The sequence below is a fragment of the Halanaerobium salsuginis genome, assembly GCF_900114545.1.
Taxonomy (GTDB): Bacteria; Bacillota; Halanaerobiia; order Halanaerobiales; family Halanaerobiaceae; genus Halanaerobium; species Halanaerobium salsuginis.
The window spans coordinates 1-57671 of the sequence record NZ_FOTI01000006.1; the positions used below are offsets into that span (position 1 = coordinate 1).

Annotated in this window: 53 protein-coding genes, 2 rRNA genes and 1 other annotated feature (1 of these 56 running past the window's edge); of the genes, 53 read left to right on the forward strand and 2 right to left on the reverse strand. The window is 33.1% G+C overall.

Annotation, left to right across the window (positions count from 1 at the left end; translation table 11 throughout):
* From BMZ74_RS03390 to rnhA, 15 genes are all read left to right on the forward strand, one after another.
* Positions 1–180 (forward strand): 23S ribosomal RNA (locus BMZ74_RS03390); the annotation flags it as partial.
* Positions 181–214: 34 nt separating this feature from the next.
* Positions 215–331: ribosomal RNA gene (rrf, locus tag BMZ74_RS03395) — 5S ribosomal RNA — on the forward strand.
* A 241-nt stretch (positions 332–572) separates the two neighbouring features.
* Entirely contained in the window at positions 573–1388 is an 816-nt protein-coding gene (locus BMZ74_RS03400) for an MIP/aquaporin family protein (RefSeq protein WP_089859716.1), read from the forward strand.
* Between the two features lie 23 nt (positions 1389–1411).
* Positions 1412–2908 carry a glycerol kinase GlpK gene (gene glpK / locus BMZ74_RS03405; RefSeq protein WP_089859719.1) on the forward strand — a complete coding sequence of 499 codons (1497 nt, stop codon included), beginning with the start codon at positions 1412–1414 and terminating at the stop codon, positions 2906–2908.
* 23 nt (positions 2909–2931) lie between these two features.
* Entirely contained in the window at positions 2932–4407 is a 1476-nt protein-coding gene (locus BMZ74_RS03410; protein WP_089859721.1) for an NAD(P)/FAD-dependent oxidoreductase, read from the forward strand.
* The gene (locus tag BMZ74_RS03415) at positions 4400–5680 is read left to right on the forward strand and encodes an NAD(P)/FAD-dependent oxidoreductase (protein WP_089859723.1); all 1281 of its coding nucleotides are present in this window, start codon (positions 4400–4402) and stop codon (positions 5678–5680) included. The genes BMZ74_RS03410 and BMZ74_RS03415 overlap by 8 nt, the downstream gene beginning before the upstream one ends.
* Positions 5681–6055: a DUF1667 domain-containing protein gene (locus BMZ74_RS03420; protein WP_089859726.1), complete on the forward strand. Its 375-nt coding sequence runs from the start codon at positions 5681–5683 to the stop codon at positions 6053–6055.
* A 252-nt stretch (positions 6056–6307) separates the two neighbouring features.
* On the forward strand, positions 6308–8353 hold the full coding sequence (locus tag BMZ74_RS03425; protein WP_177181352.1) for a methyl-accepting chemotaxis protein: 2046 nt from the start codon (positions 6308–6310) through the stop codon (positions 8351–8353).
* 67 nt (positions 8354–8420) lie between these two features.
* A complete protein-coding gene (locus tag BMZ74_RS03430) occupies positions 8421–8993 on the forward strand; it encodes a glycerol-3-phosphate responsive antiterminator (RefSeq protein WP_089859732.1) in 573 nt (190 codons plus the stop codon).
* Between the two features lie 17 nt (positions 8994–9010).
* A complete protein-coding gene (dhaK, locus tag BMZ74_RS03435; RefSeq protein WP_089859735.1) occupies positions 9011–10003 on the forward strand; it encodes a dihydroxyacetone kinase subunit DhaK in 993 nt (330 codons plus the stop codon).
* Between the two features lie 23 nt (positions 10004–10026).
* On the forward strand, positions 10027–10644 hold the full coding sequence (gene dhaL / locus BMZ74_RS03440) for a dihydroxyacetone kinase subunit DhaL (RefSeq protein WP_089859738.1): 618 nt from the start codon (positions 10027–10029) through the stop codon (positions 10642–10644).
* 100 nt (positions 10645–10744) lie between these two features.
* Positions 10745–11143, forward strand: a complete 399-nt coding sequence (gene dhaM, locus BMZ74_RS03445) for a dihydroxyacetone kinase phosphoryl donor subunit DhaM (RefSeq protein ID WP_089859741.1) — start codon at positions 10745–10747, stop codon at positions 11141–11143.
* Positions 11144–11225: 82 nt separating this feature from the next.
* Positions 11226–11504, forward strand: coding sequence for an HPr family phosphocarrier protein (locus BMZ74_RS03450; protein ID WP_177181353.1), 279 nt, complete (start codon positions 11226–11228; stop codon positions 11502–11504).
* Positions 11504–13222 carry a phosphoenolpyruvate--protein phosphotransferase gene (ptsP, locus tag BMZ74_RS03455; RefSeq protein ID WP_089859746.1) on the forward strand — a complete coding sequence of 573 codons (1719 nt, stop codon included), beginning with the start codon at positions 11504–11506 and terminating at the stop codon, positions 13220–13222. Before BMZ74_RS03450 ends, ptsP begins: the two co-directional genes overlap by 1 nt.
* 130 nt (positions 13223–13352) lie before the next feature.
* Positions 13353–14159, forward strand: coding sequence for a ribonuclease HI (gene rnhA, locus BMZ74_RS14830; RefSeq protein WP_089859749.1), 807 nt, complete (start codon positions 13353–13355; stop codon positions 14157–14159).
* Here the strand turns inward: rnhA and BMZ74_RS03465 are convergent.
* On the reverse strand, positions 14156–14548 hold the full coding sequence (locus BMZ74_RS03465) for a Fur family transcriptional regulator (RefSeq protein ID WP_089859752.1): 393 nt from the start codon (positions 14546–14548) through the stop codon (positions 14156–14158). The two genes, rnhA and BMZ74_RS03465, sit on opposite strands and share 4 nt — an antisense overlap.
* A 158-nt stretch (positions 14549–14706) precedes the next feature.
* Here BMZ74_RS03465 and trpS point away from each other — a divergent pair, with 158 nt between their 5' ends.
* The 34 genes from trpS to BMZ74_RS03635 all read left to right on the forward strand — a co-directional run bounded on the left by trpS (position 14707) and on the right by BMZ74_RS03635 (position 51654).
* The gene (gene trpS, locus BMZ74_RS03470) at positions 14707–15720 is read left to right on the forward strand and encodes a tryptophan--tRNA ligase (RefSeq protein WP_089859754.1); all 1014 of its coding nucleotides are present in this window, start codon (positions 14707–14709) and stop codon (positions 15718–15720) included.
* A gap of 63 nt (positions 15721–15783) precedes the next feature.
* Positions 15784–16833: a D-alanine--D-alanine ligase family protein gene (locus tag BMZ74_RS03475; RefSeq protein WP_089859757.1), complete on the forward strand. Its 1050-nt coding sequence runs from the start codon at positions 15784–15786 to the stop codon at positions 16831–16833.
* On the forward strand, positions 16834–17994 hold the full coding sequence (locus BMZ74_RS03480; RefSeq protein WP_089859760.1) for a DNA polymerase IV: 1161 nt from the start codon (positions 16834–16836) through the stop codon (positions 17992–17994).
* A gap of 213 nt (positions 17995–18207) precedes the next feature.
* Positions 18208–18639, forward strand: coding sequence for a division/cell wall cluster transcriptional repressor MraZ (mraZ, locus tag BMZ74_RS03485; RefSeq protein WP_089859764.1), 432 nt, complete (start codon positions 18208–18210; stop codon positions 18637–18639).
* Positions 18640–18650: 11 nt separating this feature from the next.
* A complete protein-coding gene (gene rsmH / locus BMZ74_RS03490; RefSeq protein ID WP_089859767.1) occupies positions 18651–19592 on the forward strand; it encodes a 16S rRNA (cytosine(1402)-N(4))-methyltransferase RsmH in 942 nt (313 codons plus the stop codon).
* Between the two features lie 23 nt (positions 19593–19615).
* Entirely contained in the window at positions 19616–20086 is a 471-nt protein-coding gene (locus tag BMZ74_RS03495) for a septum formation initiator family protein (RefSeq protein WP_089859770.1), read from the forward strand.
* 11 nt (positions 20087–20097) lie between these two features.
* Positions 20098–22167 carry a penicillin-binding transpeptidase domain-containing protein gene (locus BMZ74_RS03500; RefSeq protein WP_089859774.1) on the forward strand — a complete coding sequence of 690 codons (2070 nt, stop codon included), beginning with the start codon at positions 20098–20100 and terminating at the stop codon, positions 22165–22167.
* A gap of 46 nt (positions 22168–22213) precedes the next feature.
* Complete coding sequence (locus BMZ74_RS03505; RefSeq protein WP_089859777.1) at positions 22214–23677, forward strand: UDP-N-acetylmuramoyl-L-alanyl-D-glutamate--2,6-diaminopimelate ligase; 1464 nt, start codon at positions 22214–22216, stop codon at positions 23675–23677.
* A gap of 3 nt (positions 23678–23680) precedes the next feature.
* On the forward strand, positions 23681–25084 hold the full coding sequence (locus BMZ74_RS03510) for a UDP-N-acetylmuramoyl-tripeptide--D-alanyl-D-alanine ligase (protein WP_089859779.1): 1404 nt from the start codon (positions 23681–23683) through the stop codon (positions 25082–25084).
* Positions 25081–26028: a phospho-N-acetylmuramoyl-pentapeptide-transferase gene (gene mraY, locus BMZ74_RS03515; protein WP_089859782.1), complete on the forward strand. Its 948-nt coding sequence runs from the start codon at positions 25081–25083 to the stop codon at positions 26026–26028. The genes BMZ74_RS03510 and mraY overlap by 4 nt, the downstream gene beginning before the upstream one ends.
* Positions 26029–26064: 36 nt before the next feature.
* Positions 26065–27417 (forward strand): UDP-N-acetylmuramoyl-L-alanine--D-glutamate ligase, encoded by a 1353-nt coding sequence (gene murD, locus BMZ74_RS03520; RefSeq protein WP_089859785.1) that lies wholly within the window; start codon positions 26065–26067, stop codon positions 27415–27417.
* 10 nt (positions 27418–27427) lie between these two features.
* Positions 27428–28522, forward strand: coding sequence for a putative lipid II flippase FtsW (gene ftsW, locus BMZ74_RS03525; RefSeq protein ID WP_089859788.1), 1095 nt, complete (start codon positions 27428–27430; stop codon positions 28520–28522).
* Between the two features lie 5 nt (positions 28523–28527).
* Positions 28528–29637, forward strand: a complete 1110-nt coding sequence (gene murG / locus BMZ74_RS03530) for an undecaprenyldiphospho-muramoylpentapeptide beta-N-acetylglucosaminyltransferase (protein WP_089859792.1) — start codon at positions 28528–28530, stop codon at positions 29635–29637.
* Complete coding sequence (murC, locus tag BMZ74_RS03535; RefSeq protein ID WP_089859795.1) at positions 29638–30996, forward strand: UDP-N-acetylmuramate--L-alanine ligase; 1359 nt, start codon at positions 29638–29640, stop codon at positions 30994–30996.
* A gap of 88 nt (positions 30997–31084) precedes the next feature.
* Positions 31085–31789 carry a cell division protein FtsQ/DivIB gene (locus BMZ74_RS03540; protein WP_089859798.1) on the forward strand — a complete coding sequence of 235 codons (705 nt, stop codon included), beginning with the start codon at positions 31085–31087 and terminating at the stop codon, positions 31787–31789.
* 132 nt (positions 31790–31921) lie between these two features.
* Entirely contained in the window at positions 31922–33202 is a 1281-nt protein-coding gene (gene ftsA, locus BMZ74_RS03545) for a cell division protein FtsA (RefSeq protein ID WP_089859801.1), read from the forward strand.
* Positions 33203–33259: 57 nt separating this feature from the next.
* The gene (gene ftsZ, locus BMZ74_RS03550) at positions 33260–34345 is read left to right on the forward strand and encodes a cell division protein FtsZ (protein ID WP_089859803.1); all 1086 of its coding nucleotides are present in this window, start codon (positions 33260–33262) and stop codon (positions 34343–34345) included.
* 69 nt (positions 34346–34414) lie between these two features.
* Positions 34415–35320, forward strand: a complete 906-nt coding sequence (locus tag BMZ74_RS03555; RefSeq protein ID WP_089859806.1) for a biotin/lipoyl attachment domain-containing protein — start codon at positions 34415–34417, stop codon at positions 35318–35320.
* Between the two features lie 2 nt (positions 35321–35322).
* Positions 35323–36027 (forward strand): YggS family pyridoxal phosphate-dependent enzyme, encoded by a 705-nt coding sequence (locus BMZ74_RS03560; RefSeq protein ID WP_089859808.1) that lies wholly within the window; start codon positions 35323–35325, stop codon positions 36025–36027.
* Positions 36028–36044: 17 nt separating this feature from the next.
* Positions 36045–36326 (forward strand): YggT family protein, encoded by a 282-nt coding sequence (locus BMZ74_RS03565; RefSeq protein WP_089859811.1) that lies wholly within the window; start codon positions 36045–36047, stop codon positions 36324–36326.
* A gap of 14 nt (positions 36327–36340) precedes the next feature.
* Positions 36341–37129, forward strand: a complete 789-nt coding sequence (locus BMZ74_RS03570; protein ID WP_089859814.1) for a photosystem II electron transport protein, Sll1252 family — start codon at positions 36341–36343, stop codon at positions 37127–37129.
* A gap of 76 nt (positions 37130–37205) precedes the next feature.
* Positions 37206–37694, forward strand: coding sequence for a DivIVA domain-containing protein (locus BMZ74_RS03575; protein ID WP_089859817.1), 489 nt, complete (start codon positions 37206–37208; stop codon positions 37692–37694).
* Between the two features lie 102 nt (positions 37695–37796).
* Positions 37797–38011 (forward strand) — a binding site (T-box leader).
* A 79-nt stretch (positions 38012–38090) separates the two neighbouring features.
* Positions 38091–40883, forward strand: a complete 2793-nt coding sequence (ileS, locus tag BMZ74_RS03580) for an isoleucine--tRNA ligase (RefSeq protein WP_089859820.1) — start codon at positions 38091–38093, stop codon at positions 40881–40883.
* A 104-nt stretch (positions 40884–40987) separates the two neighbouring features.
* Positions 40988–41668 carry a response regulator transcription factor gene (locus tag BMZ74_RS03585; RefSeq protein ID WP_089859823.1) on the forward strand — a complete coding sequence of 227 codons (681 nt, stop codon included), beginning with the start codon at positions 40988–40990 and terminating at the stop codon, positions 41666–41668.
* Positions 41658–43088, forward strand: coding sequence for a sensor histidine kinase (locus tag BMZ74_RS03590; protein ID WP_089859827.1), 1431 nt, complete (start codon positions 41658–41660; stop codon positions 43086–43088). Before BMZ74_RS03585 ends, BMZ74_RS03590 begins: the two co-directional genes overlap by 11 nt.
* A gap of 26 nt (positions 43089–43114) precedes the next feature.
* Positions 43115–43435: a hypothetical protein gene (locus tag BMZ74_RS03595; protein WP_089859830.1), complete on the forward strand. Its 321-nt coding sequence runs from the start codon at positions 43115–43117 to the stop codon at positions 43433–43435.
* Between the two features lie 5 nt (positions 43436–43440).
* Positions 43441–44496 (forward strand): V-type ATPase subunit, encoded by a 1056-nt coding sequence (locus tag BMZ74_RS03600; RefSeq protein WP_089859833.1) that lies wholly within the window; start codon positions 43441–43443, stop codon positions 44494–44496.
* 3 nt (positions 44497–44499) lie between these two features.
* Complete coding sequence (locus BMZ74_RS03605) at positions 44500–46419, forward strand: V-type ATP synthase subunit I (RefSeq protein WP_089859836.1); 1920 nt, start codon at positions 44500–44502, stop codon at positions 46417–46419.
* Positions 46420–46444: 25 nt separating this feature from the next.
* Complete coding sequence (locus BMZ74_RS03610) at positions 46445–46864, forward strand: ATP synthase subunit C (RefSeq protein ID WP_089859839.1); 420 nt, start codon at positions 46445–46447, stop codon at positions 46862–46864.
* A 25-nt stretch (positions 46865–46889) separates the two neighbouring features.
* Positions 46890–47201 (forward strand): V-type ATP synthase subunit F, encoded by a 312-nt coding sequence (locus BMZ74_RS03615; RefSeq protein ID WP_089859842.1) that lies wholly within the window; start codon positions 46890–46892, stop codon positions 47199–47201.
* Between the two features lie 40 nt (positions 47202–47241).
* A complete protein-coding gene (locus BMZ74_RS03620) occupies positions 47242–47832 on the forward strand; it encodes a V-type ATP synthase subunit E (protein WP_177181354.1) in 591 nt (196 codons plus the stop codon).
* A 30-nt stretch (positions 47833–47862) separates the two neighbouring features.
* The gene (locus BMZ74_RS03625) at positions 47863–49632 is read left to right on the forward strand and encodes a V-type ATP synthase subunit A (RefSeq protein WP_089859848.1); all 1770 of its coding nucleotides are present in this window, start codon (positions 47863–47865) and stop codon (positions 49630–49632) included.
* A gap of 14 nt (positions 49633–49646) precedes the next feature.
* A complete protein-coding gene (locus BMZ74_RS03630; protein ID WP_089859851.1) occupies positions 49647–51041 on the forward strand; it encodes a V-type ATP synthase subunit B in 1395 nt (464 codons plus the stop codon).
* Positions 51028–51654 carry a V-type ATP synthase subunit D gene (locus BMZ74_RS03635; RefSeq protein WP_177181355.1) on the forward strand — a complete coding sequence of 209 codons (627 nt, stop codon included), beginning with the start codon at positions 51028–51030 and terminating at the stop codon, positions 51652–51654. Before BMZ74_RS03630 ends, BMZ74_RS03635 begins: the two co-directional genes overlap by 14 nt.
* 55 nt (positions 51655–51709) lie before the next feature.
* Here BMZ74_RS03635 and BMZ74_RS03640 read toward each other — a convergent pair whose 3' ends face one another.
* Positions 51710–53077: an MATE family efflux transporter gene (locus BMZ74_RS03640; protein WP_089859854.1), complete on the reverse strand. Its 1368-nt coding sequence runs from the start codon at positions 53075–53077 to the stop codon at positions 51710–51712.
* A gap of 104 nt (positions 53078–53181) precedes the next feature.
* On the opposite strand from BMZ74_RS03640, the gene lspA reads away from it, so the two are divergent.
* From lspA to fusA, 4 genes are all read left to right on the forward strand, one after another.
* Positions 53182–53679 (forward strand): signal peptidase II, encoded by a 498-nt coding sequence (gene lspA / locus BMZ74_RS03645; protein ID WP_245750803.1) that lies wholly within the window; start codon positions 53182–53184, stop codon positions 53677–53679.
* Between the two features lie 9 nt (positions 53680–53688).
* Positions 53689–54603, forward strand: a complete 915-nt coding sequence (locus tag BMZ74_RS03650) for an RluA family pseudouridine synthase (protein ID WP_089859857.1) — start codon at positions 53689–53691, stop codon at positions 54601–54603.
* A 61-nt stretch (positions 54604–54664) separates the two neighbouring features.
* Positions 54665–55867: an FprA family A-type flavoprotein gene (locus BMZ74_RS03655; RefSeq protein ID WP_089859860.1), complete on the forward strand. Its 1203-nt coding sequence runs from the start codon at positions 54665–54667 to the stop codon at positions 55865–55867.
* 278 nt (positions 55868–56145) lie between these two features.
* Positions 56146–57671: the 5' portion of an elongation factor G gene (gene fusA, locus BMZ74_RS03660; RefSeq protein WP_089859863.1), read on the forward strand. Its footprint extends 529 nt past the window's final position; 1526 of the gene's 2055 nt are visible here — the first part of the coding sequence; it begins with the start codon at positions 56146–56148; the stop codon falls past the right edge of the window.

Below are 57671 nucleotides of genomic sequence, written 5' to 3' on the forward strand. Positions count from 1 at the left end.
AGCTAAGTGTGGAAAAGATAAGCGCTGAAAGCATCTAAGCGCGAAACAGACTTCAAGATAAGGTATCCCACTCTGTTAAGGAGTTAAGATCCCTTAAAGATGATAAGGTAGATAGGCCGGAGGTGTAAGTATAGTAATATATTGAGCTGACCGGTACTAATAGATCGAGGGCTTAATCATTTATTTCCTATATGTATCTTTGATTGTATAGCTTTCCGGTGGTAATAGCGGAGGGGCAACACTTGTTCCCATTTCGAACACAAAAGTTAAGTCCTCCAGCGCCTATGGTACTGCACTGGTAACGGTGTGGGAGAGTAGGTCACTGCCGGACCTTTTTTTGATTTAATATATCAAAATTTTTAAAAATATTTGACAATTGTTTTTGACTGTGTTAAAGTTTTATTATAGCAAAATAATTAATTAAGGTTGAGCCGAAGAGAAAACCTTATTGTGATTTAATGGGATAACTATGCCCAAATTACAATAAGGTTTTTTCTTTTGCCTAATTTATTTAGAAAGGAGGAATAAATAGTTTAACTATTATTATTAAAAAATTAAATGGGGGTAGTGAAATGAAAAATAATTTGTTTGGTGAGTGTATTTCAGAATTTATTGGGACTGCTATTTTATTATTTTTAGGTACAGGAGTTGTAGCTAATGTACAGCTACTAGATGCTAATATTACTTGGTGGGGTTTATCTTTACTCTGGGGGCTTGCAGTAGCAATGGCTGTTTATGTAACTGGTGGAGTTAGTGGAGCTCATATTAATCCAGCTGTAACTGTAGGACTAGCAGCAGTGGGAGATTTTCCCTGGTTTAAGGTTGTACCATATATAATTGCTCAGGTTTGTGGAGCTTTTTTAGGAGCTGCAATAACTTATTTTCTTTATGCAGAACAAATTGCTGAAAAAACAGCAGCTAATATGACTATTTTTCATACTATCGCGGTTTCAAATGTTTCAAATCCGAAAGCAATGTTGATTGAGTTAACTTTAACTGCTATGTTATTAATGGGCATTGTTGCTATGTCAGAACCATTAAATAGTTCAGCGCCTAAAGGGCTTGGTTCAGCTATTTCTGTGGGTTTACTTGTTGCAACTATTGGTGGAATTGGGGGTAAATTAACCGGTTTTGCAATTAATCCAGCGCGTGACTTTGGACCTAAACTTTTTACTGCTTTAGCTGGCTGGGGATCTACTCCGTTTACAGCACATAATTATTATTTCTGGGTACCAATTGTTGGTCCAATTTTAGGTGGGATTTTAGGTGCTTTTATTTACAAAAAATTTATTAGAGTTTATTTACCAGAATCTGTAAAAAAAGATAAAGTAAAAGAAGATTTGCTCACTGGTGATCTTAAAGCTAAACAGGAAACAACAGTTAATTAAAAATTATAAGTGGGGGAAATAAAATGGAAAAGTATATTTTAGCAATTGATCAGGGTACTACTAGTTCTCGGGCAATAATTTTTAATCATGATGGTGAAATTGTTAACTCTTCTCAGCGTGAATTTACTCAGCATTTTCCTAAACCAGGTTGGGTTGAACATGATCCTGATGAAATCTGGGGAACAACTTTAGGTGTTATGGCAGATGCCTTAGGTAGAAAAGATATTAAGCCAACTCAAATTGCAGCAATTGGAATTACTAATCAACGCGAAACTACAGTTGTTTGGGATGCAGAAACTGGCAAAGCAATTCACAATGCAATTGTCTGGCAGGATCGTAGAACAGCAGCAATTTGTGATCAGCTAAAAGCAGATGGATTAGAAGAAAAAATAAAAAATAAAACAGGTCTGGTTGTAGATGCTTATTTTTCTGGTACAAAAATAAAATGGTTGCTGGATAATGTCGATGGAGCTAGAGAAAAAGCAGAAGCCGGTAAACTAAGATTTGGTACAATTGATAGTTGGTTGATCTGGAAACTAACTGGTGGAGAAAAACATGTAACTGATTATACAAATGCTTCTCGTACTATGATTTATAATATATTTGACTTAGAATGGGACCAGGAGATGCTGGAAATACTTGATATACCAGCTTCAATGCTACCAGAAGTTAAGCAATCAAGCGAAATTTATGGAGAAACTGTAGAATATCATTTCTTCGGTCAAAACATTCCTATTGCTGGTATTGCAGGAGATCAGCAGGCTGCCACTTTTGGTCAGGTATGTTATGAAAAAGGAATGGCTAAAAACACCTATGGTACTGGCTGTTTTATGCTGATGAACACTGGTCAGGAAGCCGTTAAATCAGAAAATGGTCTGGTTACCACAATTGCTTATGGTTTAAATGGTGAAGTTAATTATGCACTGGAAGGTTCTATATTTATAGCTGGAGCGGCAATTCAGTGGTTGCGAGATGAAATGAAATTAATTGAAACAGCGCCTGAATCAGAAGAACATGCTAAAAAGGTTGCTGATACTGGTGGTGTTTACGTAGTTCCAGCATTTGCTGGTCTGGGTGCTCCTTACTGGGACATGTATGCTCGCGGTACAATTGTTGGTTTAACTAGAGGTACTTCTAAAGAACATATAATTAGAGCAACTTTAGAATCGATTGCTTATCAAAGTAGAGATGTTTTAGAAGCTATGGAAGCTGACTCAGGTATTGAATTGAAAAAAATGCGGGTTGATGGAGGAGCTGCTATGAATGATTTTCTAATGCAGTTTCAGGCAGATATTCTTGGCACAGAAGTTGAAAGACCTCAAATAAATGAAACAACTGCACTCGGAGCAGCTTATCTAGCTGGATTAGCTGTTGGCTATTGGAATAATAAAGAAGAATTGATTGAAAAATGGAAAAAAGACAAAGACTTTAAAGCTCAAATGCCAGCCGCAAAGAGAGAAAAATTATATAAAGGTTGGAAAAAAGCCGTAAGTAGATCAGAAGACTGGGCAGAAGAATAAATAAACGGAAGGGGCGCAGTTAATTGGCTAATAAATATGATGTAATTATAATTGGGGGTGGGATTTCTGGCTGTGCAGTAGCCTGGAAATTAGCCCATTATAATTTAAAAATCTTACTAGTTGAAAAAGAAGCAGATGTAGCAACTGGAACTACAAAGGCAAATACAGCGATTATTCATGCTGGTTATAATGCTGATCCGGATAAATTAAAAGGTAGACTGAATGTTAAGGGTAATGAACAAATTAAAGAAATCAGTAAAAAACTAAATGTCCCTTTTCGTGAAATAGGTTCATTAGTAGTAGGACTGCAAAATGATAATTTAAAAGTTATTGATCAATTATATGCTAAAGGCAAAGAAAATAAAGTAAAAAATATGAAAATAGTAGATCGTAAGTGGTTGAGAGAAAATGAACCAAATATTTCTCCAAAGGCAGTTAAGGCGCTCTGGGCGCCTACTGCCGGCATAATTACTCCCTGGGAATTTGCGCTTGCAATGGCCCAAAATGCTGTTGCTAATGGGGCGGAAGTTAAGTTAGAAACTGCTGTTTTAGATATAATTACTGATTCTGATCAGGTAAAAGGTGTGAAAACAAATCAAGGTGATTTTTATGCTGATTATGTAGTTAATGCTGCTGGACTTTATGCTGATGAAATTGCTCAATTGGTAGGAATTGAAAAAATAAAAATCACTCCTCGTAAAGGAGAATACTATATCTATGATCAGGCAAAAGATTTTGCAGTAAATCATGTTATTTTCCCAGTTCCAACCCCAATTAGTAAAGGGATAGTAGTAACTCCAACAGTTGAGAATAATTTATTGATTGGTCCTACTTCAGAAAAAGTAGCTAGTAAGCAAGATCTTGCAACAACTCGTTCAGGATTACTAGAAGTTATTTCCGGTGCTAAAAAATTGTATCCAGATTTAGATTTAAAAGATACAATTCGAGTCTTTGCTGGGTTGCGAGCAGCAGATGAAACAGAGGATTTTGTGATTGAAGCTGCTCCACATTTAAAAGGATTTATTAATGTAGCTGGAATTCAATCACCAGGACTCTCGTCTGCAACTGCTATTGCAGATTTTACTGTAGAGATTATGGAAGCTCAGGGACTAAAATTGAGTGAGAAAAAAGAAGTAATTGAAACAAGACCTGAACCAGTTAGATTTTACGAAATGACAAATCAGGCTAGAGCAAGTTTAATCAGTAAAAATAAAGATTATGGTCAGATAATCTGTCGCTGTGAAACAGTTTCTTATCAGGAAATTATTGATGCTATTCATGGCCCAGTAGGAGCTAGAACTGTTAATGCAGTTAAAAGAAGGACTCGCGCTGGTGCTGGTAGATGTCAGGGTGGTTTTTGTGGTCCCCGAGTGGTAGAAATAATAGCTCATGAATTAGGGATTGATCCAACTGAAGTTAAGCAGGAAGAAGCTAATTCTAATATCTTAGAATATAAGATTAAAGAACTGTTGGGAAAAAAGGTGATTGAAAATGCATAAACTGGAGAAGAAATTAGTTATAATCGGTGGAGGTCCTGCTGGATTAGCAGCTGCTAAAACTGCATTTGATAAAGGAATTACAGATATATTAATTTTAGAACGAGATTTTGAATTAGGTGGTATTTTACCCCAATGTATTCATAATGGTTTTGGTCTGCATCATTTTAAAGAAGAATTAACTGGACCAGAATATGCACAACGCTTTATTAATGATGTTGCTGAGCGAGCAATTGAGATTAAATTAAATACTATGGTATTAGATGTCAAAGAGAATAAAAAAGTTTATGCAGTAAATAAAACGGAAGGTTTTTTTGAAATTCAGGCAGCAGCAGTTATTCTGGCAATGGGTTGTAGAGAAAGAACTGCTGGTGCAATTGGAATTCCTGGTACTAGACCAGCTGGGGTTATTACAGCTGGAACAGCTCAACGTTATACGAATATTGAGGGGTACTTACCCGGTAAAGAAGTAGTTATACTTGGTTCAGGTGATATTGGGTTAATTATGGCCCGTCGTCTGAAATTAGAAGGAGCTAATGTTAAGGCAGTCTGTGAATTATTACCTTATACAGGTGGTTTAACAAGAAATGTAGTTCAGTGCCTAGAAGATTATGATATTCCATTATTACTTAATCATACTGTAACAGGAATTAAAGGAAATGGTAGGCTAAAAGCAGTAGAAATTTCTGAAGTAGATAAAAACTTAAAACCAATTCCAGATACAGCTAAAATTATTAAAGCTGATACTTTACTTTTATCAGTTGGTTTAATTCCTGAAAATGAACTTTCTAAAAAAGCCAATGTTGTTCTTGATCAAAGAACTGGTGGTCCCATTGTAAATGAAGGTAGAGAAACTAATATTCCAGGAATTTTTGCCTGTGGAAATGTGCTTCATGTACATGATCTGGTTGACTGGGTAACTGAGGAAGCTGAAATAGCAGCTAGTTGGGCAGTAAAATATATTAAAAAAGATTTCTTAAAAGAGACAGCAGCAATTAAAGTCAAAGCTGGCCAAAATGTTAGCTATGTAATTCCACAAAAAATAGAATTACAGGCAGACGATCGTAAAAAGATACCACTTTATATGAGAGTAAGTCAACCTTTAACAGCAGTTAATATTAATTTATTTGCAGATGGAGAAAAACTATATTCTTTTTCAGAACCATTTGCTAAGCCTGGTGAAATGATTAGTATTCCACTTGCTCAAAAAACTCTGGCCCAACATGAAAACTTGCAAGAAATAAGTGTTGAGATAGTTGAAAAGGAGGGAGAATAGATGATTGAAACTAAAACCTTAACCTGTGTTGCCTGTCCAAAAGGTTGTGAAGTTACTATAGAATATGAAGGTAATGAAATAATTGAGATTAAAGGCAATACCTGTCCTCAGGGTTCTGCATATGCCAGGGAAGAAATAGTTGCTCCGACTAGAATTCTCCCGACAACGGTAATAGTTAAAGCTGGTGCTTTACCACTAGTTCCTGTTAAAACAAGTAAAGCAATTCCGCTAGAAATAATTCCTGATGCTATGGAAATTATTGCTAAACTAGAAATTGAGGCGCCAGTAAAGATGGGTGATGTAATTTTAAAAAACATTTTAGAAACAGGAGCAGATGTAGTAGCAACTAGAAATTTGCCAGTGCTTAAAGCTTAATTTGTTTTAAAAAATAATTATTGTAAGTAAATTTTAACTCTTTTATATACCCGGCCAGAAAATATTTTCTGGCCGGGTATATAACAATAAATATTAATTTCTATTTTTTTGGACTAAAATTATTGAATTATTAAAAAAATAAGAAGGAATTTTACCCTTTAAACTAAAATATAATATGTAGGGGTAAAAAGTATTAGTAAATGAATTATATTTCAAAAGTAAAAGCAGACAAAAAAATAGGAGATGATATTATTGTTTAAAAACATGGATTTAAAGTGGAAAATTAGTATTATTTTAACTTTAATTGTAATAATTGTTATGGCAGCAGTTGCCTTTTTTACTTATGATTATACACAAGAAGTTATGTCTAATCAGATTGATCAAAGAATTAATTTGATCAGGGAAAATCAACGTCAGGAAATTTTGAGCCAGCTAACTAGACTTCAGAATAGAACAGAATATTTTGCTAGCTTTGAAGATGTTTATAATCTAGTTAATATGAGTACATATTATATAGAAGATGGCCAAATTATTGATCTTGCTGGAGGAGGCTGGATGAGTACTTTTACTAATAGAGCTAATCTATTAAAGGAAAATAATAGGATGTTTGCAGAAACACAATTTTCCTATGTTACTACTGCTGACGGTATGGTATTAGTTGATTCTAGAATTGAAAATGAAGATAATATATATGATTATTCAGGAGTAAAATTACCAGAAGATCAGTATAAAAATGTTTCAAGTGAGACAGTTCATATTATTGATGATAAACCCTTAGTCTTATTTTCAGCTCCAATTAATAAAGAAACAGAAACTGGTGAAGAAACTATTGGCTATTATGTAATGGCTACCAACCTTGATGTTTTCTATAGTGACACTCTTGAATCAATGGAAAATGTAGCTAACTTTAGATTAATAAATGGTGATGGTTTTATTTTAAGCAGTATTACTAAAAATGAAATGGGAACAAAGATTGAAGATAAATGGACCTTAGATAAAGTAAATCAACAGGTTAAATCTGATTCAATTGTAATTGACGATCAAACCGAATATTTTGATAGAATAAGTGATCGTTATAATATTTATATGGCAATTGATGTGCCACTTGCAGTTATAAATGGTCCAGTAAATAATATCAGAAATATTATTCTAGTTATTGCTTTAATTGGTGTAGTAATTCTTTTTCTGGCAAACTATATATTATTAAATTGGCAGTTAAAACCGCTTAATAAATTAATTGACTCTTTTGAGCAGCTAGCTGCTGGTAAATTAGGTGAAAACATTCTAATTACTAAGACTGTAGATAAAGATGATGAAATAGGTAAATTGAGTAAATCATTTAATAATATGGTTGGTCAATTTAAAGATGTAATTCAAAATATTAATCTTGCTTCTGATGAAGTGGAGGAGTCTTCTGGTCATTTAAAAGTGGTTTCAACTGAAGTAGGTAATGTTTCAACACAGGTCGCTCAATCTATTAACGAAGTTGCCTCTGGTGCTGATAATCAGGCAGCTAGTGTAGAAAATATTAATCATAGAATTCAATCTCTGGCAAAAGATATTGAAAAACTGAAAGATTCTAACCAGGAAGTTGAAACACTGGCAGATCAAATGGAAGATGCTGCTGCTGGTGGTAAAATTGAAATGGATAAAGTTAGTAAACAAATGCAAAAAATTAGAAATGCTATTCAGGAAGTTGCAGCTGGAATTTCTAATCTAGAATCAATATCTGATGAAATTGATGAAATATTAAATATCATTAATAATATTGCAGAACAGACTAATCTACTTGCTTTAAATGCTGCTATTGAAGCCGCTCGAGCTGGAGAAGCTGGCCGTGGTTTTAGTGTTGTGGCAGATGAGATTAGAGAGTTAGCTGAAGAATCAGTGAGTTCAGCGGGAGAAATTAGAAAGTTAGTTGAAGATGTTAAATCTGAAACTAAAACAGCAAGTGTCCGGATGACAGAAGGGATTAATGAAATTCAAAATGGAGAGGAAGTTGTTGGTAGTGCAGAAAATTCTTTTGCTGATATTGAGCAGAAAATTAAAAATGCTGCAGCAGGAATTGACTCTTCAATTAAAATTGTAGCAGATGTAGATCGTTATAGTGAAGAAATTGTGGGTGAGGTTAGTGAGATAGCCAGTATTTCTGAGCAGACTTCTGCTAATACTGAAGAAGTTGCTGCAGCCAGTGAAGAACAGAATGCTTCTATTGAAGAAATAATTTCTCTAGCTGACTCTCTCGCAGAAATGTCTGCTAACTTAAATTCTCTTGTTAATAAATTTGACTTAAATTAGATATTTACAATATTAACTCCTGGTTTCTATATTTATAGCAGCCAGGAGTTTATTAAGGAGGAGTTTATTGAGATATTTATTTCCTTATTTTAAAAAGTATCCTATTATTCCAGCTGTAAGAAAAATTAGTGATTTAGAAAAAGCAATGCAGATTGAAAAAGCTGTGCTAGTTTTTTTATTAGCTGGCTCAATTTTTGATCTTGAATTAGCCATGAATTTAGCTCATCAAAATGATAAGATTTTATTTGTAAATATTGATTTAGTAGATGGGATAGCTACTGATGAAAAAGGAATTGAGTATTTGGCAGAAAATGATCTTTGTGATGGAATTATTTCTACTAAAAGTCATTTGATAAAAATAGCAGATCGGACAGGATTAATGACGATTCAAAGAATTTTTTTGCTTGATTCTGATTCGCTTAAAAGTGCTCAAAAAATGTTAGGTAGTAAGTATATAGATGCGGTTGAAATTTTACCAGGAATAGCAGCACCATATTTTATTGAGATGCAAAAAAACTTAAAGATTGATTATCCAGTCATTGCTGGTGGTTTAATTAAGGAGCTTCAGGAAATAGAAAAACTTGTTAAAACAGGTGCTTTTGCAGTTTCGACAAGTAAGCAGGAACTCTGGAACTATTAAAAATGGAGGTATTCTAAATGAATAAAAAACTGATTAATAATCCTGACGATGTTGTAAGTGAATTAATTGAAGGATTAGTCCTGGCCAAAAGTGATAAGTTAGATAAGCTTGCTGATTATAATGTAGTGGTTAGAAAAGATGCTCCGGTTGAGAAAGTTGCACTTGTTAGTGGTGGAGGCAGTGGCCATGAACCAGCTCACGCTGGTTATGTTGGACCGGGTATGCTTGATGCTGCTGTAGCAGGTGATGTATTTACTTCTCCTACTCCGGATGCAATTTTTGAGGCAATTAAAGCTGTTGATAGTGGTAAAGGAGTATTATTAGTAATCAAAAATTATACTGGTGATGTAATGAATTTTGAAATGGCAGCAGAATTGGCTGAAGCAGAAGGAATAGAAGTTGAACAAGTAATCGTAAATGATGATGTTGCTGTTGAAGATAGTCTTTATACTACTGGTAGGCGAGGAGTTGCAGGTACAGTTTTTGTTCATAAAATTGCTGGAGCTAAAGCAGCTGCCGGAGCTGATCTAAAAGAAGTTAAAAGAACTGCAGAAAAAGTAATTGCTAATGTGAGGTCAAAAGGTGTAGCTATCAATCCTTGCCGGTTACCATCTGCTAAAGAAAGCACATTTAAATTAGCTGAAGATGAAATTGAAATGGGAATTGGGATTCATGGAGAACCCGGAACAGAAAGAACAAAAATTAAATCAGTTGATCAAATAGTAAGTGAACTTTTATCTGATATTATTGCTGATTTACCTTTTACTAAAGATGATAAAGTTGCTTTAATGGTTAATGGCATGGGAGGAACTCCACTGATGGAGCTTTATATTGCTACCAGAAAAGCAATTAATTTTTTAACTGAACAAGAAATAGATGTTGCTAAGACTTATACAGGAGAGTTTATGACTTCACTTGAAATGGAAGGGCTTTCGCTAACTTTACTAAAATTGGATAATGACTTAACTGAATTACTCAATGCTGAAACAGAAATAAACTTATTCAAATAATTTTTAACGAAGGTGAGGATAGCATGACTAATAAGTTAAAAAATGCATTTTTAAAAACTGCTGATGTACTAGTTGAAAACAAAGATTATTTAACAGAACTTGATTCTGCAATTGGTGACGGTGATCATGGTATTAATATGGCAAGAGGTTTTACAAAATTAGCAGAAAAATTATCAAATAATAGTTATAATAGCAATTCAGAATTATTTAAAACAGTTGCGATGACTTTAATTTCAAGTGTAGGAGGGGCTTCTGGTCCGCTCTATGGAACTGCTTTTTTAAATATTAGTAAAGTTATTACTGATCAAAAAGCTGAATTAGATAATTTGATAGCAATTGGGGAGGAAGCAGTTGCAGGTGTTCAAAAAAGAGGTAGAGCAGAAGCTGGCGAGAAAACTATGCTTGATACCCTTATACCAGCGGTTGATTCATTAAAAGAAAGTCATCAGCAAGGACTTGATATGCAGACTGCTTTAGTAAATTGTCAAGCAGCTGCAAAATTAGGTATGAAGAATACAATTGAAATGCAGGCAACTAAAGGTAGAGCAAGTTATTTAGGGGAAAGAAGTATTGGGCATCAAGATCCCGGAGCTACCTCAAGCTATTTGATTATTAAAACATTTATTGACCAGTTTGCCTAAATATTTAAATTAATTAGATTAGATTCTTAGTTAAACTTAGAACAAAATTGTACTATATTTTTAATAAAAAAATTAATAATTTTAATTGAGGTGATCTATAATGGTAAGTATTTTAATCATTTCACATAGTGAAAAAATTGCTTTAGGAACCAAAGAACTAGCTGAGCAGATGAAACAGGCCGAACTTGATATCAAGGCAGTTGGCGGGACTAGTGATGGTAGTCTTGGTACTGATACAGAAGAAATAGAAGCTGCTCTCCAACAGATAGATAAAAGTGAGGGAGTGATAGTTTTAGCTGATCTGGGCAGTGCAGTTATGAGCTTTGAAATGATTTATGAATCTTTAGAGCCGGATATACAAGCTAAGATTAAATTAGCTAACGCTCCTTTGGTAGAAGGAGCTATTTTAGCTACAGTTGAATCAAGTTTAGGTAAAAATATGACAGAAATTCTTGCTACAATTGAGAAAAAATCAATAATTGAAAAAAATAATTTATAAAAAAAGATGAAATTATCGTAACATTTATGTTAAAATATATAAATGAGTGATATTTTAAAAAATAATTGAAAGGATGATCAGATTGGTAGAAGAGAAAAAGGTTGTAATCACAAATAAGACCGGTCTGCATGCCCGGCCTGCAGCTCAGTTTGTTCAGAAGGCAGGAAAATTTGATTCAAAAATAGAAATTATTTTTGAAGAAAAAGAAGTTAATGCAAAGAGTATTATGGGTGTAATGAGTCTTGGTGTTGGTAAAGGTAATGAAATTACTGTTAGAGCTGATGGAGAAGATGCTCAAGAGGCAATAAAAGAATTAGTAGAGTTTATTGAAGTTGAAATGGCCAAGGAGGATGAAGAGTAGTGATTTTAATTGAAGGAATCGCTGCTTCACCAGGGATTGCAATTGGAAAAACTTTACTAAAAAAAGAAGAAAATATAGAGATAAATAAAGAAAATATAACTGAAAATGAAATAGAGAATGAACTAGAGAAACTTCATTCTGCGTTAGATGATGCAAAAGAATCCTTAGAGGAATTAAGGCAAGATACTGCAGAAAAATTGGGTGATGAGAAGGCAGAAATTTTTGCTGCTCACTTAATGATTTTAGATGATCCAGAAGTTATACCAGCCTTTGAAAATAAGATCAAAGATGATAAGTTGAATGCTGCTGCTGCTGTTAAATCTGTAGTAGATCAATATGCAGCAATGTTTGCTGCTATGGATGATGAGTATCTGCGGGAAAGAGGATCTGATATTAAAGATGTTGGCATGAGAGTAATTAAAAATTTACTTGGTGTTAATACTATTTCAGATCAAATAGAAGATAATGTAGTAATTATTGCAGAAGATTTAACTCCTTCTGATACAGCTCAACTAGATACTGATAAAGTTCTGGCTTTTTTAACTAAAGAAGGTTCAAGAACTTCTCATTCTGCTATTATGGCCCGTTCACTTGGTATTCCAGCTGTTGTTGGTTTGGGAACAGAATTGCTTGAAAAAGCAGAGAATGGGATTGAAATAATAGTAGATGGTAATAGTGGCAAAATTTATTTTGAGCCTGATCAAACTACTTTAGATGATTATAAGGTTAAGCTTGCTGATTATGAAGCAGAACTTGAACGGTTATTGAGTTATAAAGATCAAAAAGCAGCCAGTAAAGATGGCTATGAAGTTGAAGTAGTTGGTAACATGGGTAATTTGGCTGATGTAGATCCCATTCTGGAAAATGGTGGTGAAGGTGTTGGTCTTTTCAGAAGTGAATTTCTTTATATGGATCGTGATCAGTTACCAACTGAAGAAGAACAATTTGAAGTTTATAAAGAAGTAGCAGAAAAAATGGGTGAAAGGCCTGTTGTTATTAGAACACTTGATGTTGGGGGAGATAAGGATATTCCTTACCTTGATTTTCCAGCTGAGATGAATCCCTTTTTGGGTTATCGTGCTATTCGAGTTTGTCTGGAAAGAGATGATATATTCAAACCACAATTACGGGCCTTACTTAGGGCAAGTAATTATGGTAATCTAAAAATCATGTTTCCGATGATTTCTTCAGTCAGAGAGCTTTTAGCTGCTAAGTCTAAACTTGCTGAAGTTAAAACTGAACTTGAAAAAGAAGGTCATAAATTCAATCAGAATATAGAAGTTGGTATGATGATTGAAATTCCAGCTGCTGTAATGATAGCAGATCATTTAGCAAAAGAAGTTGATTTCTTTAGCATTGGAACTAATGATTTGATTCAGTACACTGTAGCTGTTGATAGAACAAATGAAAAAATTGCTAAAATGCATACTCCTTATCATCCTGCTGTATTACGATTAATTAAACAGACAATTTCAGCTGCTCATGAAGCTGGTATCTGGGTAGGAATGTGTGGAGAAGCTGCTGGGGATGAACTACTATTGCCATTTTTACTTGGGGCTGGTCTTGATGAGTTTAGTATGAGTGCCGTTTCAATTTTAAAGATCAAAGAAATTCTTTCTCAGTGGGAAAAATCTGAAGCTGAATCTGAAGTTGCAGAAATTTTAGCTTTAAGTACAGTGGCAGAGGTTAAGGATTATTTAACTAAATTAAAAAAGTAAGCATAATCAAATAACAGTATGATGATTACTTTAAATTACTAAATAAATTTAAAGTTAATATTTTTATTAATCCGGATAGTCGGAAACTGCTATCCGGATTTTATCAATCTAAAGTTGATGAGGTGCTTTTATGTCAGAGAAAAAAGAAAAGTTTAATCAGTTTAGACAGAAGATGAATCAAGTTATTTTAAAGCAAGGTGATTTAAATACTAAACGATTTTTTAATCTTGATCAGCGAGTTTATGAAGATGGTAAGTTAAGTAAATCAACTAAGGAATTACTTGGTCTGACCGCTTCTTTAGTTTTACGCTGTGATGATTGCATTAGCTATCATATTCTTGAAGCCTGGGAGTCAGGTTGGTCTAAGGAGGAGCTTTATGAAGCAATGAATATTGCTTTAATAGTAGGGGGATCAATTGTAATACCTCACTTAAGAAGAGCAGCTGAATTACTTGAAGAATTAGATCAACAAGTTGAATCTAATACTGATTTACAGAGCTTTAAAAAATTTAAAGTTTATACAGACGGATCCTGTCTTGGTAATCCTGGACCCGGTGGCTATGCTGCTTATATAATTTTTAATAATGGAGAACAAGAAAAAGTAGTGAGTGGGGCTTTGAAAGATACAACCAATAATCAGATGGAGTTAAAAGCTGTGATAGAAGCACTTAAAGTACTGCCAGTTGATTCTGAAATTGAGTTGTACAGTGATTCTGCTTATGTTTTAAATGGTTTATCAAAATGGTTAAATAGCTGGAAAAATAATAATTGGCTGACAGCTGCTAAAAAAGAAGTTGCTAATAAAGAATTATGGCAGGAGTTAGATCACCTTGCTGGCAGTTTTAAGCTTAGCTACCAGAAGGTTAAAGGCCATAGTGGTGATCACTATAATGAAAAAGCAGATAAATTGGCTCAAAAAAAAGCAGCAGAAATTTAATTTTTCTGCTGACATTCTGGACAAATTCCATGAAATTCAAGGCGATGTGAATTAGCAATGAATCCAGTTTCAGAATTTATCTTTTTATTTAAATTTAAACCAAAGTCAAGCTCAAGGTCATAAACTCGACCACATTTTTCACAGCGAAAATGATAATGTTGTTCAGGATTGCCATCATAACGACTGTGGTTACTTCCATAATCAAGAACTTTGATTTTTCCACTTTCAGCTAATACATTTAAGTTTCGATAAACAGTACCCAGACTAATATTAGGTATTTCTGCTCTAACTTTTTCATAAATCCAGTCAGCTGTTGGATGAATTTTGGTATTTTTTAATATTTTTAAGATTGCTTTGCGTTGTTTAGTCATGCGTGTTTTTTTTGCCATAACGGCCTCCTTTTATTATTGATAATCATTATTAGTCTTATAAATTAATATTAGCAGAAATTGCTGCTGAATTCAAGTCTAATCTAATAATAACTAATAAAGTAACAATAGTTGTAGTTGAGTTGAGTATAGAAATTAGAAAATGAAGGGTGATTATTTTGTCAACAGAGTCAAAAAATGAGCAAAAAAGAATTTTAACTGGAGATAGACCAACTGGTAAATTACATTTAGGTCATTATGTAGGTAGTCTTCAGAATAGAGTTGAGTTACAGGATAAATATGAAACATTTTTAATTATAGCTGATGTTCAGGCCCTGACAACCAATTTTGATCGTCCAGAACAGTTGAGTAATGATGTGAGACAGGTTGCAAGGGATTATTTAGCAGCAGGAATTGATCCTGAGAAAACAACTATTTTTGTCCAATCAATGGTTCCAGAGATTGCTGAATTAACTATCTTCTATTCAATGATTATTACAGTCAATCAGTTGCGACATAACCCGACTATTAAATCAGAAGCTGAACAGTATGGATATCGAGAAATGACATATGGATTTTTGGGTTATCCAGTTAGCCAGGCAGCAGATATTACTTTTTGCCGAGCTAATTTAGTACCGGTGGGAGAAGATCAGATCCCTCACATTGAACAAACAAGAAAAATTGTACGTAAGTTTAATAATATGTATGGTGATATTTTTCCAGAGCCAGAAGCATTAATTAGTAAATTTCCGCGTTTAATGGGACTTGATGGGAAAAGTAAAATGAGTAAAAGTCTAAATAATGCTATTTTTCTTAGTGATTCGGCAGAAGAAGTAACAGAAAAAATAAGACAGGCTAAAACAGATCCAGCTAGAATTCATAAAGATGATCCCGGCCATCCAGAGGTATGCACTGTCTATCATTATCATCAGGCATTTAATCAGTCTGCTGCAGCAGAGATTGCCAGCCAATGTCGAGCAGGTAAAATTGGTTGTGTAGGCTGTAAAAAATTATTGGCTGAAAAATTGAACGAATTCTTAGCACCTATGCATAATAGAAGAGAAAAATATCTTGCTAAGCCAGAATTAGTTGATCAAATACTGCTAGCAGGTACTGAAAAAGCTCGACAGGAAGCAGCTAAAACAATGGCTAAAGTTAGGTCTGCTATGAAAATAAACTATTTTACCAGTTGAAAAATAAATTAATTAAATTTGTAAAGATTAGTTGAAAATTGGATCAAAGAGAGGTGAGTTTTGTTGGCTGCAAAAAAATTAAAGTTAGCTTTGCTTTTTGGTGGCCGTTCTGCTGAACATGAAGTTGCTATTTTGTCAGCACGTTCAATTATACAGGCTTTAGACAAAAACAAATATGATATTTATCCTCTAGCAATTTCAAGAACTGGTAAATTTTTATCACTCGCAGAATCAAAAAATATTTTACAAGGTAAGCAGAAAAATATTCCTGATTTATCTAGGAAAAGCATAATTACTGCTCAGCTTATTGAATTTTTAACAACTGAGATAGAGCTTGTTTTTCCTGTTTTACACGGTCCATATGGAGAAGATGGTAAAATACAGGGCTTTTTAGACACACTTAATCTTAATTATATTGGTTGTCAAGTAGAAGCCTCTGTGCTGGGAATGGATAAAGCTATAATGAAAAAAATTTTTGCTTATCATAAAATTCCACAGGCTAAATTCTCCATATTAGAAAAAAATTATTTTGATTCAGCTGATTTAGAAAAACTTTATCAAAAATATCAAATGAAATTAGGAATGCCTTGTTTTGTTAAACCAGCTAATATGGGATCCAGTATTGGTATTAATAAGATTAATGGTTTTGCTAGTTTTAAGTCTGCACTGAAAGACGCTTTTACTTATGATCAAAAAGTAATTCTGGAAAGTTATATTGAAGCAAGAGAAGTAGAATCAGCTGTTTTAGAAACAGCTGATCAGCTAGTTGTATCAGCTGCTGGAGAAATTATATCTGATCATGATTTTTATGATTATCAGGCAAAATATAAGTCTGGTAATAGTAAGCTGTTAATTCCTGCTCCTATTTCGGCTTCAGTTCAGTCTAAAATTAAACAGCTTTCCCGCCAGGCTTTTAAAGCAATTGGAGCGCGCGGTATTTCAAGGCTTGACTTTTTTATCACTGAAAAAAAAGAAGTACTAGTCAATGAAATTAACACAATGCCTGGTTTTACAGAATTTAGTATGTATCCCTTGCTTTTTAAAGAGGCTGGATTAGAGTATAGTCAGCTGCTTGATAAATTAATTACTATGGCTATGGCAGCTGATAATTAAATGAAAAACTTGCAGATTTTACATGCGGATATGGATGCTTTTTTTTCATCTGTTGAACAGCGAGAAAATCCTGAGTTAAAGGGTAAGCCGGTTATTGTAGGTGGAGTAAGCAGGCGGGGAGTAGTTGCAACTGCTTCCTATGAAGCTAGAAAATTCGGGGTGCATTCTGCTATGCCAGTTGCTCAAGCTAGAAAATTATGCCCCCAGGGAATATATTTGCCTAGCCGTCACCAACTTTATCAGCAAGTTTCAAGAGAAATATTTAGTATTCTAGATAAATATACTCCTTTAGTTGAAAAACTATCAATTGATGAAGCCTTTTTAGATATAAAAGGCTGTGAAAGATTATATGGAAATCCAGTTAAGATTGCTAAGTTAATTAAAGCAGATGTAAAGCAACAAACTGAGCTAACAATTTCAATTGGGCTTTCAATTAATAAATTTCTGGCTAAACTTGCCTCTGATTATGATAAGCCGGATGGTTTAACTATTGTTAATGCTAATAGTGTAAAATCGTTTCTGGCCGATTTAGATATTAAAAAGATCTGGGGAGTTGGAGATGCTTTTGCTGCACAGCTGGCTCAACTTAATATTTTTAAAGTAAGAGATGTTTGGCCTTATTCTCAGGAAGAACTGCGAAATCGTTTTGGTAAAGCAGGAAGTAAGCTGTTTTTGCTATGCAGGGGGATTGATCAGCGGCAAGTTAGTCCTGGAAGTGAAATTAAATCTGTTAGTCATGAGGAAACATTTGCTGAAAATTTATTAGATAAGGATAAACTGCTGGCTTATCTATTTAAAATGAGTGAAAAAGTTTCCTTTCGTCTGCATAGTAATTCTTTAAAAGGAAAAACAGTCTTTATTAAGATTCGTTATGCAGATTTTTCTACCCTTAACAGACAAATTTCACCGGCTGATCCAGTTGCCAGCGCTGAAAAAATTTATTATTTAGCAAAAGAATTGTTGGAAAGTAATGAGCTTTTTTCTCATCCGGTTCGTTTATTGGGAGTTGGTGTAGCTAATCTAACTGCGCAAAAACAGCAGCAGCTTAATTTATTTACTAAACCTGACCAGAATAATAAGTTAGATGAAACTATTGATGAATTGAAGCGGAAATATGGATTCGAAAAAATTTCTAGAGCTAGAAAACTTTATCTTGACTAATGATTATTTGATTTTTAAAGTTTAATTTAAGCACAGGATATTAAAAAAATAAAATTAAACTAAATAAAGTTTATTAAATTGGCCACCTTTTTAGGTGGTTTTATTTTTTTATTAAATTTTTATTAAATAAAGAGGATTTTTCCTTAAGATGTAGAATAGTGTTATTAAGTGGTACAAAGTGGAGTAAAAGGGTAGAAAGTGGGAAGTGATATTATGTTTATGGGTGAATACACACATAATATGGATAAAAAAGGACGCTTAATTATTCCTGCTAAGATAAGAGATGAGTTAGAGGAAAAATTTGTTATCACCCGTGGCCTGGATAATTGCCTTTTTCTCTATCCAATGCCGGAATGGAAAAAATTAGAAGAAAAATTAACTTCACTACCTATGACAAGTAAAAATGCCAGAAACTTTGTTAGATTTTTCTTTTCTGGAGCTAACGAATGTGAGTTAGATAAGCAGGGGAGGGTATCACTGCCTTTGAATTTGAGAGACTTTGCTCAATTTGAAAGAGAAATTGTAATTGTTGGTCTGGCGAATAGACTAGAACTCTGGGCCAAAGAAAAATGGGACAGCTATCTTGGTGAAGTAGAAGGATCATATGAAGATATTGCTGATGCCATGGAAGAATTAGGAATCTAGAAAGGATAACTATGAGTTTGGAAAATGAATTTGAACATCAAGCAGTTTTATTGGAGGAAGCAATAAACTATTTAAATATACAAGCAGACGGGATTTATTTGGATGGAACACTGGGAAGAGCAGGACATAGCTCAGCGATTTTAAAGCAACTCAATTTATCTGGTAAATTAATTGCTCTAGATAGAGACTTAGCAGCAATAGAAGCAGTTAAAAAGAAAATAAAAAATAAATCTTTAATTCTAGAACATGCTAATTTTAAAAATTTTGATCGTGTACTTAATAATTTAGAAATTTCAGCAGTTGACGGTATGTTATTTGATTTAGGGGTTTCTTCACCGCAACTCGATAATTCAGCAAGAGGATTTAGCTATCAAAATGATGGCCCGCTAGATATGAGGATGAATCAAAATCAAAACTTAACTGCGGCTGATATTGTTAATAGTTATTCGCAAACTGATCTTGAGAAGATAATTAGTGATTATGGAGAAGAAAATTGGGCTGCTCGAATAGCTGAATTTATTGTTAAAATGAGACAAGAAAGCAAAATTACTAGAACAGGAGAGTTAGTAGAAGTAATTAAAGCAGCTATTCCAAAAGGTGCAAGGCGTCACGGTGGGCATCCAGCTCGACGTACTTTTCAAGCTTTAAGAATAGCTACCAATGATGAATTAGAACAGTTAAAGCTGTTAATAAATAAAGCAATTAAATTTTTAAACCCAGGTGGACGGCTGGTTATTATTAGCTTCCATTCTTTAGAAGATAGGATTGTTAAACATAGTTTTCGAGAATTGGCAAAAGATTGTGTTTGTCCTCCTGATTTTCCAATTTGTGTCTGTGATAAAAAAGCAGAAATTAAAATTTTAACTAAAAGTCCTGTCCAGGCTCAAAAAGAAGAATTAGATAACAATCCCCGGGCCAGAAGTGCCAAACTTAGAGTAGCTGAGAAGCTTTAAATTATTTTGAAGGAGGAAAGAATATGTATCGAAGCGGGAAAAATTATAACCAGTTAAATACAAGTGATAATTATCTGCATAATTTTAATTATCATGTTACCGATATTAAAAGGCAGGCTTTTACAATCTGCTTTGTTTTTATGCTCGCTCTTGTGACTATTTCTAGTTTATTTTATATTTCACAAATTTTAAAGATTAATCAAAGTAATTATCAAATTCTACAGTTAGAAAAAAATTTAGAAAAGATTCAGTCTGAAAATGAGAAACTAGAAGTGCAATTAGCAGCTAAGACTTCTCTATCTAAAATAGAAAAAATAGCCAAAAATAAATTAAATATGGTAGAAGCAGCTGATAAAGAAATTTTAGTTTATAATAATAATTTTGATCAGCTAAATTATGTAGCAGATATTCCAGAGCAAAAGTTTTTTTTAGCGCAAATTTATGATAAAATAGTAGCGAGAATTGCAACAGTACAGGCTGAATCCCTTGATTAGGAGGACAATAATTGCATCAGTTTAAAGAAAGTACTAGAAATAGAATAATTTTCTATTTTGCTATTTTATTTATTTTGTTTATTATTTTATCGCTGAAACTGGTCTGGATTCAGGTTATTAATAGTGCGGAATATCAGCATCAGGCTCTTGACCAACGAGTAAGAGAGTTTATAGTTAATTCTGAAAGAGGAATAATTTATGACAATACCGGCAGAAAACTTGCAGTTAGTTTACCAGCTAAGACTGTAGTTGCACTGCCGGATAATATTATTGACCCTAAAAAAACAGCAGCTGAATTAGCTGACCTGCTTGAACTTGACTATCAAACTATTTATCGCCGTCTGACTTCTGATGCATCAGCAATTTTTCTGCAGCGTAAAATAAATGATAAATTATATCAGCAAATAGCTGATCTCAATTTAAAAGGAATTACTTTTACTGAAGAAAATAAACGTTACTATCCAGAAGGAGAATTAGCATCTCATATTATTGGCTTTACTGGAATAGATAACAATGGATTAAATGGACTTGAGCTTTCTTATAATAATTATTTGCAAGGTAAATCAGGTAAAATTGTTGTAGAAAGAGATGCTTCCGGTAAGACTATTCCTGATGGTATTCGGGAAGCTGTTCCTGGTCGTGATGGTTATAATGTCTATTTAACAATTGATGAAGTAATTCAATTTATGGCAGAAAAAGAATTAGAAAAAGCGGCAGATGAGTTTGATATTTCAGGTGGATCAGTAATTGTAATGGATTCAGAGAATGGAGATATTCTTGCACTTGCCAATACACCTACTTATGATCCTAACAAATTTTCCGATTTTACAGAAAAAAGTTGGCGAAATAGAGCTATTAGTGATCTTTTCGAACCAGGTTCTACTTTTAAAATTATCACAACAGCTTCTGCCCTGGAAGAAGGTGCAGTTACCGAAAATGATGTCTTTACAGATCCTGGTTATATTATAGTGGGAGATCAAAAAATTAACTGCTGGAAGCTCTGGGGACATGGTGTAGAAACATTTGCAGAGGTTGTAAAAAACTCCTGTAACCCTGGTTTTGTTGAAGTAGGATTAAAAATGGGCAAAGCAAGTTTCTATTCTTATATTAAAGCATTTGGTTTTGGTGAGAAAACTGGAATTAGACTGCCGGCTGAAGCGGCAGGAATAATTCCAGCTTATAATAAAGTTTCTGATGTAGAATTGGCAACCTTTTCTTTTGGTCATGGCTTATCGGTTACTCCAATTCAGCTGGTAACAGCTGTTTCAGCAGTAGCCAATGGTGGTAAACTAATGCGACCTCGTCTAGTTAAAGAAGTAGAAACTGGAGCAGGTAAGAAAAATATAGTTAATAAATCGCAAGTTGTAAGGAGAGTTATTTCTGAGAAAACTGCTGCCAAGACTCAGCAATTATTAAAACAGGTAGTCGCCAGTGGTACAGGTACTAAAGCAGCTATTCCAGGTTATCAAATTGGTGGTAAAACAGGAACTGCTAAGCATTATAATGAAGATATTTATGATTCTTCTTTTATTGGTATTGTACCAGCTGATCAGCGCAAACTAGTAGTTTTAATTGTTCTTTATGATGTTGCTGGTCATACTTATTATGGTAGCCAAACTGCGGCACCATTATTTAAAGATTTAACAAAAAATATTTTAGGTTATTTAAATGTAAAACCAGATTATAAACATGAATTTACTTATCAAAGTAATCTAAGTTCTCAAATAATACCTGATTTAAAAGGGCTAAGCTTCCTGGATGCAGAGTCAAAGTTGAGAGCTGCAAATTTTAATGTTAAAATTATTGGTAATGGTAAAATAGTGACTGATCAATTACCAGTTTCTGGAACTGAAGCTGTTTATGATTCAACTGTCTGGTTATTTGATCAAGCTCATTCAGTCCAGAATATCTTAATTGCAGTACCAGACTTTAGAAATAAATCTGCTTCAACGGCTAGAAATTTGGCAGCCCGGAAGGGATTACAGGTTAAAACTACTGGACAGGGAAAAGTTGTTGGGCAGTCTGTTTATCCTGGAAAAAGGGTTCCAGCTCAAACTATAATCAGATTAAAATTACGCTAAAATAGCAATTTTAATTGATAAGGTTTTATTATGGAGGCAATTACAAATGAAATTGAAAGATATTTTAACTGAAATTAATTTTAAACTTTTACAGGGAGACTTAGAGCAGGAAATTAAAGAACTTAGTTATGATTCAAGAACAGTACGTAAAGAGTCTTTATTTATTGCAATAACTGGTTTTGAAACTGATGGTCATGCTTATATAGATCAAGCTGTAAAAGAGGGGGCATCAGCTGTTGTTGTAGAAAAATCACCGGCAAAGTTTGCACCTGGAATTACCTATCTTCAAGTTGAAAATTCTCGGCGTGATTTAGCTCTACTAGCCAAGAATTTTTATCACGATCCCCTTCAAAAAATAAAATTGATTGGTGTTACTGGAACTAATGGCAAAACAACAACTTCTTTTCTAATTCATCATATTTTAGAGTCTGCAGGTAAAAAAGCTGCTTTATTTGGAACTATTAAAAATTTGATTGGTAAAAAAGAGTTATCATCTTCTCGTACTACTCCTGAGTCATTAGATTTATATAAGTATTTTTATTCTTTGCAAAAACAAGAGATAGAGTATGCAGTAATGGAAGTTTCTTCACATGCGCTTGCTTTATACCGAGTTTACGGGATGAAATTTTCTGCTGCCGTTTTCACTAATTTGACGTCTGAGCATCTTGATTATCATCGGACAATGCTTAACTATAAAAAAGCAAAAGCAAAATTATTTACTCAGCTTAAAAAAGATGGTTTTGCAGTATTTAATTTTGATGATCAAGCTGCTGATTTTATGATTCAAAGTTCAGCAGCACAAAATAATTTAACTTATAGTTTAGTTAATGAAAATGCTGATTTAAGTACTGCTAATTATGAACTTCACAATCAGGATCTTCACTATCAGACTAAAGGTGTTTTTAAGGTAGATATTGCACTTAATACAGGGGGGGTATTTAATATTTATAATTCCCTTGCCGCTGCATTGACTGCTTATAAATTAGGTATTAATAAAGAATTAATTGTTCAGTCTTTTAAAAAATTCTCTGGAGTACCAGGACGATATGAGATCATTAATGCTGGACAGGATTTTCAGTTGGTAGTTGATTATGCACATACACCAGATGGTATGGAGAATGTGCTTCAGTCAGCTTTAGCTAATAAAAAAAATAATTTAATTGTTGTCTTTGGCTGTGGTGGAGATCGAGATCGCAGCAAGCGGTCTCTGATGGGTAATTTGGCTGAGCAATATGCTGACTATACAATTGTGACCAATGATAATCCCAGAAGTGAAGATCCAGCTGATATTTTTACAGAAATTAAAACTGGTTTTTCAAAAGATTTTAAAGACTATGAGGTTATTGCAGATCGTAAACAAGCTATTGCCCGGGCTATCGATATTGCTCAGAAAGATGATAGTGTATTTTTGCTGGGGAGAGGACACGAGAAATATCAGATTATAAAAGATCAAAAAATAAAACTTGATGACCGTAAGGTTGCTCTAGAACTATTAAAGACAAAGGTGTAAATTATGAAACCACTATCGATTAAAAAATTAACAGAATATAGTCAAGCAGAACTGATTCAGGGTGACCCTGAGCAAAAAATAACTAGAATTGTTCATGATAGTCGAGAAGTAAAAGCAGGTGACTTATTTATTGCTTTAGTTGGTAAAAATGATGATGGTCATAAATATTTAGGAGATGTTATTGCTCAAAAAGCAGGAGCTGTCATTGTTGATTCTCGATTAAAGCTTAGCTTTCCAGCTGGATTAGCAGTTTTAAAGGTAGATAATACCACTGCTGCTTTACAGAAAATTGCCCACAACTATCGGCAACAATTTGCTAACTTAAAAGTAGTTGCTATTACAGGTAGTGCTGGTAAAACAACTACCAAAGATTTAACTGCAGCAGTTTTAGCAGAAAAATTTGAAGTTTTAAAAACAGCAGGTAATTATAATAATCAAATTGGTCTGCCACTTACTTTACTCCAACTGACGGGAAAAGAAGATTTTGCAGTTTTAGAGATGGGAATGAGTGGTTTAGGAGAAATAGCTCTTCTAGCTGAAATTGCCTGTCCTGAAATAGGTGTAATAACAAATGTTGGAGCAGCTCATTTAGAACAATTAGGCAGTCTTGCTAATATTGCTAAAGCTAAAGCAGAATTGCTTGCTGCTTTGCCAGTTACTGGGACAGGTGTTTTAAATTATGATAATAAATATTGTCGTCAGCTGGGAGATGATTTTAAGCATGAAATTGTCTCTTTTGGTTTTGAGACTGATTTAGGACTAGACATAGAAGCACTGGATTATAAACCTAATCAAGCTGGGACTGGAATTGAATTTAGTGTTAAATATCAAAACAAAATAGCTAAATTAACTTTAAATAAGCCGGGTAGGCATAATGTTTATAATGCTCTGGCAGCAGTTGCAGTTGGTCTGAAAGCTGGACTAAATCTAAGTCAGATTAGACAGGGTTTAAAAAAAGCTTCATTTTCTGAACTACGTTTAGAAATTTTAGAAACTTCTGGTCAGGTTAAGCTGATTAATGATAGCTATAATGCTAACCCACTTTCTATGCAGGCTGCAATTAATGTTTTAAGTCAGTCATCAGCGGAGAGAAGAATAGCAGTGCTTGGATCAATGCTTGAATTAGGAGAACAGAGTTCAGCTGCTCATTTTAAATTAGGCCAATATTTAGCTAAACAGCCACTTGCTTTTTTAGTTACTTTAGGTAAGAAAGCGGCTGTGATTGGAGATGGCGCAGTTAAAGCTGGCTTTTCAGCAGAAAAAGTTTTAAACTTCTCTGTTCAGAAAGAACTGATAATTTATTTGAAAAAATATCTCAAAACAGGTGATTTAGTTTTGATTAAAGGCTCCCGGGAAAATAAAATGGAAAAAATAGCTGAAGCTCTGTTAGAAGGGCAAAAATTATGATATTTTTATTTGCTTATTTAGTACCTTTGCTCTTAATAATTTTTAGTGGTGAATTTTTTATTCAATTTTTAAAAAAGCTTAACTTTGGTCAGCAAGTGAGAGAGTATGGCCCGGACAGTCATCTTAAAAAGTCTGGTATTCCAACAATGGGTGGTCTTTTATTAATTGGGATTTTTCTTTTGACTTCACTATTTTTGGTAGAACTATCATTTGAAGTTATAATTATTTTGTTGGTTACTTTTATTTTAGCTCTAACTGGTTTTCTAGATGATTTTTTAAAAATAAAATTTAGCCGTTCATTAGGATTAAGAGCCTGGCAAAAATTAGCGTTACAATTTCTGGCAGCTCTGTTAACAGCTGTTGCATCTTTTAAATTAAATTCTGATCTAATTCTACTGCCTTTTTGGGGAACTATTTCTATAAATATAGGCCTAAAATTTTTGTTAGCTATTCTGGTTGTTTTAGGAGCTTCAAATGCAGTTAACCTAACTGATGGACTTGATGGTTTAGCTGCTGGTGTTACTGCAACAGTTTGTCTGGCTCTGGCAGTGATTTTTTATTTAATTAATCTTGAGGATTTTTCTCTGCTGATGCTGATTATGGCTGGTTCTTGTACTGCTTTTTTATGGTATAATGCTAACCCAGCTGCTGTTTTTATGGGAGATGTTGGTTCATTAGCTTTAGGTGGTTTTCTCGCTACAGCAGCAGTTCTGTCTAATACAGAATTTTATCTACTGCTCATCGGGGGGATTTATGTTATAGAAACTATCTCGGTTATTATTCAAGTAGCTTATTTTAAATATAGTGGTGGTAAAAGGGTTTTTAAGATGACTCCTCTTCATCATCATTTTGAATTGAGTGGTCTAGCAGAGAATAAAATTGTTAATCGTTTTGTAATTATAACTATTATTTTAGCTCTGTTGGCAATTAGTTCATTTTTATAAAAAATCATTAACAAAGTTAAAAGGAGATAGATTGTTTTGTATTTAAAAAATAAGACAGTTAGTGTTTTTGGATTTAGCCCTAGAACTGGATTGGCTTTAGTAAACTACTTAAATAAGTTTGAGGTTGATTTGATCATTGCTGATGCAAAGACTCAGCATGAATTAGAAAGCTTATTGGCTCAAATAGATTTAAATCAGGTTAAACTGGCTTTAAATGCGGAATATGACTTAGTTTTAACAAGTGATTTAATAATTTTGAGTCCTGGAGTTCCTTATGATCTTTCTATTTTAAAATCTGCTCGCAGTCAAGGTATTGAAACTATTAGTGAAATAGAGTTTGCTTATCGCCAAAATAATAAAGCTAGTTTAATTGCTATAACAGGAACAAATGGTAAAACAACAACTACTGAATTAGTTTATAAAATGCTGCATAATTTACCGAATAGAAAGGTTAAATTGGCAGGGAATATTGGAATTCCTTATATTTCAATAATAGAGGATTTAACTGAAAATGATATTGTGGTTTTAGAGTTAAGTTCTTTCCAATTAGAAGCAGTTAAATATTTCAGACCAGAGCTAGCACTTTATTTAAATTATAGTCCTGATCATCTTGATCGTCATCATACTGAAACTAATTATAAACAGGCTAAGTTGAAAATATTTGCTAATCAACAGGAAGATGATATCGCAATTATAGACTTTGATGATAGCTATCTCGCTAGTTTGGATAAAGAAATAACCGCTCGTCGGCTTACTATTTCTAATAATGCTGTTCAAAATGCTGATCTTATTTTGCAAGATCAACAAGCTTTGTATCCTGATAATCAAGTTTTACTTGACTATACCCAGATTAAATTACCTGGTTTACATAATCAAAAAAATCTGGCCTTCGCAGCTTTAGCTGCCTATTTGATGGGACAGAGCAGAATAGTTATTCAACAGGTAGCTGCTAATTATAAGCTGCAGGCTCATCGAATGGAGCAGATAGCCAATCCAAAAGATTATTTAATTATTGATGATTCTAAGGCAACCAATCCAGCTGCAGCAATTAAGGCTTTAACCAGTTTACCTGATCAATTAGTTTTAATTGCAGGTGGGCAGGATCGTCAGGCTGATTTCACTCAGTTTGTTGAGGTAGTTTGTCAAAAAGCAAAGGCTGTTTTCCTAATTGGAGAAACTGCTGCTAAACTGGCTAAACTTTTAAAAGACAGACAGGTAGAGTGTAGTATTTATACAGAAATGGAAGCAGCAGTTAAAGCTGCTCTCAAACAAGTTGATTCAGCTAGTCCTTTGTTATTATCACCGGCCTGTCCTAGTTGGGATAGTTATCCGAGTTATAAAGCAAGAGGACTTGATTTTAAAAATAATGTTTTAAAATATCTTAGTTAAGGGAGAAAGTATGAAGAAAAAGCTGCCGGATTTAATTTTACTTTTTACAATTTTAGCTTTAATAGTCTGTGGTCTGATAATGATTTTATCAGCTAGTTCAGTTAAAGCTGATAAGACATATGGAGATAGCTATTATTTTTTTAAAAAACAGCTTCAATATCTTATAGTTGCAATTGTAATTTCTGCTGTAATTTACAAACTCAAATATAAGAAATTGTTAGATTTAGCACCTTATTTACTTTTGCTTTCTTTTATAACTTTGCTTTTAGTTCTAATTCCTGGAGTTGGAAGAGTTGCAGGTGGGTCACGCCGCTGGCTGCCGCTGGGGCCAATTAACTTTCAGCCCTCTGAGTTGGCTAAATTGACAGTGATTATTTATTTAGCTGCTTACATTAATCGTAACCGGGATAAAATGAAAAGTTTTATTAATGGTATTCTGCCACCATTAGTAGTGGTTGGAGTGCTTTTCCTACTTATTTTAGCAGAGCCAGATCTGGGAACTGGAATTGCAATTGCAGCAGTTTCTGGAATAATGATTTTTGTAGGAGGAATTAATTTAGCTTTATTGAGCTTAATTAGCGTGTTTTCAGTTATAGTTTTTGTGATTTTTATTTATATTGAACCATATCGTCGGGCCAGGGTTAAAACTTTTCTGAATCCCTGGAATGATCCTCTAGATACTGGTTATCATATCATTCAGTCTTTATTGGCACTTGGTTCAGGCGGATTACTTGGAGTTGGTATTGGTAATAGTCATCAAAAATTTCTTTATCTTCCTGAACCAGGAACAGACTTTATTTTTGCTGTTCTAGGAGAAGAATTTGGTCTTTTAGGAACTTTATTTGTAGTTAGTCTTTACTTTTTATTGGCCTGGCGAGGATTAAGGATTGCTAGCAAAGTAGATGATACATTTGCTGCAATGCTGGCAGTAGGGATTACTTCAATGGTTATAATCCAGGCCATTATAAATATGGGAGTAGTTAGTTCATTATTACCAGTTACAGGGATTACCTTGCCTTTAATTAGTTATGGTGGATCTTCTCTGGTAGTTAATATAATGGCACTTGCATTATTACTTAATATATCACGTTATGTAGAGGAGTAATTGAGATGAAAGCTTTAATTACTGGTGGAGGTACAGGAGGCCATATTTATCCTGCCCTGGCAATAGCAGGTGAACTGAAAAAAAGAGGCTGGGATATTCTTTATCTTGGTTCTCAGGATAGAATGGAAGCTGAAATTGTACCTGAAGCTGGTTATCAGTACCGTGGTTTAACTCTAAAAGCTCTGCCCCGTAAATTATCTTTAAATCTAGTTAAATCACTTTTTTTGAATTTTTATGCCTTTTTAAAGGCGCTTAAGATAGTAGCTCAATCAAAAGCTGACATTGTAATTGGAACCGGCGGATTCGCAGCTGGTCCAGTTGTACTGGCTGGTGTTTTATTAAGAAAAAAAACAATAATTCATGAGCAAAATGCCTATCCTGGTTTAACAAATAAAATTTTAAGTATTTTGGTTGATAAAATTTGTCTTAATTTTACTGGAGCAGCTAAATATTTAAAGGTTTCAGCTGATAAAATAGTAGCAACTGGTAATCCAGTCCGACCAGAAATTACTAAAATAAGTTATCAAAAATCATGTCAGATTTTAAATTTAAATCCAGATTATAAAACTATTTTAGTAACTGGTGGCAGTCTAGGAGCAGAAATAATTAACCAGAACTTAACTAAGCTTTACCAATATGTTTTAGCTGAGGATAAATTACAAATTATTCATCTAACAGGCAAAAAAAATTATCAAAAAGTTTTAGAATTTTTAATTGAACAGGATATTGAGCTTGATAGCGAAAAAATCCATGTCATTGCTTATTTAAAAGAAATGGGCGCTGCTTTAACTGCTGCTGACTTGATTATTTCTAGAGCTGGTGCAACTGCTTTAGCAGAAATAACTATTTCTGCTTTGCCAGCAATTTTGATTCCTTTTGCAGCAGCAGCTGAAAACCACCAGCTTTATAATGCAGCTGCTTTAGAAAAAGTGGGAGCTGCTTTAGTAATTGAAGAAGCAGATTTGACAGCAGAATTGTTGGCAGAACAGGCTAAAAAAATTTTAAATAGTCCTGAAAAAGCTGCCTTAATGTCAGAGGCATCAGCTGCTTTAGCTCAGCGAGATTCACTGGCTAAAATTATTAAATTGATTGAAAAGGAAAGCGCAGGTGATTAAATGTTAGCACAAAATTCTCATATTCATTTAATTGGAATCGGAGGAGTTTCAATGAGTGGAATAGCTAAAATACTTGCCAGGAGAGGTTATCAGGTTAGTGGTTCAGATTTATCAGCTGGAAAGTACTTTAATTTACTTAAAAAAGAACAAATAGAATTATTTGTTGGTCACAAAGCTGAACAAATAGCAGGGGCCGATTTAATAGTTAAGACCAGTGCTGTTGCAGCTGATAACTCCGAATTACAGGCTGCTCAAAAAGCAGGTATTAAAGTTGTAAAAAGAGCTGAAATTTTGGCTGAGTTAATGAAAAACAAAAAAACTATTGCTGTAGCAGGAACTCATGGAAAAACAACTACTACAGCAATGTTGGCCACTATTTTTAAAAAGGCTGGACTTGATCCAGCAATTATGGTAGGGGGTTATTTATCTGAAATAGCCGGTAATACCGTTGACGGTCAGGGGGAATATTTTATTACTGAAGCAGATGAAAGTGATGGCTCTTTTATTTATTTTGATCCAGATTTGCTATTGATAACAAATTTAGAATGGGATCATCCCGACTATTATCATAGTTTAACTGAATTTAAACAAGTTTTTAAAGATTTTTCTGCAAAAAATGACAAAAAGGCAGTTATATTATATAATAGTGATGACTATAATTTATTAGAGCTGTTTGCTCAAAGAAAAAAGGCAATTAGATTTTCTTTAAAACAGGGAGACTACCTAGCTAAGAATATTAGTTATCAAGCTCAAAAGAGTAGTTTTGACCTTTATTATAAACAAAAATATTTAGGACAGTTTAAATTAGCTGTTCCTGGTCAATATAATATTTATAATGCTCTAGCAGCTATTTCAGCAGCTGATTATGCAGGGGTTAGTTTTGAAATTATGCAAGCTGCTCTGGCAAATTTCACTGGAGTAGGACGTAGATTTGAATTTAAAGGTACTTTATTAAATGGTCAGGTTGATTTAATAGATGATTATGCCCATCATCCAACGGAAATACGATCATTACTAAAAGCAGTAAAAGCAATGGATTATCAAAAAATAACAGTTGTATTTCAACCACATCGATATAGTAGAACCAGGCAATTCTTCACTGATTTTGCTGCTGCTTTTAAAGAAGCTGATCAGGTTTATTTGACTAATATTTTTTCAGCATCTGAGAAAAATAACCAGCGGGTATCTTTAAGAGAACTTGAGACTGCAATAGCTAAAAATTCTCAAGTTGAATGTTATTATCTGAGTGAATTTAGTAAAATTGCTGCTCAGATTAAAACTGATCTAGAACCAGGTCAGATAATTTTAACTGTTGGTGCAGGTGATATAACATCTTTATCAGATATTCTACTTAATTGAGTTAAAAGTAGTTTTATTTTAAAATATTATTTTAATGATTTACTAGATTATTTTTAAATAAACAATTCAAAAGGAGAGAGGATTTTTAATGGATAAACGTTATACAGTTATCTTATTAATTATATTTTTTTTGTTATTAGTTTCTCTATCTTTTTCCTTCTCACCTTTTTTTAAAATTAGAGAATTTACTATCCATTCTCGTAATAAAATTGACCAAAATTCTTTGCGAAGTTATTTAACTGAATTTTATGGGAAGAATATACTTTTTTTTAATACTGATAAATTAGAAGCAAAATTGCAACAGCACAATCTGATTTCTGCTGTTGAAGTGAAAAAATCATATCCTTCTGAAATTCATATAATTATTGAAGAAAGAAGGCCAACTGCCTGGATTAAGAATAATGGCCAGCAGTTGATTTTTTCTGCTGATGGGATTATTTTAAAAGAAGTTTCAGCTGATCAACGTCCAGCAATTCCTCAAATAACAGGATTTCCTTATCTGTTTTCAGGTCAAAAAATAAACTTTCCAGTTGAAATGAAAGCTTTGTTGGATATAATGAGCAAATTTAGTACTGGATTTTTGGCTCAAATTGCCAGGATAAATAGACAGGAAGATGGCATCTATAAGCTTTATTTAACAACTGGAGGAGGGGTTAATTTAGGCAGTAGTGATCAGTTAGAAGAGAAATTTGCTTTTTTAAATTCTATTTTAAAAGATATAGCTAAAGATCAGGAAAAAGTTGATTATATTAACTTACAGGTTATTAAACACCCAGTAATTAAATTTAAATAAACTGTTTGTGATTATTTTATTCATAATACAGGAAATTTATGCTTTATATTGAATTATTACAGAGTAAGTATATTAATTTTATTTAATTTATTATATAATAAAAATGTTAGTCCAGAAAGGAGGTAGACTGTTGTGAAAAGAGGAAGAAGAATAGTTACAGGACTTGATATCGGTACTACCAAAATATGTGCCCTGATAGCAGAAATAAGTGGAGAAGATAATATAGAGATTGTCGGAATTGGTTTAGCTCCATCGAACGGCCTCCGCAAAGGTATTGTAGTTGATATAGATAAAACCAGTCATGCTATAAAAAGTGCTATTCAAAAGGCTGAGAGAATGGCCGGGCAGAAAGTTGATTCTGCTTATGTAGGTATTGCTGGCTCACATATTAAGTCAATCAACAGTCATGGAGTTGTTGCAGTTACAGGTGATGAAAAAGAAATAAAGGAAAGTGATATAAAAAGAGTTATTGATGCTGCCAGGATTATTCCTGTTTCAGCTGAAGAAGATATATTACATGTTTTACCCCGGGAATTTATTGTTGATGGTAGTCCTGGTATTCAGGATCCTCTGGGAATGTCAGGTGTTAGATTAGAAGTTGAAACTCATATTATAAAAGGAGCATCAACTTCAATTCAGAATTTAGTAAAGAGTGTACTGAGAGCAGGTCTTAGTGTAGATGAAGTTGTTTTAGAACCGCTTGCTTCCAGTCAGGCTGTATTATCAGATGATGAAAAAGATTTAGGAGCAGTACTGGTAGATATTGGTGGAGGAACAACTGATGTTATTGTCTTTCATGAAGGCAGCATTGCTCATACTGCTGTTTTACCAGTTGGTGGTAATCATGTTAGCAATGATATTGCTGTTGGTTTAAGAACTCCTGTTTCGGAGGCTGAGAAAATAAAGATTATGCATGGTTCAGTTCTGCCAGAAGATATTTCGGAGGAAGAAAAAATTGAAGTTCTTGCAGCTAGTGGTAAAGAAAGAAAAAAATTGTCACGTAAGTTACTATGTCAGGTAATTGAACCACGAATGAGTGAAGTTTTCTCGATGGTAAAAAAAGAATTGGTAACTGCTGGAACTACAGATCTTACTCCGGCTGGTTTAATTTTGACTGGAGGCGCATCCTTACTAGAAGGTTCGGAAGAACTTGCTTCTCGGATAACAGAATTACCAGTTAGAATTGGTGAACCTGATTATGTAAGTGGGCTTTCAAATGTAATTGATAATCCCGTATATATAAAAAAGGGTGATACAATCCCGCGAGCTATTTTTTCTACTGCAGTTGGTCTAGTAGAATATGGCATTGAAAATGGCGATTTGAAAAATAATACAGTAACTAAAAGTAATAGTAGTGAAGTTGTAAGTAACTTTTTTAGTAAATTGAAAAATTGGTTTAGTGAATTTTTCTAGACTATTTAAGAGGCTGCTTAACAGCTCCATATTATCCTTAACGGGGAGGGAAAATTAGTGTTTGATATTGGAACAGAAATTGAACAATTTGCAAATATAAAGGTAGTTGGTGTTGGCGGTGGAGGTAATAATGCTGTCAATAGAATGATTGAAGAAGGATTAGATGGTGTAGAATTTGTTGCTGTTAATACAGATGCTCAGGCTTTAATGGCTTCAAATGCTGGTGTTACAATTCGAATTGGTGAAAAAATTACTAGAGGTTTGGGGGCTGGTTCTGACCCTCAAATTGGCTATGAAGCAGCTGAAGAAAACAAAGAAGAAATATCTCAGGCTATTCAGGGAGCTGACATGGTTTTTATTACTGCTGGTATGGGCGGAGGAACTGGAACTGGAGCAGCTCCTGTAGTTGCAGAAGCAGCTAAAAACCAGGGTGCTTTAACAGTTGGTGTTGTTACTAAGCCACTGACTGTTGAAGGTAAAAAAAGAATGAATAATGCAATTTCAGGGATTGAAGAATTAAAAAATAAAGTTGATACCTTAATTGTAATTCCCAATGATAGATTATTAGAAGTTGCTGAAAAGCAGACGAGTCTGATGGATGCTTTTAAAATTGCCGATAATGTTTTACGGCAGGGAGTCCAGGGAATCTCTGATTTAATAACTATTACAGGTATTATTAATCTTGATTTTGCTGATGTTAAAACTATTATGACTGATGCTGGTTCTGCTTTAATGGGAATTGGTACAGCAAGTGGAGATAATAGAGCAACCGAAGCAGCTAAACTTGCTATAGCGTCACCATTATTAGAAGCGTCAATTGATGGTGCTAGAGGTGTACTGTTGAATATTACTGGTGGTATGGATCTTGGGATTCACGAAGCAAACGAAGCAGCGCGGGTGATTCAAGAAGTTGCTGATCCAGATGCTAACATAATTCTGGGGGCTGTAATTGATGAAGAATTAGAAAATGAAGTCAAAGTAACTGTAATTGCAACTGGTTTTGATACCGCTGCTCCTCAAAATAGAATAGCAGAACAGCAGGAAAATCAGGCTGATCAAATGCCAGAGGAAGATTTTGAAATGGAAAGTTTTGCTGGTGATGATTTAGATATACCTGCCTTTTTGCGGAACAAAAAAAGATAATTTTTAAATCCTGATGTTTTTTCATCAGGATTTAAGTTTTTTGCTCTGTAAATTCGGGGAGGATTGACGATGAAAAAAAATAAGAGTAGACTTGGTTTCAAACCATTTGTAATAATTTTTATTTTATTAATTGGCTTGATTATTGCATTACAAATATTTGGTGCCAGCCGTTTTGAGACTATTTTAGCATCTGAAGGTGAAGTTATTGATGGCTTCTGGGCTAAATCTTTAATTATTAGAGATGAAAAGGTTGTTACAGCTCCAGTAACTGGAACAGTTACTTTAGATTGTAGTGAGGGAGAAAGGATCCCGGCCGGAACAAAAGTTTGTGTTATTGAATCTGGTGAAATAGCAAAAAAAATGTATAATCGACAGGCTGGATTAATTAGTTATGCAGTGGATGGGCTAGAGAGTAGTTTAAACTCTAGTCAGCTTAATCAGATTGATTTAAAAAAATTTGCTGATTATCAGGGGAATTATAAGCACCTTCTTTCTGGCAGGAAGATTGCAGCAGGCGAACCCCTTTACCGAATGATTAATAATTTTGATTTATATCTGATTATTCCAGCCAGACCAGTTCAGGCAGAGAGATTTCGTAATAATGAGCTTATCTTTATTCAGGAAAATGACTCAACAGAAATGTTGAAAGCGAGAGTAATTAAAGTCGAAAATCAGCTTGAACAATCATATATTTTTGTTGAATTAGATAGTTTTATTCCACGCTGGCTTAATATTAGACGGGTTAATCTGAATATAATTAAGAATATCTATCGAGGCATAAAGATTCCCCGTCAGGCTGTTTTTAATCAACCAGCTGGTCAGGGAGTTTTAAAGGTAACAGGTTATAATAAATATGAATTTGAAAAAGTTGTAATTTTAGAAGGTAATGAAAAAGAAGTCATTGTTAAAGGAATTGGAATTGGGGAAGAGATTATAATTAACCCAGCTGATTTTAATTATGGCAGGGAGGGATAATTTTGAATCAAGAAAATATTTTAGCAAATCTAACCCAAATTAAACAAAATATTAAAGCAGCTGCTGAAAAAGCAAACAGAAATCCTGAATCCATAAAACTACTACCGGTGACTAAAAATCATGGTTCAGATTCAGTTAAAATACTGACAGCAGCAGGTCTCAATACTTTTGCTGAGAGTAGAGTCCAGGAGTTAGAAGAAAAAGAAGTCAGCTTAAATTCAGCTAATTTAGACTTAAACTGGCATTTTATTGGACATCTACAGAGAAATAAAGTAAAATACTTAATGAGAATGGAAAATTGTAAACTAATACATTCGCTTGATAGTTGGCGTCTGGCTAAAGAAATTAACAAAAGAGCAGCTAAAAATCAGCGAGTTATGCCAGTTTTAGTTGAAATTAATATTGCTGGTGATGAAAATAAATACGGTATTAAAGCAGAGCAGACTGAAAAATTTTTTAATAAAATAATCAAACTTGAAAATCTTGAAGTAAAAGGAATGATGACAATTCTGCCTCACTTAGATGATCAAGCTAAGTTATTTGATTATTTTAAAGAAATGAAAGAGCTATATGATTATATATCAAATAATGTAAAAAAACTGGAAGAATTGTCAATGGGAATGAGTAATGATTATCAGCTAGCAGTTGCTGCTGGAGCAACTATTGTTAGAGTCGGAACTGCTCTCTTAGGAGCAAGAGAATACTAGAGTCGGGAGGAAACTAGATGTATATTTTAGGACGAGTAATAAGTGCTCTTTTTGAAATAATAAATTTATTAATTATTGCGCGGGTTATTATTTCCTGGATTCAACCTAATCCAGGCGATATGCGCTGGCGTAAAGTTATTATGACTATCTATAATTTAACTGAACCTATTTTAGGACCAATTAGAAGTTTGCTTCCTCAGGGTGGAATTTTGGGACTTGATTTTTCTCCTTTAATTGCTTTGTTTGCCCTTAATATTATCAGGAATTTTTTAATTAGGATTATGTTTTTTGGATTTTAAAGGTGGGGAATAAGATGTTTGATCAAGAAAAATTATTAGCACATTTACATCGCCAAGAAGATAGACTTCTGCTTTCACATGTGCTTGATAAATGTGAACAGGTTTTGAAATATCATAAAACACAGGCAACTGATTTTTTAAATCCTTATCAAATTAAGATTTCTCTGCCAGTGATTGAGCAGTTAGCAGAAATAAATTTTAAAAAAGAAGGAGGCTATTCAGCTGCTGAAAGAAAAAGATTAACTATTTTCCCAGAGTATCTTTTTCCCGATCTAGTTGAATCTCAGCTCAAAATTTATCAGTTGAATGGTAACTTTGCTTTTCAAAATCTAAGCCACCGTGATTTTCTAGGGGCTTTAATGGGGTTAGGATTACAGAGGAAATTTATTGGTGATTTGATTATTCATGCTGATTTTGCTCAGATAATTGTGGCTGCAGAGATTAAGGATATTATTGAACTTAAACTAGATCAGGTTCATCAAGTACCAATTGAAGTGAAAGAAATAGCAGAGGCTGATTTAATTAAACCAGTTAGAAATGAAAAAGAAATTATGACCACAGTTGCTTCGATGCGGCTAGATTCAGTGGCCAGTTCTGGTTTTGGTGATTCTAGAAGTAAGATGGCTCGAGATATTGCAGCTGGAAAAGTTAAACTTAATTGGAAATTAGAAAGCAATCCTGCTGCAGAAGTTGAGATAGGCGATTTGATTTCAGTTAGGGGACGTGGTCGAGTTGAGGTTGCTGCTGAACGTGGTATTTCAAATAAAGATAGGATTAAACTTACTTTAAAGCGGCTCACTTAAAAGGGTTAATTAAGCTTTTTAAATATATTAAATAAATAATAATTAAATTTTATTATCAACTGAAGGAGGGAATTTTTTGAAGTTAAATCCATTGGATATTTATAATAAAGAATTTAAAAAGTCTACTTTTGGCTATAATACAACTCAGGTTGATGAGTTTATTGATGATATAGGGGTCGCTTACGAAAGATTGCTAAAAGATTTAAATAATCTTCAAGAGGAAAATAAGAATTTGCAGGAAAAAATTAATAATTATGAAGAGATGGAATCAAGCCTAAAAACTACACTTGACTCAATGCAAAATACAGTTTCTGATCGAATAAATCAAGCTGAAAATGAAGCTCGAATGATTATTAAAGAAGCAAAAATTGAAGCAGAAAAAATTAAAGAAAAGGCTGAAGTTGAAGTTGCTTCTGAGAAAAGAAAATATGAGCAGCTGCGAGAACAGCGTAATTTCTTTAAAATTAGATTTCAAACTCTTTTAGAGAGTCATTTGGAAATGTTGCAAGATAAGAGTGAAGAAATAGAAGAAGTAAAGTCAGAAAAAAATTATCAGGAAAGCTAAATTATTCTTGCTGAATAAATTAGGGGATTGGCTTGACTTAAATTTTATTTTGGTTTATAATTGTAAAAAATGTTTTATTTACTTAAAAAACTTAATCTGAATAAATCAGCTAAGAAAGGGAGAGTAGCAGTTTGAATAGTTGCTAGCGAACCGGAATTGGTGAAAGCCGGGAAACAACAAATTGTGAAGATCACCCTGGAGTTGGTATTATGAAATTAATTGAGAAGAGTAGTATACCCGTATATCTGCGTTAAAGATACTTAAGATAAGGTTAATTGACCTTAATTAGGGTGGTACCACGGTCTCTCGTCCCTTGCTGGACAGAGATTTTTTTGTTTTTAGGTATTAAAATTTTTATTTAAATTTTATTATATTTATAGGAGGTTGTCGAATTAGATGAGTTATAAAGAAACGATTAATTTACCAAAAACAGATTTCCCAATGCGGGCAAATCTAAGTGAAAGAGAAAATGAATTTCAACAATTATGGCAGAAAAAAAAGATTTATGAAAAAGCAGTAGCTAATCGGGAAGGAAATGAGCCTTTCATTTTGCATGATGGTCCTCCATATGCAAATGGTGATATTCATATTGGTCATGCTTTAAATAAAATTTTAAAAGATTTTATTACTCGCTTTGCTACTTTAAAAGGTTATTATTCTCCTTATGTTCCTGGCTGGGATACACATGGTTTGCCGATAGAACACCAGGTAACAAGTACTATGAGTGACGAAGCTAGAAAAGAAATGTCAGTAGCAGAATTAAGAGAGAAATGTACTAATTATGCGCTTAAATATGTTGATCGTCAAAAAGAACAATTTAAACGGCTTGGTATTTGGGGAGAATGGGACAATCCTTATTTAACCTTAAATAAAGAGTACGAAGTTAAGCAAATTGAAATTTTTGGTGAAATGGCAAAAAGAGATCTTTTTTATCGAGGTAAAAAGCCTGTTCACTGGTGCCCTAATTGTGAGACAGCGTTAGCAGAAGCTGAAGTAGAATATGGGGAAGATCGTGCACCATCAATTTATGTTAAATTTCCCCTTAAGGAGTCTCTGACTGTCGGAGAAGTAAATTTAGATCCAGCTGATAGCTATGTAGCAATCTGGACTACCACTCCCTGGACTCTACCTTCTAATTTAGCAATTACTTTCCATCCTGATTATTCGTATGTTGTTGTTAAGGTAGATGATGATAATTTAATTATGGCTGCTGACTTAGTTGATCAAGTAATGGCTAACTGTAAAATTGAAGATTATCAGATAATTAGTGAGAAGTTTAAAGCAGCTGAATTAGAAAATAAAAAATGTCGGCATCCCTTTTTAGATCGAGATTCATTATTAATTCTTGGTGATCATGTAACTTTAGATCAAGGTACCGGTTGTGTTCATACTGCTCCTGGTCATGGTAATGATGATTTTGTAGTTGGTCAAAAATATGGGTTAGAACCATATGCTCCAATGGATAATAAAGGTTATTTTACCAAAGAAGCTGGGGAATTTTCTGGTAAGCATTATGATGAAGCCAACATTATGGTAACAGATAAACTGAAAGAAGCTGGGTTATTGATGAGCCTTAACTTTATTGATCACCAGTATCCTCACTGCTGGCGATGTAAGGGTAATTTGATTTTTAGAGCAACTGATCAATGGTTTGCTTCAATTGATGCTATTAAAGAAGAAACTTTACAGGCAATTGCAGATGTAGATTGGTACCCTAGCTGGGGTGAAGGCAGAATGACTAATATGATTGCTGATCGCTCTGATTGGTGTATTTCTCGTCAGAAAAAATGGGGAGTTCCTATTCCTATTTTTTATTGCGAAGAGTGTGGAACAGAAATTATTAATGACCAAACTTTAGATTCTGTTAAAGCAATTTTTGCTGAAGAAGGTTCTTCTGCCTGGTATGAACATTCAGCAGCTGAACTTTTGCCCGCTAATTATAAATGCCCAGAATGTGGAGCTGACCATTTTAGTAAAGAAGAAGATATTATGGATGTCTGGTTTGATTCTGGTTCCAGTCATAAAGCTGTTTTGGAAAGAAGAGAAAACTTAAGTTGGCCAGCAGAAGTTTATCTTGAAGGAACTGATCAGTATCGTGGTTGGTTTAATTCTTCTTTATTAACCTCTGTTGCAACTACAGGAAGAGCTCCTTATAATCAAGTTATTACAAATGGTTTTACTGTTGATGATAAAGGTAATAAAATGTCAAAATCTCAGCGTAATGGAGTTTCACCACAAAAAGTAATTGAGCAGTATGGAGCTGATATTTTAAGATTATTTGTTGCATCATCAGATTTTACTAATGACGTTAAAGTATCTGATAGAATGTTTAAACAAAACTCAGAAGTATATCGGAGAATTAGAAATACCTATCGCTTTATTCTGGGTAACATCAATGATTTTGATTATAATAAAGATTATATTGAATATCAGGATCGTAAAGAGCTTGATCGCTGGTTGATGATTAGATTGCAAGATTTAATTAAAAAAGTTACTAAGGCATTTGAAACCTATGAATATCATAGAGTTTATCATGATGTGCATAATTTTTGTGCTCTGGAGATGAGTTCTCTCTATATGGATATTACTAAAGATAGGCTGTATACTGATGGAACTGATTCGCTTAGTCGGAGAGCAGCTCAGAGTACTCTCTATGATATTTTAAAAACTCTGGTTGTTATTTTGGCACCAATTTTACCTCACACTTCAGAAGAAGTCTGGCAATTTTTACCTGCAGAAGATCGTGATACAGAAAGTGTCTTCTTAAAAGATTGGCCTGCAGTAAATGATAACTATTATGATGAACAGCTGACAGCTAAGTGGGATAAATTATTAGCAGTTAGAAAAGATGTTTCTAAAGCATTAGAATTAGCTCGTTCTGATAAAAAAATTGGTAACTCACTTGAAGCAATGGTTGAACTCAAGACAGATTCAGCTGAGTGGCAAGAATTATTAGAGCAAGAGTTATTTCAATTAGCTGATTTATTTATCGTTTCTCAAGTAGAGTTAAGCAGCTCTTTAACCGAAGATACAGCACATCTTGGAGAAGAAACTTCGATTTTGGTAAAAGTTAAATCAGCTAAAGGAGATAAATGTGATCGCTGCTGGAAATATGATGAAACAGTAGGTGAAATAACAGAGCATCCTGATATTTGCCAGAGATGTGCAGATGTTATTGATTCAGAGTAAATATACTTAAATTAAAGGCAGCCATTTGGCTGCCTTTTTTTTAATCATTTTTTAATTTTTGACTGCTATACTTTTTAAGTAGAAATTAAGAAAGGGTGTTTTTAATGAGGATCCTGGTTGTAGAGGATGAGAAAGACTTGGCTAAAGTCATTAAAAAAAAATTAAATCGAGAAAATTTTACTGTTGATCTTGCCTATGATGGTGAGAAAGCAATTGATTTAACAATTGTTAATGATTATGATTTGATTATCCTGGATATAATGATCCCCAAAAAAAGCGGTCTGGAAGTTTTAACTGAATTAAGAGATTGGAAAGACTCTACGCCAGTATTAATTTTAACTGCTCGTGATAGTATTGAAGACAAAGTAAAGGGATTAAATTTAGGAGCAGATGATTATTTGACTAAACCTTTTGCTTTTGCAGAATTGTTAGCCAGAATTAAAACTATTTTCAGGCGAGGAATCAAAGAATACAGTAATATTTTAAAAAATGGCGATTTGACTCTCAATACAATTAATTATACTGTACAGCGCAAGCAAGAAAAAATTGATCTAACCAGCAAAGAATATTCATTATTAGAATATTTAATGCGTAATCGAGGCCATGTTTTGAGTCGCGGTCAAATTGAAGAACATGTCTGGGGATATATGAGTGGTAATAGTTCTAATATAGTTGATGTTTATATTAGGTTTTTAAGGAAAAAAATTGATGAGGGGTTTTCAGAAAAGATAATTGAAACTGTCAGGGGTCGTGGCTATAGAATGAAGGTAATTAATGATGAATAGCAACTTGAGTTATAAAAAATTTCCTCTGAAAATTAATCTAACTATCTGGTATATGCTTATTTTATTAATAGTTTTACTTTTTTTTAGTGCTGTTATTTATTTTAATTTAAAGACTCAATTAGAAACGGAAGCTAGAAATATTTTGCAGCTTGAAGTTAATAATTTAAAAAATGAACTAGCTAATTTAACTCAAGCTGAATTTAATACTTATTCTAATCAGGCAGATCGTTATTACAATGATCCAGATATTGAGGTTTTCTTTTATAATCAGGCCGGTAAGTTAGAATCTGATTTAGAAATAAATCCATTTATTCCAGAAAGAATAAATGGAAAGCCGCGTTATAATATTATTGAATATCAAGGGCAGAAGTGGTCCTTTATGATTGATTCTTATCAGCTAAAAGGTAATAATATTCAACCTAAAGCTGGATATTTAATGGTTATTTATTCTTTAAAAAAAGAACAATTAATGCTGAAAAAGTTATTGCTAACTATGTTAATAATTATTCCGTTAACATTATTGCTGGCCAGTGGAGGAGGATATTTTCTTTCTAATCGGGCCTTAACAGCCATAGATATAATTTCAGCAACTGCTGAAAAGATAAGCCAGAGTAATCTCTCAAAAAGGATAGAAATAGCTCAACATCGGGAAGATGAAATTGGTAGATTGGTAAAAACTTTAAATAATCTACTGGCTCGACTGGAAAATTCTTTTTACAGGCAGAAACAGTTTAATGCTGATGTTTCGCATGAACTAAGAACTCCAATTTCAGTAATTAAGGCTCATGTAGATGATGCACTAGAATTAGATCAGCACTTAACTACTGAACAGAAAAATATTTTTTTGACTATAAAAAATCAAGTTGATCAAATGAATAGTATGATTTCACAAATGCTTATTTTAGCCAGAGCTGATGATAATAATGTTAAACTTGATAAAGAAAAATTTGATTTAATAATAGTTATTGCAGCTGTAATTGAAGAAATGAATTTACAGGCTGCAGAAAAAGATATAAAAATAGAGAGTAATTTTAAACAGCAGAGTGAGTTTTTAGTAAAAGCAGATTTAAGTTTAATTACACAATTATTGTTAAATTTAGTTGATAATGCAATTAAATATACTAGATCTGGTGGTAAAATAAAAATTAGTTTAACTGATTTAAATAATTATTATAAAATTAGTGTAATTGATAATGGAATTGGTATTAAGGATACTGATCTTAATAATATTTTTAAACGATTTTATAGAGTTGATAAATCTCGGTCTCGTCAATATGGAGGAACAGGACTGGGTCTTTCTATTTGTAAATGGATAGTTGACATGCATGGTGGGGAAATAACTGTTAAAAGCAATTGGGGTTCTGGAACAGAATTCTCAGTTTTTCTGCTTAAAGAAAAAAGTTCTAGCGATTTTAACTAAGTTTTAGTGGGAAGAGGTGAGCAAAAATGCAGGAAGAATTAATTGAAGAAGTCATTAATATTGAAAAGCAAGCCAAAGAACTTAAAAATAGTACAGTTAAAGAAATTGAAGAATTAGAAGAAAAATATCAGCAGAGAATGGATAAAGAAAAAAAATTAAAATTAGCTAAAGCAAAGCAAGATGGGCAAGAATTAGTAGAAAAAAAACAGGCTAATGCAGAAAAATTTGCAGATAACTTAACTGAGGAAAGCAAAAAAGAGATTAAAGCTATAGAATCAGATTATCAGAAGATTAAAGATGACTTATTAAATGATTTTTTTAAAAGAATAATTAGTTCAGGAAGGTGAAAAATATGTCATTTGCTTTACAATATCCTGCTATTAATGCAAAAATTAAAGCGATTAGCAGTAAGATGTTAGCTGATAGTGATTTTGAAAATCTGATTGAGCTAGATACAGTTCAAGCTGCTTTTAATTATCTTTATAATAACACTTATTATAAAGAAGATTTAGAAGAATTATCAGGCAAAGAAATTCATCGTCGTCAGTTAGAATTGAATCTTAAAAAAAGTATAATCTCAGCTGAAAATTTTTTAAAAAAATATCTGGGTTCTAATTCGAAAAAATTTATAGAACATTATTTTAAGAAATATGAGATTGAAGATTTAAAAATCATTTTGCGGACAATCTTAATTGAAAATGAAGAAAATTATCTAGCAGATAATTTGGTTTATATTGAACGAAATCCAGAAATAGATTTTCAAAATCTTGTTCAGGCTTCTTCATTTAATGATTTGCAATCTGCTTTAGCTGGGGTCAGATATGTTAATATTTTAAATGAATATGAAGACCAGTACCATAAAACTAAAAATCTTTTTCCAATTGAAATGTCATTAGATTTTTATTATTTTTCTACTCTAGATAAACTATCAAATAGATTATCTAAAAATGACCGTAAATTCGCAAGGGAGATTGTGGGAACACAAATTGACTTATTAAACTTACAGTGGATTTATAGAATTAAACGTTATTATAATTTGTCTGCTGGAGAAATTTTAAATTATATTATTCCTTTTCATTTTAGAATTACTAAAGAAGAACTACATGATATGAGTCAGACTGATAAAGCAGCTGATTTAAATAAATTTATTAGTTATACTCCCTATAAAAATCTTTTAGAAACAGCTATTAGAGAGGAAAATATAGTTTTTGAAAGATTTTTTCTTAACTATATTTTAAATAGAGTAGAGAAAATAAAGACTAGTAGTTTTTTTAGTATAGCAAATGTAATTGCTTATTTATATATTAAAGAATATGAAGTGAGAGATATAGTAACAATTATTGAGGGGGTAAGATACTCTTTAGCTAGAGAAGATATTAAAAAATATTTAATCCGGGAGGAGGTGTAAATAATGGGAGTGAAAAAAGTAAAAAAGTTTCAAATTCTTGGATTAAAAAAACAAGTTGATTTAATAACAAAAGCTATAATCAAAAATAAACAGATTGAACTATTAAAAAAAGAAAAGTATGAACAAGAGTTTAAGGAATATAAGACTGAAAATCCTTATAAAGATTATTTTTCTCAAATTAGTGATATTTTTTCTAAGTTAAAGCTGGAATCAAATCAAGCAGAACTTGATTTAATTGAAACAACTAAGCTTGATTTAAATCAGCTAGATAATTTTATTAATCCTATTCAGAATAAGTTAGACAAATTAGCGAGAATCAGTAAAAAGATTGATCAGGAAGAAAAACGGCTGCAGAACTTAAAAAAACATATTTATTTAATGAGAAATATGGATGTTCAGCTAGAAGACTTGAAAAATTTATCTTATATAACCCTGATTTTTGGTAGTTTGACTAAAGAGCGCTATAGCAGATTGATTGAAAATGTGACTAATTTACCTATTCTTGTGCTTGAAGTTAACAGCAATGAAGAAAGAGTCTGGTTTTTTACTTTTGCTAAAAAAGAATATGAAGAAAAAGCAATTGATATTCTTAAATCTGCCAATTTTGAACGGATTGAACTACCAGATCGAGTTACTGAACAGCCCCGTTCAATTCTTAAACAGGCAGACCATCGTCTGGAAAAAATAAAGATAATTAGAGAACAAATAAAGCTGGAATATGATAAATTAAAGCATCGCTATCAGGTAGAAATAAAAAATTATTATCAAAAATTACTCTTCTTAAATAAGATAAAAGAGATAGATAATCATTATTATGATGAAAGCAATTATTTTTTCATGGTATCAGGTTGGATTAGTGAAGAAAACGAGGTTGAATTTAAACAGAAAATAGCTGACAAATATCCTGAGGTGATTTATACAAGCCAGAAAATTAATGATATTGATGCTGAAAATCCTCCTACTATAATTGAAAATCCAGGTTGGGTAAAAGGCTTTTCTGCTCTGGTCAAATTATATGGTTTACCTAAATATGGAGAACTTGATCCTTCTTTATTTTTTGCTGTAACTTATATCTTGCTATTTGGAATTATGTTTGGTGATTTAGGTCAGGGATTTATTTTTGCTTTGCTTGGCTATTTAATTATTAATCAGAAAATATCTTTTATTAAAGAAAAGTCTATTGGCCAGGTTCTAATGCTCCTAGGTGGTTCTTCGATGCTATTTGGTATTTTTTATGGTAGTGTTTTTAGTTTAGAATCAATAATTCCAGCTCTGGTTATTAAACCAATGGATAATATAATGAGCTGGCTTGGCTTTACTATTTTAATTGGTATTGTTCTGCTAATTATCGCTATGTTTTTTAATTTATTTAATTCTTTTAAAAATAAAGATTATCAGCAGGCTTTTTTTGCTGAAAGTGGTTTGAGTGGTTTGATTTTTTATTTATTTATTTTAGCTTCTTTAGCAGTTTATGCAATTAAAGGTAGTTTGCTTTTGCCATTATCATTAACAATATTAATTTCTGTTATATTATTAGCTATTATTTTCCTTAAAGAGCCTTTAGGTAATTTAGTTGAAACAGGTAGTTTTAAGATTGAGCAAAGTCTGGGTAATTTCCTTTTAGAATCAGGTTTTGAAATTTTCGATATAGTGCTAAATTATTTTAGTAACACTCTTTCTTTTCTCAGGGTAGGAGCTTTTACTTTAAATCATTTTGGACTTTCAATGGCAGTTATTTTATTAATTAATATGGTAAGTAATCATGCTGGTAGTTTATTTATATTAGTACTTGGTAATTTAATAATTATGGTTTTAGAAGGAGTTGTAGTTGGTATTCAAATTCTCAGATTAGAGTTTTTTGAGATATTCTCTAAGTTTTATAGTGGAACAGGACGGGAATTTAATCCAATTAAGCTTAATTAAGTTGAGATGTAAAGGAGAGAAAAATATGTTAGAAATTTTATTAACAGCAAGTTTATTTATTACATCATTTGTAGGAGGAATTATCATGCTAAAGAAAACAAATAGAAATTGGGTAAAATATTCAGTAGCAGGAATTAATTTAATGTTATTAGTTGCACTTGTATTTTTTGGAATGAATTTTACAATGCCAGCAACTGCATATGCTGCTGGAGAAACTGTTAATGCAGGTTCAAGTATGGGACTTGGTTATTTAGCAGCTGGTCTGGCTGTTGGTTTAGCTTCAGTTGGTGCCGGTATTGCTGTAGGAATAGCTGGTTCGGCAGCTATTGGTGCTATTAGTGAAAAACCAGAAATTTTAGGTAGAGCATTAATTATCATTGGTCTTGGTGAAGGTATTGCTATTTACGGTTTAATTATCTCTATTATTATCTTGGGAAGATTATAAATAGTAGTTAGCAAAGGGTGATTCTATGAAAATCTATTGTATAAGTGATAATATTGATACTAATGTTGGACTCCGTTTAGTAGGAATCAATGGTAAGGTTATTCATAGTCGAGAAGAAGTAATAGCAGAAATTAATCGGGTTAAAGATGACCCAGAAATTGGGATTTTGCTGATTACTAGAAAATTAGCAGAATTGGTACCAGAACTGGTGGATGAGTTAAAATTATCAGCTGGGCTACCATTAATTTTGGAAATCCCTGATCGTCATGTTGACCCTGATCAGGATCAAGAATATATAACTAATTATGTTCAGGAATCAATTGGGATTAAACTTTAGTTAAAAGAGGTGAAAATTGATGGATATAGCTGAAAAGATAATGGCTATAAAAACAGAAATAATTGATGAAGTTAAAGCTGATAATTCTAGTCAGATTGAAGCTAAACGCCAGGAACTAGAAAACAATTACGAAAACTTTCAACAGGATTTAAAAACACAGCAGGAAAGTATTTTAAAATCATATCAAAGTCAGGCTGATCAGAAAAGAGAACAAATTATTTCACGGGCTATTTTAAATAAAAAAAATAAACGCCGTTCTAAATTGAATGAATGTCTGGCAAATTTTATAACTGAATTAGAACAAAGATTAGCTGATTTTACATCAGATCAGGATTATTATCTTTTTATTTTTAACTCAATTAAAAATTCTGCTTCTGCTCTGCCGGATAATAGATTTAAAATTTGGCTGCGCAAAGCAGATCAAAATTTACTTGATGATCTAAAAAATTTACTTGAATTAGAAATGAAAGATTATGAGTTTGAGCTGTCAGTTTCAGATAGAGTAAAATCTGGAGGTTTTATTATTGAAACTTGTTCTAATCAGCAATTAATTGAAAATACTTTTGCTGCTTTAATTGATTCTTATAAAGAAGAAATTGCTATTGAATTAAAAAATCATATTTTAGAATAAATAATTGAGGTTCTTTAGGAGTTGGTAACAATGGAAAAACAGGGTAAAGTAAAGTTTATTAATGGTCCTGTTGTTGAAGCAGAAGGTATGACAGGCTATATAATGAGAGAACTTGTTTATGTTGGTGAAATGAAATTGGTTGGTGAAATAATAGAGCTTGATGGTGATACAGCAACTATTCAGGTTTATGAAGAAACCGGAGGTATGAAGCCAGGTGAACCAGTTTTTTCTACAGGTTATCCATTATCAGTTCAGCTTGGCCCGGGAATTATAGGTAATATTTTTGATGGAATTCAACGCCCTCTTCCTTTTTTAGAAGAAAAAAATGGTCCTTTTATAGCTCGGGGAGCTAAGGTAGATTCTTTAAATCCAGAAAAAGAATGGGATCTGGAAATAAAGGTTGCTCAGGGTGATTATTTAAAGGCAGGACAGATAGTAGCTGAAGTAGAAGAAACTTCTGTTATTACTCATAAAATTATGGTTCCCCCTGGTAAAAAAGGGGAAGTAATAGAAGTAGTCCCTGATGGCCGCTATACAATTGATCAGGTAATTGTTAGATTAAAGGATGAAGAAAATGAATACGAAATAAAGCTGTATCAGGAATGGCCGATCAGAAGTCCCCGCCCTTATGCAGAAAGGCTTGCTTTAACAGAACCATTGCTAACAGGACAGAGAGTTCTCGATACATTTTTTCCGATTGCTAAAGGTGGTACAGCTGCGATTCCAGGTGGGTTTGGTGCTGGCAAAACAATGACTCAGCATCAGTTAGCTAAATGGTCTGATGCTGATTTAATTATTTATATTGGCTGTGGTGAACGCGGTAATGAAATGACAGATGTACTGGAAGAATTTCCGGAACTAACAGATCCTGCTACTGGTAAATCAATGATGGAAAGAACAGTTTTAATTGCTAACACTTCAAATATGCCCGTGTCAGCTAGAGAAGCCAGTATTTATACGGGTATTACTTTAGCTGAATATTATCGAGATATGGGCTACAATGTAGCAATTATGGCTGACTCTACTTCACGCTGGGCAGAAGCACTGCGTGAGATTTCCGGTCGGTTGGAAGAAATGCCAGCTGAAGAAGGTTTTCCTGCTTATTTACCAACTAGATTAGCTGAATTTTACGAAAGAGCTGGTCTGGTTAAAACTCTTGCTCAGGAGAGCGAAGGATCAATTTCACTAATTGGAGCAGTTTCTCCTCCTGGAGCGGACTTTTCTGAGCCAGTTACGCAAAATACTAAACGTTTTGTCCGCTGTTTCTGGGCATTAGACAAGTCATTAGCTGCTTCTCGTCATTTTCCAGCTGTTAATTGGTTGGATAGTTATAGTGAATATCTGGCTGAATTAGCTCCCTGGTTTAAAGAACAAGTTAATGAAGATTGGATTGAACTAAGAAGCAGAGCAATGGCGCTATTAAAAGAAGAATCAAGATTACAAGATATAGTAAAACTTGTTGGTGAAGATGTCTTGCCAGATAATCAGCGCTTAATTTTGGAAATTGCTCGTTTAATAAAAATTGGTTTTCTACAGCAGAATGCGTTTGATGATATTGACAGATATTCAAATATTGAGAAGCAGTACTGGATTATGCATGTTATTTTCTATCTTTATGATCAGGCTTTACCTCTGGTTAAGAAGAATGTACCAATCAGCAAGGTGAAAAACAATGAATTATTTAGCAAATTAATGCGGTTGAAAAATACAGTTGCTAATGATGATATTGTTCAAATAAAAGATTTTAAAAATGAAATAGATAAATTTTACCAGGAACTTGCTGATAACTATAAAAATTAGTGGGTGATTTAATGATGTTAAAAAAAGAATATACAGGACTGGCTAATATAAATGGTCCTTTAATAGTTGTGGAAGGTATAGAAAACGTTGGCTATGATGAAATGGTAGAAATAACTGCTCCTGATGGAGAAATACGGAAAGGGAGGGTATTGCAGGTTAGCTCCAATCGAGCTGTAGTTCAGGTATTTGAAGGAAGTACAGGCTTAAATATTAATCAGAGTCGGGTTAAATTTTTGCAGGAACCAATGAAAGTAGCTTTAACTAAAGATATTTTAGGAAGAGTTTTTAACGGTGTTGGTGAAGCAATTGATGATGGTGGTGATATTTATTCTGAAAACAAATATAATATAAATGGTAATCCAATTAATCCTTATTCACGTCAGTATCCTCGCGATTATATTCAAACAGGAATTTCTGCTATTGATGGTTTAATGACTTTAATTAGAGGTCAAAAATTACCGATATTTTCTGGTAATGGTCTGCCTCATAATGAATTAGCAGCTCAAATAACCAGACAGGCAAAAATTGGTGATGAAAACGAAAATTTTGCGGTAGTTTTTTGTGCAATGGGAATTAAACATGATGAAGCGCGTTATTTTGTCAAAAGTTTTGAAGAAAGTGGAGTTTTACAAAATGTTGTTATGTATACTAATTTGGCCGATGATCCTTCAGTAGAAAGAATTATCGCTCCCCGGGTTGCTTTGACTGCAGCTGAATATCTAGCTTTTGAAGAAAATATGCATATTCTGGTCGTTATGACTGATATGACAAGCTATTCGGAAGCATTACGTGAATTATCTTCCCGACGGGGAGAAGTTCCAAGTAGAAAAGGATATCCTGGTTATCTATATAGTGATCTAGCCAGTCTTTATGAACGGGCTGGAATGATTAAAGGAAGATCAGGTTCAATAACTCAAATTCCAATTTTAACCATGCCTAATGATGATATTACCCATCCAATTCCTGATTTAACCGGATATATTACGGAGGGACAAATTGTATTGGAAAGAGATTTATCTCAGCGAAATGTATATCCACCAATTAATATCTTACCATCTTTGTCGCGGTTAATGAAAGATGGAATTGGAGCTGATTTTACTCGAGAAGATCATCCAGATGTTTCAAGTCAGCTTTATGCTGCTTATTCTCATGTTCAAGAGGTTAAATCACTTGCTTCAGTTATTGGAGAAGATGAATTATCTGAACTTGATCAAGAATATCTTGCTTTTGGGGATGAATTTGAAAATAAATTTTTGAATCAGGATAATCATACTAATCGAAGTATTGCAGAAAGTTTAGATTTAGCCTGGGAATTAATCTCTACTCTGCCGCGTCATGAACTGGACCGGATTGCAGAAGATCTGCTCCAGAAATATTACCGAGGAAACGATCAAGATGGCAAAGCTTAAAGTATCACCTACCAAGAGTAATTTACTTGCAACTAAAAACTCACTTGAGCTGGCAGAGGAAGGGTATGAGTTACTCGATAAAAAAAGAAATGTCTTGATTAAAGAGATGATGGATAGAATTGATGCAGCAAAAGAAATCCAGTCTCAAATTAATAAATATTTTTATAATGCGTATGAAGCTCTGCAGATTGTTGATATTACTCAGGGGATTCAGACAGTTGAGGAAATTGCAGGCGGGATTAATTTAATTGATAATGTAAAAATTAGATCTTATAGTGTAATGGGAGTGGAGATTCCTGAAGTTGAGGAACTAACAGCTGAAATAGCACCTCATTATAGCTTTTATAAGACTAATCTTGCTCTTGATAGAGCTTACGAAAATTTTCAGAAAGTAGTTCAATTGATCAGTCGTCTGGCAGAAATAGAAACTTCAGTTTATAGGCTGGCTACTTCTATCAAAAAAACTCAGAAGAGAGCTAATGCTCTGGAAAATATTATGATTCCTCGTTATAAAACTACAGTTAAATTTATTGAAGAAACTTTAGAAGAAAAAGAGAGAGAAGATTTCTTTAGAATTAAATTGTTAAAAAGTAAAAAGAAAAACAAGAAATAAAAAAAGCTGCCTTACAAGGCAGCTTTTTATTTTCTCATTTTATTTTATAGTCTGATTAAGCCTGTTCATTAAAAAAATTAATCTCAGCCCATTTCATTTTAGTGAATCGTCTAATAACAATAAGTGAGATCAATAAAAATGAACTAACTTCAGCTAGCCAGACTCCAGCAACCCCAAGATCTTTAATTACAATAAGATAATAAGAAAGAGGTACAAAAATTATCCAGAGTCTAAAAATTGTAATATACATAGCACCTTTAGTATCTCCAGCACCTCGTAAGCCTCCAATCATTATAGAAACAAATGCTAAAAAGCTCTGATTAAAGGCAACAATTTTTAAAACAGGTGCCGAATAATCAATAACCTGTTTTTCATTAGTAAAGATACGCAAAGCAAAATCAGGCAGTAAAAAATAGAACATAGCAATTGAAGTTCCAATAATGGTTCCTAAAATAGCTGCAGTTAAGCCACTTTTTAAGGATTCTTGAGGATTATTTTCTCCCAAATGTTTACCAACTATGGTAGTAGCAGCAATTGCTATACCTATTGCTGGCATAAAAGAGATAGACTCAATGTTTAAAAGAATTCGGAAAGATGCTTCAGCAGTTGTATCTAATTTAGAAACAAAAATACCATTAACAAAAAAGGCCAACTGCATAAATAACTGTTCTATGCCAGCTGCATAACTTAAATTAATCAAAGGTTTAAAAATTGTTTTAGTTATCTTCATTTCTTTTAAATGTAATCTCAACCGACTATTTTTACTTTTAAAAATTGATAAGTACATAGCAGCAGCAAAGAATCTTGCAAAAGCAGTAGAAATTGCTGCTCCAGCTATTCCTAATTCAGGAAAGATACCAAAACCAGTTATTAATAAATAATTACCAATAATATTTAAAATATTTGAAATACCAGTAATATACATCGGAGTTTTAGTATCACCAGCGCCTCTTAAGGAAGCAGCAGCTGCAAAAGAAATAAACATAAAAATCTGTCCAATAGCAATATAACGCAGATAAGTACTTCCATAATTGCTCACTTTTTCAGTAATATCATAAACATTTAAGATTTGTCTAGCAAAAAAGAAAGTAAAAACTGTTATAATTACTCCCAATAAAATATTAAGACTCAGGTTTTCGTTCATTATTTTATTCATTCTTTGACGATTATTTTCCCCATAACTTCTTGAAATCATAGCAGTTGCTCCAGCGTTAAAAGCAGAGAAAACAAAAATTAATGTAAAAATAATTTGATTTGCAAAACCAACAGCGGCTAGAGCTTCTTTACCGATAAAACGGCTAATCATAACTGTATCCGCCATGCCTACCAGAGTATTAAGTGACATTTCCATCATAGCTGGTAATGCTAAAAATAAAATTGACTTAACCCTTATCTTTTGTGTTTCTGTGAAAATTTTTTCCATTTTAATCTATCCTTTATTTACTTTTCGGATGTGAGAGGACGGGTAAATAATCATCCTTTTCTAATACTAACATATAACAGAATAATATAAAAGCCTAAATTTAATTGTTTAAATTAAAGCGATATGTTAAAATTATTATTGGAGTTGAGTTTATGCAGATGATGGTCTTTACAATTTTATTATTGGGATTTGATCAGTTAATTAAATTCTGGATTAGAAATAACTTAGCTGAGTTTGAGCATTTAAAATTTGGAGTAGATTTTGTCTATTTAACTTTTATTAAGAATAGAGGAGCTGCTTTTGGAATTTTGAGTGGTCAGCGTTATTTATTTATTTTTCTTAGTATTTTACTGTTGATATTACTTAGTTTTTTTTACTATAAAAATCTGCAAGCTGATTTAATAGGATCATTAGCACTAAGTTTTATCTTAGCTGGTGGATTATCCAATTTAATAGATCGATTTTGGCTGCATTATGTGGTTGATTTTTTAGCTTTTAATTTGTTCAGCTTTTCTAATCTTCCTGTTATTAATCTAGCTGATATACTTATTTGTATAGGTAGTTTATTACTAATTTATAGAGCTTTTCTGCTTGAAAATTGAGGTGTTAGAATGGAAAAAATTAATTTAAATATAACGGAATCAGGAGCAGGTCAGAGAATTGATAAATTTTTGGCGGCTCAGTTGGATGATTTTTCACGTTCATATATTCAAAATTTGATTGCAGCAGCTAAAATAACTGTTGCTGATGAAAAAGTTCAGAATAGTTATCAGCTTAAAATTGGGGATCAAGTTAAAATTTTAGTCGAAGCAAAGTCAAGTGAGATTGAAGCTGTAGCAATGCCTTTAGATATTGTTTATCAGGATACTGATATAATTGTTATTAATAAAAGAGCAGACCGAGTTGTTCACCCTGCCCCGGGCCACTATGATGATACAATTGTAAATGCTCTGCTGGCAGAAGTTGATAATCTTTCTACAATTAATGGAGTTAAAAGACCCGGGATTGTCCATCGACTGGATAAAGATACTTCTGGTATTTTAATTGTAGCTAAGAATGATAGAAGTCATAAATCACTGGCAGCTCAGTTTAAAGAGCGTAAAGTAGAAAAATATTATTATGCTCTTTTAGAAGGAGATTTGCCATATGAAAAAGGAAAAATTGATGCTCCAATTGGTAGAGATCCTGGACATCGCAAAAAAATGGCAGTGCGAAAAAGGAACAGTAAAAAAGCAGTTAGTCGTTTTAAAGTGTTAGAAAAATTTGCTGGCTATACCTTAGTTGAAGTTAAGATTGAAACTGGCAGAACCCATCAGATTAGAGTTCACTTTTCTTACTTAGGTTATCCTGTTGTAGGTGATAGAAAATACGGCTCACAGAATAAGCTAGCAGTAACTAGACAGCTTCTTCATGCTAGACGTTTAATTATTGAACATCCAGGTACAGGTTATAGGATAGAGTTTGTTGCAGACTTGAAAGATGATTTTAGAGATATACTGACAAAGTTGAGAAAAAAAGTCGAGTAAATAAGCAGGAGAATTTTATTAAAAGAAGAATTTAAGATATAAATATAAGGAGGAGATTTATTTGTATAATTCTATAAAATTAACAGACAAAGTTCACTGGGTAGGAGTAAACGACAAAGAAACAGATCTTTTCGAATCCCTCTGGCCTTTACCAGAAGGTATTGCATATAATTCTTATATTATTAATGATGATAAGGTAGCTTTAATTGATACAGTGAAAATAAACTATACTGATACTTATTTAGAAAAAGTTAGAGATGTGATTGGAGATAAAAAAGTTGATTATTTAATTATTAATCATATGGAACCTGATCATTCTGGTTCAATCAAATCTGTATTGGAAGCATATCCTGAAATGAAGATTATTGGTAATGCTAAAACAATGAATTTTCTGGAAGGCTTTTATGGAATTACTGAAGGAACTCAGGTAATTAAAGATGGTGATGAGCTTGATTTAGGATCTCGTAAGCTGAAATTCTTTATAACTCCAATGGTTCACTGGCCAGAAACAATGATGACCTATGATCAAAAAGATAAAATCTTATTTGCTGGTGATGTTTTTGGGGGCTTTGGATCTTTGAATGGATTCTTATTTGATGATGAAGTTAACATTGATCATTATGAGGATGAAATTAGGCGTTATTTCTCCAATATCATTGGTAAATATGGTCCTGTTGCTCATCGGACAATCAGCAGACTTGGTAAAGAAATTGAGCCCGAAATGATTGCTTCAACTCATGGATTAGTCTGGCGAGAAGATCCTGCGCATATTATTCAAGAATATGATAAATGGAGTCAGCAGGAAACTGAAGAAGGAGTTGTAGTAGTTTATGGTTCAATGTATGGTAATACTAAAGTTATGGCAGAAGCTGTGGCCAGATCTCTATCTGAAAATGGAATAGAGCAAATTAGGCTATTTGATGTTTCAAGAAAGCATCCTTCTTTTATTATTAATGATATTTGGAAATATAATGGTATTGTTCTGGGAAGTTGTACTTATAATACTGAAATATTCCCTCCAATGGATTACCTGCTTAAAGCTCTAGAAAGTAGGAATATTAAAAATAGAGTACTCGGTATTTTTGGATCTTATAGTTGGAGTGGTGGTGCTCTAGACCGTCTCAAAGAATTTAAGGAAAATGTTAACTGCCAGTTAGTTGACCCTGTAATTGAATCACAGCATGCTCCTTCAAGCGAAATTCTTGAAAAATGCTATGAAATTGGCAAAAATGTAGCTTCAGCAGTTAAAGAAAATAATGAGTAATTCTGCTTAATAATAAAGATTATAAAATAATTTAGTAAATATTAAAACAGCAGTTGTTAACTGGGTCTTATTTAACGGTTTAGCTGCTGTTTTTTTATCTATTAAATATTCAAAAAATTAAAGGAATTTAAATAACTTTTGTAGAAGTATTAATTTACAGAACAATTCTTCTGTCAGCTAATAAAATTTTATTGACTAGTTTACGTTAATGAAAATTATTGGGATTTTTACTGACAGCCAGAGGATAAAAACAATAAAATGAAAGGTTGGTGGAAAAAATGAGTGAAATTGCCAGTAAAGATATTAGGAATTTTTGCTTTGTATCACATGGAGGTGCGGGTAAATCAACATTAACTGAAATGCTGCTTTATAATGCTGGAGTAATTGAGCAGCCAGGTAGTGTTGATAAAGGAAGTTTGCAATCTGATTATCGACCTGTTGAAAAAGAACATAAGCATTCAGTTCACAATAGTTATTTTAATTTTGAGTGGCATAATAAATTATTTCATTTTATTGATACACCTGGTTATGCTGATTTTAGAAGTGAGGTTGTTAGTGCTTTAAAAATGGTGGAAAGCGCAGTTTTGTTAATTGATGCTGCAGCTGGAATTGAAGTTAATACAGGCTTTGTCTGGAAATTGGCAGATCAAAATGATTTAGCAAAAGCTGTTTTTATTAATAAGATTGATAAAGAAGATGCAAATTTTGATCAAGTAGTAGAAGATCTCCGAAGTACTTATGATGATAGTTTTGCTATTGTAACTATTCCCTATTATGAAGCAGGAGAGTTTATTGGAATAATTGATTTGCTTGATGAAAAATTATATAAAAGTGAGTCAGGTAAGCAAAAATCATATCCTATTCCGGAATCTGAGCAAGAAAGAGTAGCTGATTATGTTTTAAAATTAACTGAAGAAATTGTTGAATTAAAAGAAGATTTAATGCTCAAATATCTGGAAGGTGAAGAAATAACAATTAAGGAATTAACTAGAGCTTTTGAAGAAGAAGTTGCAGGAGAAGAACTAGTTCCTGTTTTCGCTGGCTCAGCTACTGAAAACTGTGGAGTAGCTAAGTTTCTGGATGATTTAAGTAAAATACTGCCTTCAGCTGCTGAAGCTCAATTAACTGAATTAAGTGATTCAGATCAGGCACCACTTCCAAATGCAGATAGCTCTTTTAGTGCTCAGGTATGTAAAACAATTGTAGATCCTTATATAGGTAAATTATCTATTTTTAGGGTTTTTTCCGGAAATGTAGAACGAGATCAAGAAGTTGAAATAGCCAATTCAGGTCAAAAAATTAAAATCGGCAAACTTTATAAGCTGGCAGGTTCAAATCAGAATAATGTTGATCAATTGAGTGCTGGAGAGATTGGTGCTGTTGCTAAAATTGATGCTTTAGAAACTTCCTCCACTATGCGTGAACCAGAAACAAAAGTTATTTACCGGCCGCTTATTTTTCCAGCCCCAATGTATAGCCGGGCAGCTTATCCTGCTGCTGGAATAGATGAAGAAAAAATGGCTGCTGCTTTGCAGCGCTATAGTGATTCAGATCCAACCTTTAAAGTTGAATTTAATAAGATAACTAAAGAATTAACTTTAACTGGCATGGGGACAATACATTTTATTTTGATTAAAGAGGAGTGTAAGCGTAAGTATGAAATAGATTTTGAATTAAGAGAACCTAAAGTAGCCTATCGTGAAACAATTCAGGGTAAGGCAAATGTAGAAGAAAAATATAAAAAACAGTCTGGTGGTCGGGGGCAGTATGGTCATGTTTTAATGAAAATGGAACCCCTTAGCCG

Bases quoted from the DNA above. Each gene is read 5' to 3' on its own strand.
- BMZ74_RS03400 (WP_089859716.1), top strand. From the start codon at position 573: ATGAAAAATAATTTGTTTGGTGAGTGTATTTCAGAATTTATTGGGACT.
- glpK (WP_089859719.1), top strand. From the start codon at position 1,412: ATGGAAAAGTATATTTTAGCAATTGATCAGGGTACTACTAGTTCTCGG.
- BMZ74_RS03415 (WP_089859723.1), top strand. From the start codon at position 4,400: ATGCATAAACTGGAGAAGAAATTAGTTATAATCGGTGGAGGTCCTGCT.
- BMZ74_RS03420 (WP_089859726.1), top strand. From the start codon at position 5,681: ATGATTGAAACTAAAACCTTAACCTGTGTTGCCTGTCCAAAAGGTTGT.
- dhaK (WP_089859735.1), top strand. From the start codon at position 9,011: ATGAATAAAAAACTGATTAATAATCCTGACGATGTTGTAAGTGAATTA.
- dhaL (WP_089859738.1), top strand. From the start codon at position 10,027: ATGACTAATAAGTTAAAAAATGCATTTTTAAAAACTGCTGATGTACTA.
- dhaM (WP_089859741.1), top strand. From the start codon at position 10,745: ATGGTAAGTATTTTAATCATTTCACATAGTGAAAAAATTGCTTTAGGA.
- rnhA (WP_089859749.1), top strand. From the start codon at position 13,353: ATGTCAGAGAAAAAAGAAAAGTTTAATCAGTTTAGACAGAAGATGAAT.
- BMZ74_RS03465 (WP_089859752.1), bottom strand. From the start codon at position 14,548: ATGGCAAAAAAAACACGCATGACTAAACAACGCAAAGCAATCTTAAAA.
- BMZ74_RS03480 (WP_089859760.1), top strand. From the start codon at position 16,834: ATGAAAAACTTGCAGATTTTACATGCGGATATGGATGCTTTTTTTTCA.
- mraZ (WP_089859764.1), top strand. From the start codon at position 18,208: ATGTTTATGGGTGAATACACACATAATATGGATAAAAAAGGACGCTTA.
- rsmH (WP_089859767.1), top strand. From the start codon at position 18,651: ATGAGTTTGGAAAATGAATTTGAACATCAAGCAGTTTTATTGGAGGAA.
- BMZ74_RS03495 (WP_089859770.1), top strand. From the start codon at position 19,616: ATGTATCGAAGCGGGAAAAATTATAACCAGTTAAATACAAGTGATAAT.
- BMZ74_RS03505 (WP_089859777.1), top strand. From the start codon at position 22,214: ATGAAATTGAAAGATATTTTAACTGAAATTAATTTTAAACTTTTACAG.
- BMZ74_RS03510 (WP_089859779.1), top strand. From the start codon at position 23,681: ATGAAACCACTATCGATTAAAAAATTAACAGAATATAGTCAAGCAGAA.
- mraY (WP_089859782.1), top strand. From the start codon at position 25,081: ATGATATTTTTATTTGCTTATTTAGTACCTTTGCTCTTAATAATTTTT.
- ftsW (WP_089859788.1), top strand. From the start codon at position 27,428: ATGAAGAAAAAGCTGCCGGATTTAATTTTACTTTTTACAATTTTAGCT.
- murG (WP_089859792.1), top strand. From the start codon at position 28,528: ATGAAAGCTTTAATTACTGGTGGAGGTACAGGAGGCCATATTTATCCT.
- murC (WP_089859795.1), top strand. From the start codon at position 29,638: ATGTTAGCACAAAATTCTCATATTCATTTAATTGGAATCGGAGGAGTT.
- BMZ74_RS03540 (WP_089859798.1), top strand. From the start codon at position 31,085: ATGGATAAACGTTATACAGTTATCTTATTAATTATATTTTTTTTGTTA.
- BMZ74_RS03555 (WP_089859806.1), top strand. From the start codon at position 34,415: ATGAAAAAAAATAAGAGTAGACTTGGTTTCAAACCATTTGTAATAATT.
- BMZ74_RS03565 (WP_089859811.1), top strand. From the start codon at position 36,045: ATGTATATTTTAGGACGAGTAATAAGTGCTCTTTTTGAAATAATAAAT.
- BMZ74_RS03570 (WP_089859814.1), top strand. From the start codon at position 36,341: ATGTTTGATCAAGAAAAATTATTAGCACATTTACATCGCCAAGAAGAT.
- ileS (WP_089859820.1), top strand. From the start codon at position 38,091: ATGAGTTATAAAGAAACGATTAATTTACCAAAAACAGATTTCCCAATG.
- BMZ74_RS03585 (WP_089859823.1), top strand. From the start codon at position 40,988: ATGAGGATCCTGGTTGTAGAGGATGAGAAAGACTTGGCTAAAGTCATT.
- BMZ74_RS03590 (WP_089859827.1), top strand. From the start codon at position 41,658: ATGATGAATAGCAACTTGAGTTATAAAAAATTTCCTCTGAAAATTAAT.
- BMZ74_RS03595 (WP_089859830.1), top strand. From the start codon at position 43,115: ATGCAGGAAGAATTAATTGAAGAAGTCATTAATATTGAAAAGCAAGCC.
- BMZ74_RS03600 (WP_089859833.1), top strand. From the start codon at position 43,441: ATGTCATTTGCTTTACAATATCCTGCTATTAATGCAAAAATTAAAGCG.
- BMZ74_RS03605 (WP_089859836.1), top strand. From the start codon at position 44,500: ATGGGAGTGAAAAAAGTAAAAAAGTTTCAAATTCTTGGATTAAAAAAA.
- BMZ74_RS03610 (WP_089859839.1), top strand. From the start codon at position 46,445: ATGTTAGAAATTTTATTAACAGCAAGTTTATTTATTACATCATTTGTA.
- BMZ74_RS03615 (WP_089859842.1), top strand. From the start codon at position 46,890: ATGAAAATCTATTGTATAAGTGATAATATTGATACTAATGTTGGACTC.
- BMZ74_RS03620 (WP_177181354.1), top strand. From the start codon at position 47,242: ATGGCTATAAAAACAGAAATAATTGATGAAGTTAAAGCTGATAATTCT.
- BMZ74_RS03625 (WP_089859848.1), top strand. From the start codon at position 47,863: ATGGAAAAACAGGGTAAAGTAAAGTTTATTAATGGTCCTGTTGTTGAA.
- BMZ74_RS03630 (WP_089859851.1), top strand. From the start codon at position 49,647: ATGTTAAAAAAAGAATATACAGGACTGGCTAATATAAATGGTCCTTTA.
- BMZ74_RS03635 (WP_177181355.1), top strand. From the start codon at position 51,028: ATGGCAAAGCTTAAAGTATCACCTACCAAGAGTAATTTACTTGCAACT.
- BMZ74_RS03640 (WP_089859854.1), bottom strand. From the start codon at position 53,077: ATGGAAAAAATTTTCACAGAAACACAAAAGATAAGGGTTAAGTCAATT.
- BMZ74_RS03650 (WP_089859857.1), top strand. From the start codon at position 53,689: ATGGAAAAAATTAATTTAAATATAACGGAATCAGGAGCAGGTCAGAGA.